Source organism: Mycobacterium sp. NPDC004974, from assembly GCF_053600815.1.
The window spans coordinates 400,649-457,579 of sequence record NZ_JBSGAQ010000002.1; the positions used below are offsets into that span (position 1 = coordinate 400,649).

Genomic DNA, 56,931 nt, shown 5'->3' on the forward strand with positions numbered 1-56,931 from the left:
ATAGAAGTCGACACCGACGGGCAGCGGCGGCTCATATAGCGCGAGGCGTCGAACATGCGGCGTCCTCAGGGCCGCCTCCAACGTGCACAACGCGCCGTATGAGTGGGCGAGGACGTCGACGGGGCTACCGATCGCGTTGATGACAGCTGCGATGTCGTCGAATTCAGTTTCGATGTCGTACATGCCGATGCCGTCGCTGCTCGCACCTCGCCCCCGGCGATCCATCGCGTAGGTGGTAAAGCGCTCATTGAGCCGGCCAAGAATGTGCGTCCACCGTGAATGATCGCCGCCCCCGCCGTGCACGAGCAGTAGAGGTGGCCCTTGCCCTGCGGTATGACAACCAATCGTCACACCGTCTTCGGTGATGACTGTTTCGATCGAGCTCACTAGGCCACCCTTTCCCGCTCAAAGCCGCTCGACGACGCTTCGCGACTGTCGCTGCCGAACTGCCCTAACCAGCAATCTATCGAAGATTGATTAGCCTATCTCAGTAAGTCATCGAGGCGCCACCAACCCCGAGGGCAAACAGGCAAGCGAGCGAAGCATCCACGCTCGCTGGAATTCGAGCCACCCGCGCAATCGACGATCGCCCACCGACTCTTACCGGCCCAAGGGACCCCCTCGCCAGCCCCCTCGCCTATCTCAGTGCCCACCGAATCCGGATGCCAGGCGTGCGCGGCAAAACCGATTGGGCTGCAACACAATCGCCACATTCATCCACCAAGAACACCAACGGCCCGCAGCGGCCTGAGTACCCCTATCTTGCTAGGCCCGTCGCCGGATCCGGATCCGGCGGACGCTAGGGCGATTCCAACTCAGCCGTGACGTCGCCACGATCGAATGGGTCTTTCGAGTGATCGAAAGTGTCGCGGCATTGGCCGTAGAGTGTGACACGCGCGTGAGCGTCCAATGGCACGACGTACATCAACTCCACCTCCGCCTTCACGTCGTTCTTCGTCAAAGTCGCGGTGCTGTGCGAGTGAAAGTCCGGGTCGCCCTGCCACCCGTGCTGCTTCAGCGCGGAAATTACCGTTGCCGGATCCACCGGTGCGGACCGGTCGGCCCCCGGCATCCAGAACACCAACACGAGCTTGCCCCTAAACGGGCCCTTGTTGTTGTCCGTGCAGGATTCGTAGGTGAACGTCGTCCTCACCAGATTGCCCTGCAACCCCAAATCCTGGACCAACCCCTTGCCGACGTCCATCACCTGCGCGCGGGACTGTTGCGGCGACATCGGATCTCTCACCACTGTCCCGCACCCGACCATCACAGCGGCCAGCATCAATAGTCCGACCACCCCGATCACGCGTCGCCAGCAAGTAGGCGCGGCGGCAGCCACCGACTTCTCGTCGGCAGAAACGTTTCGCAGCACAGGCGGATTCACGCGCAGGGTGGTTGCCATCCTTCGACCATAAGGTCACCATCGGCGCTGTTCAGACACCAATTTCACGATGGCGGCGCTCTCGGCCTTCAATGACGGCTCACGCAATTTGGCCCGCTTGATGTCGGATTCGCTTGGCCCTTGGGTCTCTGTTTCGCCAAATATCCATGCGTTCAGGCGTCGACGCCGACGGTCAGCTGATCGATATCTCTTCGAAGGCCCCGATGTCGGTGTGTGATCAGTGAGCAGAGGCCGCGGCGTCGGATCCGCGAATCATCGGCGACCGCATCGCCGCGTTATGCGGGCCCGCGGTCGAGAAAGCCACCCGACACGAGGCAAGCTCAAACGCGATTCCACATACCCGTGGATAGATTCGCGACATGAATCGATTGACCATCACAGCGGGCGCGGCCTGGCTGCTACTTTCGCTCGTCGGGTGCGCAGGTACCTCCACGACACCTCCTGCCGAAAATCCCTCGGCGCCAGCCACTCCGGAGATCCACACTCAGAAGGCTGACGATCCGATCCAGGAACTCACCTCAGAGGGATCGCACTGCTTTGGGACCGGAGTGGAAGCTGTTGCCGCTCGCCTACGCGCCGCTGACGCGGTTGAACGCGACAACGTCCAGAAGCAGCACGACCTCGACACCAAGGGTGTGTTGATGCCGTACGGGTACCCGTTCAATGTCACTGATGTTCAACATAATCCGAACATGACGTGCTACCTCGTGCAAAGTAGGGGCCTTCATTAAAACTGCTCCACGCTGAAGCCAGTGTCGGGATCACCGGCGAGGATCGGGATCGCTCTAGATCGCGTCAAGATCCCCTTCTGGGCGTTGCGACAGCTCCTCTCGCCCATCGTCAGATGTCGATGTACTCCGAGTCGGTTTCGTTCATTTTCTGGTGCGTGCTGTTGCGGGGTGCTCCCAAGCGCCCGCGCACCCCGATTGCCTTGCCCAAACCGAATGGGGCCAGGTTGCCGTAACGGGTTTCGATGCCATCGGCGGGCACCCGATAGGTTTCGTGCCAAATGCCGATGTCACCGGTACCGGCTGCGTCACGGCTGAATGCCGCCCAGGCCGGCGCATGGGCAAGTGCGGGATCCTTGGCGAACCGGCCCAGATCTTCGACGCTGCGCCAGTATTGGACAACGATGACGTCGCGGCCTGACCGGTACGTCTTGGCGTGGAGGAGACCAAGCTCAGGATTCTTCGCTAGCTGGATCAGCATCCTGGGCATCGCAACGAAGGTGGGGAACCAGCTACGGACCTTGCGCCAGCGGTGCACCCGCGCTCCTATCAGGAACACCACCACCTCGTCGTCGCCTACGTCCGCGACACTCGCGCCCGCCAGCACACCCTTGGGAACACGGTGCAGGGCGTCGCGAAACGCGCGCGGAATTGAGGTTTGAGTCATCGCATCTCCTAGACTAGATAGCGGAAGTATCCAGTTAGAGATAGTGAAACTATCCACTGGCTGCTGTCAACCCTGCGGAAAGGTGCCGAGTGCGGATCTCTGAACTCGCCGAGCGGTCCGGCGTATCCGTAGCGACGATCAAGTACTACCTGCGTGAAGGCCTGCTGCCACCCGGAAACAAGGTAAGCGAACGGCGTGCGGAGTATGCCGACCACCACGTGGCCCGACTGCGGCTGCTGCGTGCGCTGCGCGAGATCGGCGCAGTCTCGGTGGCAGACCTGAAAGAAATCGTCGATGCGGCGCAGGACGAATCGCTGTCAATGCATCAGGTCTTCGGTGCAGCCTATGACGCACTGGCGCGCCCAACAGATGCCCTGACCGGACAGGCGCGCGTACTCGCCGACGAGGTGGTCCAGCAGGCCGGTTGGACACATGCGCGCCCGGATTCTCCCGCCCTCGGTCAGCTTGCCGTTCTCCTCGGGGTGCTTAGCGATTTCGATTGGCCGCTCGACTTACCCAACGCGGCAACATATCTCGGTCTCATCGACGCACTCGCGGCATACGAGGTCAGCCGGCTGGGCGATGCAGACCCGGCCGAGGACCGCGATGCTGTTGCGCAGCGAATGGTGGTAGGCGAGCTGGTGTTTGGCCAGTTGCTTCTTTGCCTGCGGCGGCTTGGACACGAACATCACAGTGCCCTCAGATTCGGTGGCAACCATCCCGCCGATACGGAAACCGCGATCTGAATACGGAGCGACCACATCAACCTGTAAACAAGGTCGCGCGGGGCCACCTCCCCACTCGGTGAGCCAACGGCGCCGTGGTGGTGGTTGTCGGTTGCCATTCTGCATGGCGATGCCCTTCTATCGCGCCGAATCGGCGATGATGCGTGCGAGGGTTCGTCGGCCTATCAGACTGAAAACCGGATTGCTGTCGGCGTAGTACCAGACGGCACCCATCGCCTGCTGAAACGCCCATGCCTTTCCGCGCTCCCACTCCTCGTCGCCAGCGCCGAGACACTCACGCATCACCTGACGCGGCCCGACCTCCAGAAGATGCCAAGCGCTCACCAGATCCAACGCGGGGTCTGCTGGGGCGAGGCCGCCAACGTCAAGGACCCCAGTGAGCCGCCCGTTGCGCACGAGGAGATTGCCAGGCAGCAGATCGCCATGATTCATCACGTCGGGACTGTCGCCACGTGGCAAGCCCCTCAGCGCTTCCCAGATGTGGTTCAGAGCAACGACATCCAACAAGCCCTCACTTCTGGTGAGACACTCCCGGACCCACTCATCATGGTCCGCTAGAACACCACCACGCCCGTTCCCGCTGTGGCGACGCCCGCGAGTGTCGATGCGGCGCACACCAGTGATGAATTCGGCCAAATCTGTTGCAAGACCCTCCGACTCACTTGGATCGTCGTCTATCGCTACAGTGCCATCAAGCCACGTCTGGACCGACCACGGCATCGGGTAGTCCCTACCGGGCTCACCGATTGCGACGTGCTCAGGAGTGGCGAACCGAGTGTGGTCGGCCAATTCGCGGGCCGCCTCAGCCTCAGCCCGCAATTCAGACCCTACTGACTCGACATCGTCGGGCACGAGGCGAAATCGAGCTGCCAGCCCATCACCAAGCCGGAAGATCTCGTGCACTGTGCCGGTAGCGGCCACTCTCTGCAACGGAAAGTCACGCCAATTCGGGAACTGCTCGTCAATCAACGCACGCACCGTCGAGGTTGAGACCACCAACTGACCAACGTGCATGCCCACCACGGCAGCCTCGCAGGCGCCGAACTCGCCAGGCAAACGAATATCTGCGGTGTTCGTGGACCTGCAATCACACCAGGCTCAATCCCGCAGATGCACGTCGATTTAGCGCTATCGCCGTCTCGATTTCGGACCCGCCATCGCCTATTTCTTCCCCTAGCCTTTTGGATATGGACGTTCGCAGGGCCGTCGTCGCAGCCGCGGGGCTGGGGACGCGCATGTATCCCGTCACCAAGACAATCGACAAGGCGATGCTTCCTATCGGTACACGCCCGGCAATCGACCTAATAGTCGACGAGTGCCAAGCTGCGGGTGTCGACCAGATCGCGGTGGTCGTGCGGGCTGGTACGTCACAGGTGCAGGACTACTTCACACCAGATCCGGACTTGGAAGCGCTGCTGGCTCGACATTCCTGGCAATCGAAGGGCGAGGTGCTCAACGACATCGGCCGCGGAATCGACTTTCAGTTCTTCTATCAACGGCTTGACGTCGATGATTATGGAACAGCCGTTCCGTTGCTGCTCGTCGAGGACTTCGTCGGTGACGAGCCTTTCTACTACATCTCCGGCGACGACATCCTCATCGACACCCCACCCACCTCCACGTTGCACAACCTCGCCGACCAGGTAAACGTCGGAGGCAGCGGCCTCATCGCCCGCGCATGTGACCGGGCAGAGGCGGGACGCTACGGAGTCCTCGCCGTAGCCCGACGGGACGGCCAGCTGCATCTGACCGGCCTTCAGGAGAAGGAGGTGCCATCCGATCCGACCCGAGATCCTCTCGTCAACATCAGCCGCTACCTCCTGCAGCCGACGATTATCGATCTCGTGCGTGCCGTGCCCGTGGACCCACGCAGTGGGGAGCGCCGCATCACCGATGCGCTATTGCGGCTGGTGGACGCCGATGTGCCGCCGCTCGTATACGTGACCGACGGTCAGTACTTCGATATCGGCGACCGCCGAGGTCTGCTGGCCGCGAACAACTTCGTGGCCTCCAGGGACCTTCCCTAAACCGCCACGAACACCGTTGGGTGACTCGGTTTATCCGGGGGCACATCTGTGTGTAGGGGCGTACTGGGCGTGGATTATGTTGTGCGAGTTGCGGTCAGGACTTCCAAAGCGACTGCTTCGGTCAAGTGACCGCTGGGTTCGATCGCGAGCAGGGCGTCGGTGACGGTGTCCTCGAACTCGGTCTGTCGGTCAGCAAGTAGTCGGCGTAGTGGCACTGATGTTGAGTAGAGGTAGCCGATGGCTTGTTTGATGGTCCAGTGCCGCGTGAATTCGTAGACCCGCCGATTCACCTGTTGGAACGCTGAATTCGCCAATACTTGCTCATGTGTATGGCCGGTGTTGGTCGCCGGCGGTGGGCCGTGTTGGTAATCCGGCGGCAGGAATCGACGTTGAACCTCCTGGATGGCCCGCTGCCATGGTGTGGTCGGCAGCAAGAGGTTGCTGTCGTTGGCGATGACCAGGCTGCCGTCATCGTCGACCATGCCGTCAAGAGCCGCCAGGACGTGTTCGCGGTCCATCCAGTGAAATGAACGCCCCATGGTGACCAGCGTGAAGTGCCCGAGATTGCCCGGGAGGTCTGCTGCATTACCGTGGATCCAGCTCACGTTGGTGACAGCCGCTTCCTGTGCTTGCCGGGAGGCTTCGGCGAGCATGTCGGGTTCGTGGTCCATCCCTACCGCCTCGACGACGTGCGCGGCGAGCGGGAGCGTCAGTTGACCGGTGCCGCAACCTAGATCGAGCAGACGGCCGGTGCCATCGAGACTCAGACCCTGGACGAGATCATCGAGGAAGGCTGCAGGATAGCCCGGCCGATACCGCGCATAATGCCAGGCAGTCCCGGCGAACAGGCCACCGTCTGAGCTGCCAGGCGGATCGGTCGCGTTCATACTGCTCCCCCTTCTGGACCACCCGCCCGCAGCTTTCGGCGACAGCCTGACGCACCATCGCAAGTGGTCCAGTTGTCCCAACATTACTGGTACGCCGCACTCCACGACTTCGAGTCGGTTGTTGGTTTGCAGGTTGCGGTTTGGCAGCAAAAGCTCGGGTCCGGAAAGCTGCCAAACCCCACGGCACCTGCAGGCTTGCCGAAGGCGCCGACATCACCGGAAAAACCATCGCTCGCATAGTGGATGTGATCACCACCGGCGGTGCCGCAGGGACGCAGCTCGGACCCTACGCAGCGGACAGATCAATCGCTGGTCGTGCGTGTTGGTCCCCGACGCACGTCGAGCATCGGGTTTGACTGGTCTGCATGGGGGATTCGCAGCTAGATGTAGGAATTGACCGTCGAAGGTTTCTGACCGCGGCGCTGGTCGTCTCCGCCACCGCCACAGCATGCGCACACCCGGCGGCCGACACGGCCGCCCCTGCCGCGGTTCGCACTGGAGCGGCGGAACCGCATTACTCTTCACTTCTCGACACCGCGACGGCGCTCAAGTCTGGTCAGATTTCCCCGGTAGAACTGACTCACGCTCTGCTCGACAGGATCAACCACTTCCAGCCAACCCTGCACGCCTATGCCACGGTGACCGATGGGCTCGCTATCGAACAAGCCAAGCAAGCCGAAAGTGAGATCACGAGCGGGAACTACCGCGGTCCGTTGCATGGCATCCCGATTGCAGTCAAAGATCTGTGCCGCACCAAAGGGATTCCGACGACCGCGGGGATGTCGATCTACGCGCAGTACCGCCCCGACTACGACGCCACTGTAGTACAACGCCTTCACCACGCCGGAGCGATCCTGCTGGGCAAACTGGCGTTAACCGAAGGCGCCTCCGGCGACTACCACCCGACCGTGACACCCCCGGTCAACCCGTGGAACCGCGCGCACTGGGCCGGATCGTCGTCGAGTGGTTCAGCGGTGGCCACCGCCGCGGGTCTGTGCTTTGGCGCTCTGGGCACCGACACCACCGGATCGATCCGATATCCCGCCGCGGCCAACGGTGTGACCGGCCTCAAACCCACCTGGGGGCGGGTCAGTCGCTACGGGGTGTTCCCTTTGGCCGAAAGCCTCGACCACGTCGGGCCCATCACGCGATCAGCAGCCGACGCCGGTGTCATCCTTGCTGTGATCGCCGGCCACGACCCCAACGATCCCACCAGTGTGACCGCACCGGTGCCGGACTACTTGGCCAATCTCGATGCGCGGCTGGGCAATCTACGAGTAGGAATCGATCCGGCCTACAACGACACCGGAGCCGACCCACAAACCATCAAGATGGTCGGGGCGGCCCGAAAAGTGTTCGAAACGCTCGGTGCAAACGTCAAGGAAGTCCACGTGCCGAGCCCAGATATGTTGATTACGAGCGGGTTAGCGTCGTGCGCGGCCGAAGCCGCGATCGCCCATGAGGCGACATACCCGTCCCGACGCGGCGAATACGGGCCCTTGGCCGGGTTGTTGGACGCCGGCCGCGCCACGACGGGTATGGATGTGATGAAGGCCCAACAGGCACGGCTCGCGTTCAGCGGCGGGCTCGCCACCTTGTTCAACGACATCGACGTGTTGTTGACGCCGTCGCAACCGCCCGACAATCTCACCATTGAACGGATCAACCAGCTTTGGGCCACCCCGCAAGGCACCGCCTTGATGTGGCGGTTCACCGAACCCTTCAACATGTCGGGCAATCCCACGATCACATTGCCCGGCGGATTCACCCACGATGGTCTGCCACTGACGTTCCAACTCGTCGCCCGCCACCTGGACGAAGCAACCCTTGTACGTGCCGGCAATGCCTATCAACAGGTCACCGACTGGCACCACCGTCACCCAGCCGACTGAGACGCTGCGTGCAGGCTCTGTTCCAGATCCAGGTCCCAATCAGCTCACCTCACCTTGACATCCCATTCGAACCCGCCGGCCACTCTTACCGCTTGGCCCAACCCGAGCCGCCACACAGCAGACGTGACGCCACCACAGACTGACCGGAAAGGTCCGCCAACCGTGACATCGTTCTTCACTCTCGGAAGCAGCGGGACGCTTGTTCCTCGCGACATCTCCATCAGCGTGTGGTCAGCCGCCCAAGTAGGGGGTTACGCCGTCTGCGGAGCGCTCGCACGCGAGATCGAAAAGACAACGGAAACAGCAGGATTCATCCCGGCCAGACTGACAGTCGACCTGTTCAGCCCGGTGCGAACCGAACCGCTAATCATGCGCAGCACCGTCATCCGTCGCGCAAACCGCATCATCGTCACCGATGCCACAGTCATCCAGGACGACGAACCCAGAGCCAGGGCTACCGCGATCTTTCTACCCGTCACCCAAGACCCGCCCGGGCAGCTATGGCACGCAGAAGACCCTCTCCCAGCGCCTCCCCACGATGGTCGGCCCGACCACGGGCCACCGCTTATCCACAGCGACGGTCAGTGGAGCGCCGACTTCACTGCCCACAACAACGCCGACCGCAAAACCATCTGGCAGAACTTCCCACCGCTGCTCGACGACGAACCGCTCACTCCGTTCCAGAACGTGGCACTCATTGGCGAGAACACCAGCTTGATTTGCAACTGGGGCACCGCGGGCCCCGGCTATATCAACACCGACATGACGCTCACACTCACACGACTACCTTCTGATGGCGGCATCGGACTACGCGCCGACGACCAACTCGAAAACGAGGGCATCGCTGTGGGAACCGCCACCGTCTTCGATCACCACGGGCCGTTCGGTAAGAGCAATATCACCGCCATCTCCAACGCTCGACGCCAGAAACACCTGACCTAGCACCGCACAGCATTGTCATCGAAGCCGCATGGTCCCCACTCAAGCCGTCACAGTGGGCACTAATCAATTGACATACTCACCTCATAGACCGTTGCCGGCATCTCGCGCGCAGTTCGACCGACGGCAGCTGCACCGGATCCAACTCCAAGCCCCCACTGGGCCAGGACGGCGCGGAGCCCCCTGGACGTCACCGCAGCGACGTCCGCTGTGTCTCGGTTCTAGCGATTCGAGGTCGATCGGTTCTTGTCTCGCCGTGGTGGGGTTCTGGAGGCGCGTAGCGCGATGAAGATGTCGTCAAGTACCGGTGGTCGGCCGGCGCGCAGAGCGGTGGCACGTGAGGCGTGGTTGTGGCGGTCGATGGTGCCGATCAGGAGTTGGTCGGCATCGGTGGCAATGTAACGGGCCCAGGCGGTTTGGGCCGAGGCAGCGTATCCCTGGCCCGCGTGGGCTGTGCTGATGACCTCCTCGTTGATTTCGTCACCGGTGATCCACCCAATTGCGCCGGGCACTACGGCAAGGACTCCGATCGTGGTGTCGTGCCTGCGTATTGCGCGTAGTTGATCGCTGTGATGCCAGTGCCGGAGATCCTCCGGCGCAGCGATAGAAAGATTATTGGCCAACGTTGGGTCCGTGGCGGCCAGTGCGGCGTAGCGGGCGTCGACGAGTGAGATGGCGTGTTCGGGGTCGTCGAACTGGTCGAGGGTGACGCGGCCGTCGGCGGGCACCATGTCCCGGTAACGAGCGACATGAATGGTCTCGTCGAGGATGCCGTCAAGCCGATCGGTGAGGAGTCCGGGGGCGGTTCGGAGGCGGAGATAGGGGGCGTTGAAGGCCGACCATTCGCGAAGAACGCAATCGGCGAGGGCATCGATGCCGTCGAAGTTGTGGGCGAGGACGTCGACGAAGGGGCGCGCGGTGTCGCGTGAGTAGAACCGAATCCCGCCAAGCAACTCACCGTGGTTGGAGCGAACGTGCCGGTGGGCATAGTCGAGGATCGCAATGCCGGGCAGCTGGACATGAGCGGCGAATTCTTGGGCGAAGTCGACGTTTTCGACGAGGCTCATCTGCTCAGCGAGCCAACTAGCTACCTTCTGCTCGCCGGTGGGCGGGCCGAAAAGGTCGTTCGCCAGCTTGACCTGATCGCTCAACGACGACCATTGACTGAGGGCTTCCATCCGACACAGCATCCCTACACGGCCGCGCAAGGCCAACTGGTTTAGCGGACGCGCTGTTCGTCGATCGACGGTCCGTCCGTCTTGTCTCGTTTCTAGAGAAACGAGAGTGATCACATCCCGTCTCGGCGCAATGCACGCACCTTGTCTTCGGCGCACGCAGGGTTGTTGAACTGGCGCTCAGGCACCGGTAGCCGTCAGCCATTCGCCGTAGAAGAGCGCGATTCCGAGTCCGCAGGCGATGGCGGTGATCAGCCAGAACCGAATGGTCAGCGTGGTCTCTGGCCAACCCATCAGCTCGAAGTGGTGGTGCAGCGGGGAATTTCGGAAGACCCTTCGGCCGGTAGTGCGGAACGAAATTACCTGGATGACGACCGACGTCACCTCGGCAACGAACAGGGCGCCCAGGATGATGGCCAGGATCTCGGTGCGGCTGGTCACCGATAGCCCGGCGATGATGCCGCCCAGCGCCAGGGAACCCGTGTCACCCATGATGATTTTGGCGGGTGCGGCGTTCCACCATAGGAATCCGATGCAGGCGCCGGCGGTCGCGGCGGCGACGAGGGCTAAGTCGAGAGGGTCACGGACTTGGTAGCAGCCGGGTCCGGGGACGACGGCACATGTGTTTCGGAACTGCCAGAAGGTGATCAGGACGTAAGCGGCGGTCACCATTGCCATGGCACCTGCGGCGAGCCCGTCGAGGCCGTCTGTGAGGTTGACGGCATTCGACCACGCAGAGACGACGATGATGCAGAACAGCACGAACACCACGGGCGGCAGTGTGAACGCGGCGATGTCGCGGACGTAGGACAGCTCAGCGCTGCCTGGGGTGAGACCGTCGGCGTTGCGGAAACGGAGTGCGAGCGTGCCAAAGAGGACTGCTGCGATGAGCTGTCCTGCGCTCTTGGCTCTCTTGTTCAAGCCGAGGTTGCGGGCGCGCCGCAGCTTGATGTAGTCGTCGGCGAAGCCGACCGCACCTAGTGCGGTGGCCAATCCGAGGACGAGTAGTCCTGATGCCGTCGGGCCCTCACCGCCGAGTGCGAGCCCGACCAGGGTGGTACCCAGGTAGCTTGCCCAGATCGCGGTGAGGATCGCCAGACCGCCCATCGTCGGCGTACCCCGTTTGCGTTGGTGGCTTTTCGGGGCTTCGTCGCGGATCTGCTGGCCTAGCCCCAGCCGGGTGAACACCCGGATCAACACGGGAGTCAGCAGAAGGGCGACCACCAGGGCCATGCCCGCGGCGAGGAGTATCTGCGTCATAGACCGTTGCAGGTCTCTCGCGCCCAGTTCGAGCGAGGTCGTCTGCACCGCATCGAACTCCAAGCCCCCACCAGGCCAGTATGCCGGAGCCCCTTGGACATCACCGCAGCGACGACGCCGTTGGCGATGTATCAGCACAGGCACCGCAGTGGCCGTCGACACCGCGCCCATGTTCAGCGGGGTCAAGCCGGGGCTTGACCATGCCGCAACGTCCGGGTGTGCCATGGATGTCGTGACGCATGAACCCACGACGCTGACAGATTCCGACTACGCCCGCGCCGAGCAGATGCTCGCTCCCTATCGTGCGCGCCGGGTGCCGGGCAGCTCACTGCAGCCACAGTGGCTCGCCGACGGCGCCAGGTTCTGGTACCGGATCGGCACGCGCTACCGCATGGTGAACCTCGCGGACAAAAGCCGCCAGGACGCCTTCGACCATGCCAGGCTGGCATCGGCGCTGTCGGCTGCCTCCGGCCACGCGGCGGAGGGGACCGACCTGCCGATCACCGCAGTCGACATCCGCGACGACGCCACCATGCGGTTCACTGCGTTCGGCGAGCGGTGGCAGTGGTCCGACGATTCGGGCCTGAGCATCGGCGCGGCGGCGCCGCCCGCGCCCGGCGAGGCGCCGTCACCCGACGAGGCCTGGGTGGCGTTCCGGCGCGACGGCGATATCTGGGTCCGGCGCCCAGGGGAGCCGGAATTCGCGCTCACCGACGACGCCGAACCGCTGTTCGATTACGGCGGCTTGCCCGATACGACCGGAGGTCGTGCGCTGATGCGAGCAGTCGGCCTGCCGCCGTTGACGATCCTGCACTGGTCACCCGACTCGACCCGAATCCTCGTGCAGCGCATCGACCAACGGGATCTCCCGGAGCTGGTCCTCGTCGAGTCGGCCCCGGCCGACGGCGGCCGGCCCGTCGAACATCGCACCCGGTACACCATGCCCGGCGAAGACGCGGTGGCGACCATGACGTGGAACGTGCTGGATGTGGCCGAACGGAAGGTCATTCCCCAGCAGACCGAGCCCACGCCGATCATGCACAACACCGCCCTGGTGTACGCGTGGTGGACAGACGAGAACACGGTGCACTTCCTGCACCACTCACGCGACGCACGCACCTTGGAACTGCGCCGTCTCGACCCCGCCACCGGAGAGGTGAGCACCGTCATTAGCGAGACCGGTGAAACCCGCGTCGACCCTGCACCACAGCTGGGTGAGCCGCACCTGGTGCGGGTGCTGAAGTCCGGCGAGATCGTGTGGTGGTCCCAACGTGACGGTTGGGGCCATCTCTATCTCTACTCGGCCGACGGCCGGGAGGTCACCCGGATCACCGAGGGGCAGTGGCTCGTTCGCGCGCTGCTGTGGGTCGACGAAGACCGCAGGCAATTGTGGTTCGTCGCGGCCGGTCTCGTCGAACACGATCCCTACTTGCGGCAGATCTGCCGGATCGACCTGGACGGTGCCGGGTTCACCCGGCTCACCGACGACGACCTGGACCACGACCCGGTGAGTCCGCCCGACGGTGGCTACCTTGTCGATCGGGCATCGTCGCCGAGCCTGCCGCCGCGTTCGGTCGTCCTCGACGGTGACGGAAACGAACTCGTGGAACTCGAATCCCCTGACACCGCCGCACTGGAGGCCCTCGGGTGGCAGCCACCGGAACGGTTCCGGGTCACCGGCGCGGACGGCAAGACCCCGATCTACGGTCTGCTGTGGCGCCCCCACGGCTTCGACCCCCAGCAGCGCTACCCGATAGTCGAACACATCTATCCGGGGCCCCAGGTTTACCGCGCCGGACCGTCCTTCGACCCGCCGCACCAGGGTGAGCCCGAGGCATTCGCGGCACTCGGGTTCGCGGCCATCGCCATCGACGGGCGGGGTACGGCCGGGCGCAGCAAGGCTTTTCACGATCACTCCTACGGAGACCTCGGCAACGCCGGAGCCCTGGACGACCACATCGCCGCGATCCGAGAACTGGGTCACCGTCACTCGTGGTTGGACACCGGCCGGGTCGGTATCACCGGGCAGTCGGCGGGCGCGTTCGCCGCAGCCCGTGCGGTACTGATGTACCCGGAGTCCTATCACGTGGCCGTCGCGACGTCCGGCAACCACGACAACGCCGTCAACCTGGCCATGTGGGCCGAGCACTACCACGGTGATGTGAGCGAGGACGGCAAGCACGCCATCTCGAACACCACCCTGGCCGCCAATCTGACGGGCAAACTGCTGCTCATCCACGGCGAACTCGACGACAACGCGCACCCCTACATGACGATGCGGTTGGTCGACGCTCTCATCAAGGAGGACAAAGATTTCGACCTGATCATGATCCCCGGCGCCGAACACGCACTGCTTGGCCGGCAGCACTACTTCCTGCGCCGCACCTGGGACTATTTCGTCAGGCATCTGCACGGCACCGAGCCGCCGGGCTACCGGCTCACGTCGTTGCCGCTGCCGACCCTAGGGGGCTAAACCGCGCACGGCCTTCAGTCGTTTGATGCGCATCAACTTGACCAGATGCGCGACGCCGTACTGTTTGTAGCCGTTGCTGCGGGTGTACCGGCTCCGGCAGTGACGACGGTCGGGATCGTGCGTCGGTGTCGGTGAAGTGTTCGACTCCTGTTGCGGAGGAACCTGATTCCCGTCAAGTGCGTCGAAAGCACGGCGGCGGCGTAGCCCCGCCGGGTAGACAAGCAGTCTGTCGACGATCACGTGCGGCGTGCGACCCACACGGCGCGCTCAGTGCGTACTGCAAGGTCATCGCGACCCAGGATGCTGTGTGGGCCTTCGATGTCGAGCAGCTGATCCATCGCAATGAGGTCATCGACCGAGAGCACGTCGGCCGCGGCCCTGCGCATACCGCGGAGACTGTGGAGTGCGTAGCGGCCTACCGCCTCGGATCGGGAGTGCTCGATGTTGACGGTGATCGTGCGTTCAACTTCGACGGTGAATCCGGCAGCGGTGAGCCTGGGCCCCCAGTCGGCACCCCGGTGGGGTAATTGGCCGGCGTGGCGGCGGTCAATCGCGTTGTGGCAGCGCGTCTCTAGGCCAGGCTGGCCCATTGGGGCATCATCGGGCAGAAACCGGGGGAAGCCGGCGAGTTCGACAACGGCGAGGAGTCCGCCGGGGGCGAGAGTGTCATGGACCCGGCGCAAAGTGTCGTCGGGATCGGCCATGTGGTGCAGGGCGGCCGACGCCCACACCAAGTCCGGTTCGCCGAGGTCCGGCCATGTCGCGTTGAGATCGGCCTGAACGGTGCTTACGCGGTCGGCCACTCCAGCTTCGCAGGCCCTTTCTCGCACGCGCCGCAGGTGACTGACCGCGGAGTCTACGGCGGTCACGTGCGCCTCAGGGAAATGTGCGAGCAGGGCGAAGGTGCCCGCGCCTGTCCCGCAGCCCAAATCCAGGATCTGGTGAGGGCACACGTTGACGGGCAGCAAAGCGGTGATGGATGCGGTGTGCTCGGCAAGTAGTTCCGCGTCGAGGTCGAGGATTTCCGCCTGGTCCTGGACCCCACACCGATCTGCGCCGTGAGCGCCGCGGTCATGCGCGGATAACGTCATGCGTCGACGGTAAGTCGAGGCATGCGCTTCATGCACCACGTCTTGCGCGGCCGGCAAGGCGAAGGTTGCTCGAGCCGACAGATGCGCAAGTAGTCAGGAATACAAGCGGGCGATCCGATCACCCTGGCCGTTGTTCCCTGCGGTCGTCTCCTTATCGGATTGGTGCGCCCGGCGGGCGTCGCGGTCGAAGATGCCCAAGATCTCACACGGTCCACCCTCGGCGCCGATCGCGTGCGGCAGCATGGTGGGAAACTCGGCGGCCTCGTTGGTCTCCACCCGTAAACGACGGTGGCCGAGCATCAGCACCGCGGTGCCGGACAGGACAACGAGCCACTCTTGCCCCGGGTGAGCACGCATGCGTGCGGGATTCTCCGGGGGCGGGTTCGTCATGCGCATGCGTACCACGGTCATGCCGGAATTCGCCTTGATCGGCCACCGCATTACCCCGTGGGCCGCATCGACCGTCGGGTGAGAGATCACGTCGTCGGCCTCGGTTTCGACCAACTGGTCCAGCGACGTGTCCAGGGCTCGAGCGATCGTGACAAGTTGGTCCAAGGCGAGGCGTCGTGAGCCTGTCTCGATGCGACTAAGCGACGACGGACTAAGTCGTGCCCGGGTGGCCAACTCATCCAAGGACCAACCCTGCGCAACACGCAGAGCGCGAATGCGTTTGCGCACCAGGCTGTCCAGATCACCACTTTCTTGCGTCATAGGCATGATCATATGTCGATATGGCAAGGCGTGCCTACGCTCATCACATACCGACCGGCGACCGGTCTGGACCCCAACTAACACGAGAAAAAGGGTGGGACGACGCCTGTGACAACTGCCGACAGAGTGATGGACCTGCTGCCGGGTGATGTGGTTGACGCCGTGGTGATCGGCGGCGGGGCCGCAGGCCTTAGTGGCGCATTAATGCTGGCCCGCTTGCGCCGCTCGGTCATCGTGATCGACTGCGGCACTCCCCGCAATGCACCCGCCGAGGGCGTGCACGCCCTGCTCGGCCTGGACGGCACACCGCCGGCGGAACTGCTGCGTCGCGGCCGCGAGGAAGTGCGGCGCTACGGCGGGCGAGTCGTAGCCGGCGAGGTAACCTCCGCCGCCCCGGATGCGCCCTCTGCGGAGGGAGATCCGCGCTTCACCATCACGCTCTCCGACAGTCGATCCGTGCAGGCGCGCCGCGTGCTGGTCGCCACCGGACTGCGAGACAAACTCCCCGACATCCCCGGACTGGCCCCGCATTGGGGCAAGGGCGTCGTGCACTGCCCGTTCTGCCACGGGTGGGAGGTACGCGATGAACCCATCGGCGTCTTGGCAGGAGGTTCGGGCTCGATCCTTCACGCGCAGCTGTTCCGCCAGTTGACCGAAGACCTCGTGTACTTCACTCGCGGCACCGAGCTGGACGAGGACACCCGTGCTCGATTCGCCGCCCGCGGTATCCGCGTCGTCGACACCCCGGTCGCGGAGATCCGGTCCGACGAGACGGGCATCACGGGTGTGCGGCTCACCAACGGACAGGTCGTGCCCCGACGCGTCGTGTCGGTACTCACTTGGATGCAGGCCCGCACCGACGGTCTCGATGGCTTGCGGCTGCCGATGGCGGATCTGCCGGGCGGCATGGGCCGCGGCTTGGTGACAGGGATGGCAGGAACCACCGAAGTGCCGGGTGTGTGGGTCGCCGGCAACGCCACTGATCTGGCTGCGCAAGTCGGCGCGGCCGCGGCTGCGGGCGCCCTCGCTGCCTCGCACATGAACGCCGACCTAGCTATCGCCGACACGAATGCGGCCCTGGTTGCCGTGCGGTCTCGGACCACTCCCCCCGCTTTCGGGCGGGAGGAGAACAGTAGATGACGCTCCCCTGGCCGCCGACCGCCGATGGCGTCGACGAACTAGTAACTCGCACAAGGGAAGTCATCGCGATCGACAGGTCCGATTACGCAAGCGTCGGCGAAGGCATTCGGTGACTCGTCTCGTCAAGCGTGCGTGGATTCCGCTGCTCATAGTGGTTGTCGTCGCGATATCAGGATTCGTGGTCCATCGCATGCACGGCATGTTCGGGTCCGACAACGAGGTCACGCGCCCCGGCGCCGGCCTCGCCGAAGACCCCGAGCCGTTCAACCCCAAAGTTGTGAAGTACGAGATCTTCGGGAAGGAAGGCGCCGTGGCGACTATCAACTATCTCGATCTAGACGCCCAGCCGCAGAGGGTGAGGGATGCCCCTCTGCCCTGGTCGGTCACTCTCAGCACCACTGCGCCCGCGGCGAGTGTCACGATCGTCGCCCAGGGCGACGGGGACAGCATCGGCTGCCGCATCACCGTCAACGACGAAATTAAGGACGAGAACACGTCCGTAGGCGTAAGCGCTCAGACTTTCTGCCTGGTGAAGTCCGCATGAGCGACAACCGTATTGCCGCCCACCCGGCCATTCCGCGGTTCCTTCGCGTGTTTTGCGTGCCGGTATTGCTGGGATGGCTGGCGCTAACCGCCATTGTCAACGTCGTCGTGCCCCAGTTGGAGGTCGTCGGCCAGGAGCACGCGGTGTCCCTGACTCCAGACGACGCGCCGTCGCTGCAGGCAACGATGCTGGCGGGCAAGGTCTTTGAGGAGTTCGGCTCCAATAGCTCGGCGATGATCGTGCTGGAGAGCGAGAAACCACTCGGCGAGGAAGCACATCGCTATTACGACGGCCTGATCAAGAAGCTCGAAGCCGACACCACGCATGTCGAGCACGTCCAGGACTTTTGGGGTGATCCGCTGACCGCGGGGGGCGCGCAAAGCCCCGACGGCAAGGCGACTTACGTCCAGCTCTACCTCGCCGGCAACCAGGGTGAGACGTTGGCCAATGAATCCGTCCAGGCGGTCAAGAACGTGGTAGGCGCTACTCCGCCGCCGCCCGGTTTGAAGGTCTTCGTCACCGGACCGGGTCCGATGGCCTCGGCCCAACAGGACGCGGGCGACAAGAGTCTGCAACTGGTTACAGCAGTGACCATGGGGGTCATTGTGTTGATGTTGCTGCTTGTCTACCGCTCTATCGTCACTGTGGTCTTAGTCCTGTTCATGGTGATGTTTGAGCTGATGGCCACCCGGGGCGTCGTGGCATTTCTGGGTTATCACGAAGTGATCGGGCTCTCCACGTTCGCAGTCAACCTGCTTACCTTGCTCGCGATCGCTGCGGGCACCGACTACGCGATCTTTTTGATGGGCCGATATCACGAAGCACGTCGAGCCGGCGAGGACCGCGAAACCGCGTACTACACCATGTACCGAGGGACCGCTCACGTCATCCTAGGCTCGGGTCTGACGATCTCCGGAGCAACCTTCTGCCTCAGTTTCACCCGGTTGCCGTACTTCCAGACCATGGGTGTGCCCTTGGCGATCGGCATGCTCGTCGTAACAGTGGCCGCGCTTACCATGGCACCCGCCCTGCTAACCGTGGCAAGCCGATTCGGCCTACTGGACCCTAAACGCACCATGAAAACCCGCGGCTGGCGCCGGGTGGGCACCGCTGTCGTCCGCTGGCCGGGCCCAATTCTGGTGGCGTCCATTGCGGTCGCCCTAATCGGTCTCCTTGCTCTACCTTCCTACACGACCAGCTACAACGATCGCGCCTACTTGCCTGCCGACATCGAGGCCAACGAGGGCTACGCGGCGGCGGACCGACACTTCTCTCAAGCCCGCCTCAATCCCGAAATGCTCCTGCTCCGAGCCGACCATGACCTCCGCAATTCTGCGGACATGCTCATCGTCGACCGGATCGCCAAGGCCGTCTTCCACCTTCCCGGCATCGCGCGGGTGCAGACCATCACACGACCACTGGGCACACCGATCGAACACACCTCAATCCCATACCAAATCGGCATGCAGGGCGTCACCCAACAGCTGAACCAGTCCTATTCGGAAGGGCGCACCGCGGACCTTCTTGCCCAGGCCGATGACATCTCCAAGACGATCGACATCCTGAGACAACAGATGGAGCTGCAGAAGCAGAACGCCGCAGCCCAAAATGAGCAAACAGACGCCTTTCGCGACATCGTTCCGATCGTGAACGGTTTACGCGACAAGATCGCCAACTTCGACGACTTCTTCCGACCGCTGCGCAACTACTTCTACTGGGAACCTCACTGCTTCGACATCCCCTCCTGTGCTGCAATGCGATCGGTGTTCGATGCCATCGACGGCATCAGCCAACTCTCCGACCAGTTCGGAACCATCACCGCCAGTTTGGACAAGCTTGCTGCCACTCAAACGAAGCTGAATGCCCTGCTTCCGCCCCAAATCGCCAGTCAGGAAGCCAACCGCCACCGGATCCTGACCAACTACGCCACGCAAAAGGGTCTGCAAGACCAGCAAGATCAGCAGGATCAGACGAACGCGATGGGTGAGGCGTTCGACAAGTCCAAGATCGACGATTCGTTCTACCTTCCCCCTGAAGTCTTCGACAATCCCGACTTCAAGCGGGGCCTAAAACAGTTCGTGTCACCAGACGGAAAGGCAGTGCGCTACATCATCTCCCATCAGGGAGACCCTGCAACCCCTGAGGGCATCACTCACATCGCCCAGATCAAAAATGCCGCGTTCGAAGCGATCAAGGGCACACCTATGGAAACGTCGAAGATCTACCTCGGCGGCACCGCGGCGACCTACAAGGACATGCAAGATGGCACCACATACGACCTGATGATCGCTGCCGTATCCGCCCTCTGCCTGATCTTCGTCATCATGCTGATCATCACCCGCGCAGTCATGGCCGCTTTGGTGATCGTCGGTACGGTGTTGCTCTCGCTGGCTGCTTCGTTCGGATTGTCCGTACTCATCTGGCAACACATCATTGGACTTCAGTTGCACTGGATGGTCCTCGGCATGTCCGTGATCATCCTGCTCGCCGTCGGGTCGGACTACAACCTACTTCTAGTGGCCCGCTTCAAGGAGGAACGCGGGGCGGGGTTGAAGACGGGCATCATCCGGTCGATGGCCGGCACCGGCAGCGTGGTGACATCAGCGGGTCTGGTGTTCGCCTTCACCATGATGACATTCGCGGTGAGCGATCTACGAGTAATGGCTCAGGTGGGGACCACGATCGGCCTCGGTCTACTCTTCGACACCCTGGTGGTGCGGTCCTTCATGATGCCAACCATCGCCGCGCTAATGGGTCGCTGGTTCTGGTGGCCGCAGAATGTACGGACCCGACCAGCCCGGCCAGCGAGGCAGTTGGTAGGCGTGGGATCGGCGGGGCGGCACAGCTTAGATGAAGTACCCCAAGGCCAGGGAGCGGAATGAGTTGGCTCAGACGACGGGTGCCGATCCCTGCTGGACCCTGTCGATTTTTGCCAATCATGTTCACACATATGACATTAACGAGCAGGTCACCGCCTTTAGCAGACCATTGGCGGAGAATCCGTTGGGGTTTGGTCGCTTCCGCGTTGCACGGAATACGGATCGCACAAGGAGATGTCGAGATCGGTGGCCCGCACCCGGGGACGACTGTTGGAACCGGAGTGCGAGGCCGCTCGATCGTCGACGGCATTGCGTTCTATGACCGTTGCGCCCAGACCAGCGCTGATCGGAGCGTTCGAACCCTACCGTCGTGGTCGGTGATCTCACGCTGCGGCACATTGTCATCCACCCTGACCAGACTCCAGCTCTCGTCGAGCACCTTCATCACGTCAGCGGTAGAGAAGAACACGGCTTCCGGCATTTGGCCGCCCGCGAAATCTGCATTGGATGGGTGGTGGCCCACGATCAGCAGCGCTCCGCCCGGACGCACTGCCGCAGCGAGCCGTCGGAACAGAACTTCCCGCTGCGCAATGCCGTGCAAATAGTGCGCCGAAACTAGATCGAAGGCACCCTCTGGCGGCACCCAGACACTCAGATCCGTTTGCTCCCAGTTGATTCGACGCGCAACCTCGGCGCCCGTCTGCTCGGCGTGCACGCGCCCACGCTCTAGTGCGCTGGCGATGAAATCAACCGCACTGACCGTCCAGCCGTGGCTAGCCAGCCAGATGGCATCCAATCCTTCACCGCAACCGGCATCGAGTGCTACCCCCGGCGACAGCTGCTCGGCAGTACCAGTCAACGTGCAATTGGGTACGACTGGCCGTCCGTTCGTAGTACGGCGAGCGGATTCCCACCGTTGTTCCCAGAATTCCTGGTCCAGCCCCGGTACCTCGATGCCATGTCGCCGTGGAGTGTTGGTAACGCGTTCATTCCGTCGCCGCTCGTTCATCCTCAATCCCATTCATTAGCCATGGTTTTCGTTGTTGGCGAATGACCGCTTTCAGCGGTTCGATGAGTGCGCACACTCAATCTTTTTCACTGTACGAACGCAGTGCGAGATAGACGGACTACTTGCTAGACACGCAAAATAGGAACACGTGCAGGTGCCCAGCGAGCAACTCCTGGTTGCTTCGCGACGGGCGATCGAGCCGACCCCTACGTGCGGCTGACAACACTCGTCGAGGGGACCGCGCCGCAACGATGCCGAGCAAGCCCCGAGAGCAGGCCAGTCGATCGGTTGAGCCGACGGTCACGCATCGTTGAGGCAAGGGGCATTCAGCACCGAAGTGCCCTCACCGGTGCGCAGCAGAAAGTTCGCAATGTCACTGGCACTCGCTTCCTCAGGCAGCCACGCGAGCAAGGATGCGAGATGCTCGGAGAGCAAAGCGGTCTCGTGACCAGGGGTCGCGAACTGCGGATAGACAGCGCCAACGTGTGCGCGACGGCCGACCGGAGGTACAACGACCAGATTCGGCACTTTCGGCGTCATGCCGACACACTATGAGTGTCGTGCACGTCGTACAGCTACCCTTGCGCATTCGGCAAGGCAGTACCCGCTAGACCTGCCTTACACGCGAATCAATAGGACGTACCGACAAGTCGAACCTAGACCGCCCACGACGGAACCACGGTCTCTGCAGACTGCCCGGTTCACGGACGCTGGAGGAACTCAGAGCAGCGATCTGCCACTTAAGCGGCTGCGACGCTGCCCCTCGCCACATGGGAACCCGGTGCGCACATCGACGTCGCGCTGCCCTAATTGGCTCACCCGCCAATACTTGCTGTGCGGCGACCCCACCAACCGCAACAGTGTCATGGCGCGCTGGGCGAACCGAGTGCACGGTTATTCGGTTGGTGTCGGTCGGCGATCCAAGTGGTCGGTAGGGGTAACACGAGCCGTGGCGGTGGCCGTGGCAATCAGGTTTCCGTCGAGGTCACGGAGTTCGCCCTCTAGGAAGGCGATGGTGGAGCCGGAGCGGATCACTCGGCCCTCGCCCAGGAGTGTTCCTGGTCGTGCGGGTGCGATGAAGTGGACGTTGAGATCGAGTGTCGCGCAGTAGTGGGTCCCCCCGGTTTTCACCAGGATGGCAGGGCCCAGCGTGTCATCGAGCATTGCGGCCAGCAGTCCGCCCTGGATGGTCCCACCCGGATTGCAGAAGGCATGAGCGGCTTGGAAGCTGACACGGACCCTGCCGGTCTGCGCGTCGGCATCGATGAGATCCCAGCCGAGGAGTCGCGCACACGGCGGCTTCGGGAACTGATCAAACACTGTCACGGCTGTTCCTTTCTGACACAATCGTTCTCGGTGGTAGCCCGTCGCCGCGTTGCACGATCGTCGTTGTCGTTATCTATCTCCAATTTCAGCGTATAGGCGTACGTTGCTGGCACGCAGAACTACCCGCCCGCGATCTCGTCCAGTCCCTGGATATCAGCCAGCCGGTTGCCTCGGTCACGGAAGACGTTCAGCCGCTGGCGATCTGCTGTGCAGCGTGATGGTCGAGTTGCCGGTTGGCGCAGATCGCGGTGAACACTCCGAGCGCGGCGACAGCGGCAAAACCGACTAGCAGGCAACGAGCCGATGTAACCATGTCGGGGCCGCCGGCGTTGACGAGTAGACCGGCCAGCGCGCTGCCGACCGCGGTGGACATCGTCAGCAATGTGGCGATCGCCGCGCCGGCCTGGTTCGCCTCGGCTGGGTCAACAGTCGCCATCGCTGCCACCGACAGGTGCGGCATGGCTAGGCCGATGCCGGCGCCACCGACAAGCAAAACGATGGGCCAGGCAATCACCACCGCGAGGGGCGCATCGGGTACCTGCAGCACTGCGAGTAGGGCGAAGGCTGCGGCCAGGACCCCGGGTCCAGCGACGTGGAACCCATGGACCATCTGGCGCGCCCGCATTGATGAACTCGCCAGCTGGGTCATCGACCAGCCGAACGACAATGCCGCGGCGAGGAATCCGGCGCCAACAGGAGACAATCCGCCGATCCGTTGGCCGAACAACGGCAAGAATGTCTCGACCGCGACGCCGGAGGCAAGCAGGAGAATGCTCAGGTACAACCAGCGCAGCGGGGATCCCGGTCGGTAAGTCGAAGCCGGCAGGATCGGTGTCGTGGTGCGTTTTTCGGCCCAGATGAAGGCCCCCACCAGCAGGAATGCGGCAGTGAGTGAAGCGGCCATTAACACCACGCCGCCGACAACGCCGGCCAGACTCATTGCACCGATGGCAGTGATCGCCAGTCCCAGTGGGATGACCGGAACGCTGGCTGACGGGCCCTCGACGCGCCCCGGCGGGAGGCTGCGTGGGACGAACGCCGCGATCGTGACTGCTGCCAAACCCAGCACGATGAAGGCCGCGCGCCAGGATCCCCATTGCGCAAACAGCCCACCGGCAGCGGGTCCGACCAGATTGCCAACGCCGAACATGGCCGAGACCAATGCGGTTCCCCGCAACCAAAGGTGGCGCGGCAACGTGGTGTGGATGAGGCCGAAGCCCAGGCCGGTCAGAAGGCCGGCGGCCACGCCTTGAACGCCACGTCCAAGCAGCAGTAGCAGCATCGTCGGGCTTACCGCGCAGATCACCGAGCCCACCGCAAACATGCCGAAACCGATGAGGTAGGACGACCTGTTGCCGCGCCGCGAAAGCAGTTGCCCGACAAGCATGGTGGCGACCGCTTGGCCGCAAAGGTAGATGGTTGCACTCCATGCGTAGAGTCGCTCACCGCCAATGTCTTCCACGACTGTCGGAAGTAGGCTGGCTGTCAGGTAGATGTTGATCGCACCCACCAGCACCCCCCCGGCCAGCACCACTACGGTTCCGAAGTGGCTGCCCAGGTCACGCCAGCGCCCGACCGGGTCCCTTTCGTTTCCCGCCAGGTCGCTCATGTGGTCGATGCGAACAGTTGCAGCATCTTGGCCGAGATCCATTCACCGGCGATCACCGGTGCCGGGGCAGCGCCTGCACCGGCCAGCGGTGCCATCGGTTCGACGAGGGCGTCGTGGTTGGGCTGAAAGAAGAACGGAATCGACAAGCGCGACGAGGTGACACCGGGCTGCGGATTGACCACTTGATGCATAGTCGAGGCCCATCGGCCACCGGTCCACAATGCCATCAGATCGCCGATGTTGATGACAAAGCTCTGCGGGACAGCCGGGACGTCAAGCCACACACCGGCAGTCGAGCGAACCTGCAGTCCAGCGAGGTCATCTTCCTGATACAGCACGGTCAGCGCACCGAAGTCGGTGTGCGGCCCGCGCCGCATCTGACCGGGCAACGCCGCCTGCAGTAGCGGATAATAATAGTTGGCGGTGAGCGAGGAGACGTGGCGGTCGAACTTGTCATCAAAGAACGTCTCCCCCAACCCAAGCGCAATCGCGAACAACCGCACCAGATCTCGTGCCAGATCAGTCACGGCCGAGGTGTATTCCTCCCAGACGTCCCTGAACTCAGAAGGATGGGCCGGCCAGACGTTCGCGAGTTTCCAGGACGCCCAATAATCTCCAAGCTTGGCCCGATCGTGGTCGCTGAGCTCTCCGGTCACGTGCGTGCTGAATCCTTCGCACAGGTCCGGCGGCGCCGCCTGCCCGAGCGTCTGCGCAGTCGCCCCGCTGAACCGACGAAATCCCGATACACCCGGTCTCGTTGCGACGCACTCCTTTTCCGTGTCGGGCAATCGGAAAAACGCTGTGGTCGTGGCGTACATCCGGCGGACCAGCTCGCGCGGTATGCCGTGACCGACGGCGATGAAGAACCCCGAGGCTTCACACGCTCGGCCGATGGCGTCGGCCACCGCGCGCCGACGAGCAGTACTGCGTCGAGCGGATATGTCGATGACTGGAACGAATCCGTCCACCACCGTGATTTCTTCCTGCGCGCCATCCATGAACCCCACACCCTCAATCGACCATTGATCGTTTATCGAACACTGTTCGGTTACGCAATCACTGTACTAGGCTTCGGCTACCGGTCGGCACGAGAGAATTGGCGCGAGGTGAAGAGCAGCCCCAGAACCACAGGCAGTGACCGCGGTGCTGCCACGATCGGCAGTGTGTGGCTGCGGCCGCGGCGCGCGGCCCGGGGCGGCCAGCCCCTCACCCTGGACCGGATCGTGGACGCCGCGATTGAGCTGCTCGATGAGGAGGGCCTCGACAAGCTCACCATGCGTCGACTGGCCGACCGATTGCAGGCGGGCGCCCCTTCGCTCTACTGGCATGTCGCCACAAAAGACGACGTCATCGATTTCGCCGTGGATGCCGTCTTCGCAGCGATCGCGCCCCAACCCGGCGACGGCGGTGACTGGCGCGAGGAAGTCACCCACATCGTGACGTCGTGGCGTGGTGCGTTGCTGCGCCACCCGTGGGCGGCGGGGTTGCCGGCACGGCAACGGCCCACGATCGGCCCGAACTTCCTTGCCTCCATGGAGAATCTGCAGGCTGCGCTGGTTCGCGCCGGATTCAGCGGACACGGCTTGTCGGCAGCAACCTGGTTGCTGTACAACCACGTGATGGGCTCGGCCTCGTCGCAGGTAGCGCTGAGCATTTCCCCCGAGGACCGCCAGCTCGGACAGGCCCAGTTGAACGCCGATCGTGACCGATACCCGACCCTGGCCGACAACGGCTATCTGTACGACGATGACTTCGAGGGCAGCTACCGAATGGGCTTGCAGTACCTGCTGGATGGACTGCAAGCTCAACAATCAGTGCCGACGCGGTCGGATTGACCATTCCTTCTGCAGCACAGGTATGCGATTTTTCGCAGGCCAGGCCGGCGAAGCCCGCGCAGTTCCAGGCGAGGCGCACCTAACGCGGTGCAACACCACGACCAGACGCGGCGCTACTCACCAGGTCGCGGTGGGTTGCTGGTAGCGCGTCGAGGCTAGGTCCAGGTGACCGGCAGTTCGTGGACTCCGTAAATGTTCATGTCGGTCCTGAGTCTCACCGCCGGGGCGGGGACGGCGAGCTGCAGGGTCGGGAAGCGGCGCAGGAGTGCCTCGAATCCGACGCGCATTTCGACACGGGCCAATTGCTGGCCCAGGCATTGATGGACGCCGTGACCGAAGGACAGGTGACCGCGGGCCGTGCGGTGGATGTCCAGAGTGTCGGGGTTGTCGAAGCGCTGGGGGTCGTGGTTGGCGGCCAACAGCGAGATGACGACGGTCGATCCCTTGCCGATGGTTTCGCCGCCGAGTTCGATGTCGTCGGTGGCGTAGCGGAAAAAGATGTCGGCAACCGACAGGTAGCGCATGAGTTCCTCGACCGCATCGGGCAGCAGATCCGGCTCGGCGCGCAGTTCGGCCAGCTGCTCGGAGTTCTCCAAGAGCGCGAAGGTGCCCAGCCCCAGCATGTTGGCGGTGGTCTCGTGGCCCGCGAGCAATAGCAGGAAAGCGATGCCGATCAGCTCCTCTACGGTGAGGTCGTCATCGCGGGCCAGATCGGACAGGATGTCCTCCCCGGGCGCGGCACGTTTGTGCGTGATCAGTTCGGCCAGGTACGTGGTCATTGCGCCATAGGCGGCCATCTTCTCGTCGAGTTGCTGGTCCTTGAGCATGAACTGGGCGGAGTTGGTCTGGAAGTTCGCCCGGTCCGCGTTAGGGACACCGAGCAGTTCACAGATCACCAGCGAGGGGACCGGCAGCGCGAACTCCTTGACCAGGTCGACCGGCGGGGTCAAGCGCGCCATCTCGTCCAATTGCCGCTCTGCGATGTCGAGGATCTGCTCTTCGAGCTGCTTCATACGTTTGACGGTGAACGCGCCGGTGAGCTTGCGACGCAGCCGGGTGTGATCCGGCGGGTCCATGGCGATGAACAAGCCCGGGGTCTGCGGGGACGGTTCGGTGGCGGCAGGCATGCCCGGGGTCTCGTACGGGATGTGAAGAATGCCGATGTCCTGGCGGGAGCTGAACCGGGTGTCGGCCATGAGCTGGCGGACCGCGTCGTAGCCGGTGACGAGCCAACCTTCGTGACCGTCGGGGAACACCATGGGACTCACCGGACGCGCCTTGCGCAGCCGGGTGATCTGGCGAGGCGGGTCAAAGGGGCCGGCATCGCGGTCCATGGGGAGGCCGTGCGGGATGGGTGCCGTGTGACTCATCGGGATTTCCTAATCGTTTGGCAGGGATGGGTTCTCGGTCGAGGTGGTGATCGCCGCCGCGGGGCAGAGGTAGGCGGCTCGGCGTGCTGTCGTCTGTTGCGGGCGTGGTGGTGCGGAATCGAGCAGTAGTACCCGGCCGTCCGTGACGTCCTGGTCGAAGACTTCCGGGGCCGTCAGTGCGCACATGCCGGCACCGATGCAGCGGTCGCGGTCCACGTGGACTTTCATCGACCGTTTCCGTCCCAGGTGACCGGGAGCCGGTGCGCGCCGTAGATGGAACTCGCGTCATCACGCAATGGCACGTCCTCGGGTGGGATGGCCAGACGCAGCGTCGGAAACCGGGCGATCAGCGCGGGGAAGGCGACCCGCATTTCGACGCGGGCCAGTTGTTGGCCGAGGCATTGATGGATGCCGTGGCCAAAGGCCAAGTGCCCGCTGGCGTTCCGACGTAGATCGAGGGTGTCGGGGGCGGCGAACTTCTCCGGGTCCCTGTTGGCGGCCTGAATCGAGATGGTGACCGATTCGCCTGCCTTGATCAGCTGACCGCCGAGTTCGACGTCTTCCAGCGCGGCCCGGACCCCGGTGGGGGTGATGGTCAGGTAGCGCAGCAGTTCCTCGACCGCGTTGTCGGCCAGACCAGGGTCGGCGCGCAACGCGGCCAGTTGTTCGGGATCGCACAGCAGGGCGAAGACACCGAGCGAGAGCATGTTCGCGGTGGTTTCGAGGCCCGCGCCGAGCAGGAAGCTCCCGACCCCGGCGAGTTCGTCGTTGGTGAGGTCGGTGGTGGTCAGGTCGCTGAGCAGATCGTCGGTGGGCTCGGTCCGCTTGTTCAGCACCAGCTCGTGCACGTATTGCCCGAGCGCGGTGTAGGCGGCGTGTCGCTCTTCTCGCGTGGCGGCCACGTCGTTCACCGCAGCCGCTTGGCGTTCGAAGAATTCGCGGTCGGCGTATGGCACGCCGAGCAGTTCGCAGATCATCATCGCGGGAATGGGTTGTGCGAACGCCTGCACCAGGTCCACCGGCGGGCCGTGCTGCGCCATCGCGTCCAGGTGCTCGGTGGTGATCTGTTCGACGCGTTCGGTGAGCCGCTGCATCCGGCGGACGGTGAACTTGCCGGCAAGCAGCTTGCGGTAGCGGGTGTGCTCTGGCGCATCGATTCCCGTGATGTCGCCGACCGGCGCCGAGGGCATGTCGCCGATGTCGGCCAGCGGCAGGTGCATGAGCTCATACCGGGAGCTGAAGCGGGGATCGGCCAAGACGGCGCGGACGAGGGCGTGGCTGGTTGCCAGCCAGCCGACATGGCCGTCAGGGTAGACGAGCCGGCTGAGTGGACCCCGTTCGCGAACCCTGGCCAGCTCCTCGGGCGGGTCGAAGGGGCACCTTGCGGTTCGCGCGTTGGGCAGGGCTGCCAGTCGGGGGATCGCTTCTGCGCCGGTGACGCCCTGGGGCGAGCTTGTTGACGGCTGGTGCTGCATTGTTCCTCCAGTGCGGGGTGAGGTGCTTCGGAGCAGACCGGTTGGCTTGGGGCCGTGCAGCTAACGCGGGTAGTCCCGGTTGAACAGTTTTTTCGACCAGAGATAGCCGCCGAGGGCGATGAGGGCGCACCACCCGAGCGCGATCCATGCGGCGTTGCCGATCGGGGTGCCCATGAGTAGACCGCGCAGGGTTTCGATGATCGGGGTGAACGGCTGGTGCTTGGCGAACCAGCGCAGCCCGGGAGGCATGGAGTCGGTGGGGGCGAACCCGCTGCCGAGGAACGGCAGCAAAAGCAGCGGCAGGCCCGCGTTGCTCGCGCTCTCGATGGTCTTGCTCAGCTGCCCGAGCGCGACCGAGAGCCAGACGAGCGCGAACGTCACCACCACCAGGAATCCGGCCGTGGCCAGCCACGCACCCGGCGTGGCGTTGGGCCGGAAGCCGACGAGCAGCGCGACGCCGATGACGGCCGCGATGCTGAGCATGGTCTGGATGAGGCTGCCCAGGACGTGTCCGGTCAGCACCGAGACGCGGGCGATGTGCATCGTGCGGAACCGGGCGATGATGCCCTCGGTCATGTCGATCGCGACCGAAATCGCCGTCCCCTGGACTGCGGCCGTCACGGTCATCAGGATGATCGCGGGCGTGACGTAGTCGACGTACTCGGCGCGTCCGCCTGAACCCGCGCTCAGCCCCGCGCCCATCGTGCCGCCGAACACGTAGACGAAAAGCAGCAGGAAGACGACCGGCATCCCGAGCAGCGTCACGGTCATCGACGGGTATCGCAGCATGTGCTTGAGGTTGCGGCGCAGCATCGTCGCGGAGTCGCGGAGCGGGTGGAACCGGAGGTTCGCCGGGGCTGGCCCGGGGAGGACGAGTGCAGGGCTCATCGAGAGGACACTCTCTCGTTGTCGGGGTTTCCGGTGAGGGCGAGGAAGACGTCATCGAGATCGGGGGTGTGCGTGGATATCTCGTCGACCTCGATAGCCTGGTCTTCGAGCCGGTCGATCAGGGTCTTTAGCGAGCGGAGGCTGCCGTCGCCAGGCACCCGCAGGACGAGCGCATCGTTGTCCCGTGACACCTCGCCGAGGACCCCCTCGGCCGCTTCGAGGCCGAGCGGGTCGGCAAACCGCAGGCGGACGTGGCTGCCGGGAATACGGCGCTTGAGCTCGTCGGTGGTCCCTTCGGCGACCAGTCGGCCGCGGTCGAGGACCGCGATGCGGTCGGCCAGCTCGTCGGCTTCCTCCAGGTACTGGGTGGTCAGGAAAATGGTGACGCCGGTGGCTACCAGGTCCCGGACGATCTGCCACATGCCCCGGCGGCTGCGCGGGTCCAGGCCGGTGGTCGGCTCGTCGAGGAAGATCACTCGCGGGCTGCCGACCAGGGTCATCGCTAGGTCGAGCCGCCGCCGCATGCCCCCGGAGTATGTCGAGACCGGATTCCCGGCCGCGTCGAGAAGGTCGAACTGTTCGAGCAGCTGGTCTGCGCGTCGTCGGCCGTCGCGGCGGGCCAGGTGGTGCAGATCCGCCATCAGTCGCAGGTTCTCCATGCCGGTGAGCAGGTTGTCCACCGCCGAGAACTGGCCGGTGACACCGATCGCGCCGCGCACTGCATCGGGCTCGCGGGAGAGGTCGTAGCCGGCGACCTTGGCGTCACCGGCGTCGGCGCTGATCAAGGTGGACAGGATCTTGACGGTGGTGGTCTTTCCTGCGCCGTTCGCGCCGAGTAGCGAGAACACCGTTCCCTGCGGGACGGTCAGGTCGATGCCGTCCAGTACGACGTGGTTCGCGAACGACTTGCGCAACCCCGTCACGGCGATCGCCGGCTGGGATTGGTTGGTAGTCATCGTTTCCCTTTCGCCAGTACCAGAAGTGGGTCAGGAACGGCGGATCGTGATGCCGCCGAACGAGGTGTGCGCGCGCACCTCGACGATCTCGTCAGACTCCCGAGGCCGGGCGGTGTCATCCAGTAAGTTGCGCACCTGCCCGCAACTGGTTTTCACGTCCAGCCAGGCGGCGGTGTTCTCGGCGACGCCGATCTCGAGGTCGCCCATCGCGGTCCCGAGTTCGACCGAGCCACGGGCCACGTCGTCGAGGCGGATGCTGCCGTTGGACGTCTTCGCATCAACATCCGCGCCGGCGCGTCCGACGGAGATGTCGCCATTCGCCGCACGCACCCGCATGTCGCCGGTGACCGCGGCGATCGTGGTGTCACCGTTGGAGTTCTTGACGACTACGCCTCCCTCGACTTCGCCGATGCGGACCTGCCCAGAGCCGGTGTGGATCTCGGCGTTCCCCGCGACGGTGGTCGCGGTGACATGACCGGCCGCGGTGTCGACGCTCAGGGGACCGGTCCGCTCGAGCCGGACGTTTCCGGTGGAGGTCTTGAACCTGAACTCCCCGAGCCGGCCCGTGCCGTTGAGGTCTCCGACTTGCACCTCGCCGGAAACCCGCGAACCGCTGGGTAGTTCGATGCACACCTCCACCGACCTGCTCTTGCGGGAGAAGTCGAAAAGGCGCGCTTTCGGCCCCGCGATCTGGAGCACGCCGTTCGCGTAGTCCACGCTGATTCGCTGGGCGGCCTGGACGTCCGATTCATCGGCTTCGTCGCTCGGGTGTATATCGACAGTGGTGTCGGTGCGGTCGCTCGCGGCGATTCGCACATTTCCGACACCGAGCTGGACCTTGAGCGAAATCGGTTCGGGTGTCTCGAATTTGGGCATAGCTGTCCTCTCGTCATGGGTACGTGGAACTTCCCCGCAGGTCGGGGACGTGGTGTAGCGGAAGGCGGGTGTCTAGCGGGCCCAGCCGGTGAAGCGCTGCTTGGTGTGCTTGCCGCGCGGCTCGGCGGGCGGGTCGCGGTCCGGTTGCCTCAACGCGGCCAAAGCTGCGCGGACCAGCCAGGCATTGACCGAACGTCCCTCAGTGGCTGCGGCCTCCTCCACCGCAGTCTTGAGCTGTTCGGGCAAGCGCACGTTGATCCGTGCGGTCGGGCCGTCCTCGGCGATCAGTGCGTCGCCGCCCACCATCGCGGGAGCATTCTCAGCCGCGTCCTGAATCGGCTCCGCAACAGGTGCGGTGACGACGAAGCTCGGTTCGCGGCCGCGCAGGCGCAGCTCCACCGATCCCGGGGCCAGGTCCCGGGTGATCTCGTCTGCAGCGGCCGACAACGCGTCCAGCAGCGTCATCCGGATCGCCGACTCAAGCGACTCGGCCAGGCGCTCGATCAACGCGTGGGCGTCGTCACCGCGAGCTTCGGCCAGTGTGGCGAATTCACGCCCGAGATTGCCGACGTACGACGTCAAGTCCATGGTGCCACTTTGGCACACAGGTGGCACCACTTCAAGCCCTCAATGGCTCCCAGTGGCATCATTCCGCACCGGATTAGATGAACCCGCTGGTCACAAGCGACAAGACGGGAGATTCAATCGATCGTGCCCACCGTCAGGTGTGGACTTCGACGGGCCTCGAAGACGGTGCGCTCATCGAGCACGGCACAACAAGCCCTGACGGACGACCTGCGGCAGGGGGCCACCTTCACGCCACACGCGGCCAACTTGTTCTTCCAACTGATCGCTCCCGCTATGAGATCGGCTCGATCATGGTCACCAGCAACTTACCGTTCGGCCGCTGGGGCGAAACCTTCTCCGACGACGTCGTCGCCGCAGCGATGATTGACCGCCTCGTCCACCACGCCGAAGTACTCACCTCACCGGGGACTCCTACCGCACCCCGCACTCGCCGCGAACTGCTGACAAAAGCCGAACGGGGTAGCTTTCCCCTTGCAGGACACCGCACCGTGCGGACGAGGCCGACGAGTGGCGGCGCGTTGACGGCGTGCCACCGGGTTTCGACATCGAGCCCGGTCGCAACGTGGATTCAATAGCGACATTCTATGAACAACAACCAGATTCAACCCGGGGCACGTTATAGGTGGTCTGCAACTCCGGCACCACTCTGCCGGTGCGCGGTTCTCGACAGTGCACCGGATGATGTTGATGTCTAATTCAGCGCAGTACGTCGCGCCGGCTTGGGACGACCGTGGCCCGGCCCGGGTCTGCCGCCTGGATTCTGCTTACAGCCCGGCTTCAAGCTCCGTTGCCCGACGGAGGGCGTCCGCCAGTTCTGGTCCGCTGGCCCCGGCCCCCCTTGCGCGGGCCAGCAGTTCCCGGGCCAGGTCCTGCTCACCTTGGCGGACCGCCACGTCTGCCCGCAGCACCAGCAGCTTCACCAGGTGAATCGAGGTCGGCTCTTCGTCGGACCGATGCAGAGCCCGGTCTAGGACTTTCACCGCCAAGTCCAGGTCCTGCTTGGCATCGGCGTACAACGAGCCCATGTGGATTGCTCGGTCGAACGTGCCCTTCGGCAACGGCCGATGCTGCTGGTCCTCGCTGATCGGTTGGGCAACCTGGATCGTGTTCCCACCCGGATCGATCATCAGGAACTGTCGCACCCCGTAGCTCATGTCCGTCAACGCACCGATCCGCGGAACCCCGTGCACGGGCACTGCCCCGAAGGCATCCTGCAGGCCCTCTGTGAAGAGCGCATAGACCAGGTCGACGTCATCGGTATCGACTAAGCAGCCATGCGCGGAGGTCATCGGATCGAACTTCTCATCGCCGTAGAAGTTCAGCTCGATCCCTCCACGCCTCACACTCAGAAATTGGTATGGCGCCGTCTGTTGGAACGTGATCTCGAACCCCAGCGCTGTGTAGAAATCGGCTACCGGCTGGATCGCCGGGGCCATCAGCCTTGGAATCGCCTTCTCCGTCATGCGTCCCGAAGGTAGACAACGACCTCTGTGCACGCCCATGAATGTGAGAACCTCAACTTACCCTGGTCATCGGCAGTGCACTGCTATCTGCGGGCCGGCGCCACGGCCGACCACGACGTCAACGGTCGATCGACCGACTTGAGTAGGACGGCGAATACCGCAGTCCCCTAACACAATTGGCCGGCTCAAAGGGGCATCACTCGGTGAGCTTTTTCCGACGGCACCTACCCCATCGAATAACATGCGCGGGTCGACGAATCGCGGTGGTCGCGCGCGCTGGAACGTATCAGGTGCAGGACTACTACACACCCGATCCAGACTTGGAAACGGTACTAGCTCGGCACTCCCGGCAATCAAAGGACGAGGTGCTCAACGACATCGGCCGGGGAACCGACTTTCAGTTCTTCTACCAACGTCTTGACGTGGGCGACTACGGAACCCGCCGTTCCGCTGCTGCTCGTCGCTGATTTCGTTGGTGACGAGCCAATTTGCTACATCTCTGGCGACGACATCCTCATCGATACCCCGACCACCTCCACGCTGTGCAATGTCGCCGAACAGGTAGACGTCGGAGGCAGCGGACTCGTCACCCGCACATGCGACCCCACTGAGGCTGTAACTCGCTGACGGGTTCTGACGGGGGCTGTTCGGAAGTTGAGCCCGGATCTGTGGCAAGCGAATGACCCTCAGCTGTAGGTTGCCATTCTCGATTGCGGACGGCAACTCCTCGTCCTGCATGTTTCTCAGCGTTGCCACGGAGTTGGCGGAACATTATTGCCATCCAAATGGCGGATCCGAGAATGGGACGGTCGTGCTCACCGTTGACAACTCCCTTACTTCACGTGCACTTCATCACCGCAGTGCTTGGCGTCGATGCAGGCTGGTTGATGCCCAAGGGTTTGGTCAAACGACCGGAATCGGGATGAGGGTTGTATTCGTTCGTCACGAAGACTCATCCGGGGCTGGGAACGCTACGACGATGAGTCTGATCCGTTCAGGTTTGTCACTTGTTTGCGGAAAGTCGTGCGGTAGGCCTGAGGCGGTACGCCGACGATTCGTTTGAACTGGTCACGGAAGTTGGCGGCGGACTCGAAACCGACTTGGCTGCTGATGGTTTCGACGCTCTCGGACGTGCGTTCCAGCAGCTGTTGCGCGTGGCGTATCCGCACGCCGATAACCCATTGCATTGGCGTCTGACGGGTTTCGGCTTGGAATCGGCGGTTGAGTGTGCGGATGCTGGTTGATGCCTGGGCGGCAAGCTTGCGTAGCGTCAGCTGCTGATGGGCATGAGTTTCAATCCAACTGAGCAGCTCGCCGAGCTCGGTATTGAATGGCTGCTGGTTGCGCATGATGAACTGCGCCTGCCCGCCGCTGCGGTGCAACGGCGCGACAGCCAACCTCGCCGACTGGGCGGCCACAGCCGCCCCATAGTCGAGTGCCACCATATATAGGCACAAGTCCAAACCAGCCGAGGCGCCCGCCGAGGTCAGGATTTGGCCCGCATCCACGTAAAGGACATCAGGGTCAAGGTCCACCGCGGGATAGGCCCTTTGAAAACTAGACGCCCCAAGCCAGTGCGTCGTCGCCCTTTTGCCATCGAGTAGACCTGCCGCGGCAAGAACGAAGGCCCCGGTGCATATCGATGCGATGCGAATACCGTTGCGGTATGCGGCTTTTAGAGCGATGATCAACTCTGCGGGCGCTTCCACGAGAGGATCATGACAACCCGGAACGACGATGGTATCGGCGCTGCCGAGCATGTCGAGTCGATGGTCTGTTGCAATACGCATCGGCCCGGCACTGACTTCGGGGGCAGTGCCGCACACCTGCACCTGATAACCGGCTCTGCCATCGGGTGATTGGGCGCGGCCGAAAATGTCAATCGGTGTCGCCACGTCGGAGGCGACACTGTCCGGCAATGCGACGACAGCAATCCGATGCATGGTTGGCAATATAGCAGCGCGATACGGCCATCTAGCCAGTAGCGAGGGTGGCTAACATGCACCAACATCGTCAGGTGTGTACGCACAAATCGTTCTCTTCGACAAATTCGACCCACTCGATGTCATCGCACCCTTCGAAGTCCTCGTTGCGGGCGCGCAGGCCCTAGGCGGCGGTCTCACCGTGGAGCTGGTGTCTGCTGAAGGCCCCCGCGAAGTGGTTAGTGGCACGCAGGACATGACCCTGAAGGCCACCAGCCAGCTCGATCCAACCAAGCCGGGCTACGTAGTATTGCCGGGCGCGAGCGGCCCGATCAACGGTGACCCAGATGATGGCGTTGAGACCATCCCGGTACTACTGGCGCGGGCAGCGCAAACAGCACTTATCCCGTTGATGCGCAAGGCCTTCGCCAATCCCGATATCACCGTGGCAACCGTCTGCGGGGGCTCAATAGTGTTGGCCATGGGCGGGTTAATCGACAACCGCTACGCCACAACCCATTACATGGGGATGGACGTACTCGACGCGGCCGGAGTGAACGCGGTAAACGCTCGTGTGGTTGACGACGGGGATCTGATCAGCGGCGGTGGAGTCACTTCCGGCCTCGATCTGGGCCTCTATCTGTTGGAACGTTCCTATGGTCCGCGTATCGCCCACGCCGTGGAGAAACTCTTCGAATATGAACGTCGGGGCACTGCGTGGAAGCCATCAGGAATCGAACCGCAGGAGCCCTGAGATGAATATTGCTGGAGATTGGGACGTCACCATCAAAACGCCGATCGGCTCGCTGGCAGTGGAGTATTCGTTCAGCGACACTTCCGCCGGCCTGTCCGGCAGGGCCACCCTGAAGGGTGAGGTCGTTGAACTGCAAGATGTTTCGCAGAGCGGCAACCACTTGACGTGGCGGCAGAAAGTCACCAAGCCGATGCGGTTGAACCTCGAATTCGACGTCGTGATTCTCGGAGACGAGATGTCCGGGCACTCACGCGCTGGCCGGTTGCCCCGGTCCGCGGTGACCGGCGCGCGACGGGTCTAAGACTCCCCAACATCACCCCTCTAATACTCAGAAGGATCTGACCTTGAAGTTGCTCTTAGATTCGATGCTGCGCACCTCTGGACGTACCCGTTCCGCGGATGAGGAACGCAACCTGGACGCCGTCGTGTCCTCCTTTGAGGCACTGGCGGCGTGTGACGAGTCGCAGATCGACCGCTGCTACAGCCAGGACTACCTTGAACATGCCGCGACGGTGCCGGGTAGCACCCGTGAGGAGTTGAAGCAGTTCGTTCTTTCCTTCGGGCCGGCGCATCCGCGTGGCGAGCTACGCCTGAAGCGTCTGCTCGCCGACGGTCACTATGTCCATGTTGAAAGTGTCGGCCGGTTCGAGCCCGAGGATGGATGGACCACTATCAACGAGGTGTTCCGCCTCGAGGAGGGAATCATCGCTGAGCACTGGGAGTCAATAAGTCCTGCCGAAGACCCCGCCGAGCCGTACCGACGCGGACTGCCGACGGCGAACGTGAAGGTAATCGCCAGTGACGGTGTCGAACTGGCAGTCGATGTGCACGGTCCAACCGGTCGGACCCCGGTGGTGTTCCTGCATGGCGTGACGTCCAGCAGGGCAACCTATGACTGGCTGCCGACCAAGATCACTGCTGGCAGAAAGATCATCAAGCCAGACCACCGTGGGCACGGCGAATCCGGCCACAAGCCGGACAGCTACAGCCTTTCGCGGTATGTCGATGACACCATCAATATCCTGGAATCTGTTGCAGATCGTCCCGCCGCACTGGTCGGTTTCTCACTGGGCGGGGCGATCGGATGGACCATCGCTCAAAAGCGTCCCGATCTGGTCAAGGCTGTATTTCTTGAAGATCCCGCGTTGTTCCCGGAGTTCGTCTACTCAACAGACACTATTACTTCGGTGCTGCGTTGGACGCTGACCCAGCGACAAGCCTGGCACGCGCAGAAAGCCAATACCGACCACATCATCCGGGAACTGGGAGCCAAAACTCTCGGCCCCAACGCTACGTTCGGCAGCGTTACCCAGCCCGCGAGCATGCCCGCAGTCGCCTACTCGCTCATGGTCCTTGACCCAGGCGTCACCGAATCGGCGATCGATGGAACCATGACCCGGGGCATTGACACGGCGTTACCGGTACAGGTTCCGACCTTCATTCTCGCCGCTGACGAAGCCGCCGGCGGAGCGTTTCCACGGCAGTACGACCGACAAATTATCGAAACGCACCCCAATGTGGAAGTTCACCGTGTCGAGGGCAGCCCCCACACCATCCATTCTTCGCTGATCGGACGGGATGCATACGTTCACCACCTCGCCAACTTCCTCGACGAGCATTCACCGACCTGAGTCTTCCGACACCGATGGTCAAAGGGAAACCGGCGCCCTTCACCCGTCGCCGTGACCGACTCGGATGAGTAGCAAAACCAGCAGGGCGCGAGTCTATTTCGGCTGTGCCCACACCAACAACGGAGTGAACCAGTGACAGCATTCCTGTTATCCATCCACCTGGTGGCAGCGATTCTGACGATCGGCCCGGTCGCAGTCGCTACAAGCATGTTCCCGAGGGCAGTCCGCACCGCCATCCACGACGCGGGCAACAAGCAAGCCGTTGCCTCCGTCCGGCTCCTTCACCGAATTACAAGGGTATACGCGGTAGTCGCACTCGCAGTCCCGGTTTTTGGTCTGGCGACTGCCGCAAGCCTCGGGGTGCTCGGCCAAGCGTGGCTACTGGTATCGGTGGCGATCACCGTTGTCGCGGCTGGGATCCTCATCATGCTGATACTGCCTGCTCAGCGCCTGGCATTGGCAACTGTCGATCGCGCCCCATCCGTCAGTTCCTCCGACAGCAGCCCAGCAGGCCGACTCGTCGGCCTGCTGGGGGCACAAACCGGCATATTCAACCTGCTTTGGGTTGTCGTCGTCATACTCATGGTTCTGCGACCAGGCTCGACGACAGGAGTGGGCTTATGAATGCCTGAGTGCACGCATATACCCGCTCAGCCATCTTCGCCCGTAACCGCACCGACGCAGCCCCTTCATGCAGTGAAAGCGGTTATTTATCAAGAGGATCGGCTGTGCCAGGCAGCACAGCCGATCCTGCCTCACTCACCCACTCGTGCAACACGGATTACATGCGTCTTCAGTTCAAGAGTCACCGCGGTGATCGGCTTGCGATGGATCATCCGATACGGCGGGGCGAACGAACGCTGGCGCCAGACACATATACATCCACCGTCCCGCTGACTCAGCCATCCACGCCTTTCTGGGGAACCGCCCAAGCGTGACCTACTTGCGAGGACCGATCATCGGAGTAGAACTGTGAATTCTCGCCGAACACTTCACGTCATCGGATCGATCGAGCTGCTCACGCTTATTCTCATGCTGCTAAATCTGGCGACTGTTCACCTGCCTGCCATCTCACACATCCTCGGCCCTCTTCACGGACTCGTTTACACCGCCACGGTTGTCGCGGCGATTCTGCTCATGAACGGCATCCACCGCGTATGGCTAGTCGCGCTCATACCCGGCATCGGCGGACTACTTGCCGCACGCGCAGCAGGCTGTCAGACAACGCGGCTATCCCCTCACGCCGAGGGGCCAGGTCCGGGAAAGCGGGCAGATCACGAGCCTCGGTAGCCAATCCGATTCCTGCGCCACGTCTTCGCGAACTGCTCGATGGGTCTGCTCCAATGTGCGATTTGCTGCGGCGTGCCCGACACCAACACCGCGTTCCGGATCGCCGCGCGCGTGCTCGACTCGGCCGTAGCACTCAGACTGACGCGGATACCTGGCTGCGGGTCAATGGCGCCGCCATCTTGGCCACCACGTCGTCGTGATCGACCCCGGGCGCCAGCTCCACCACCGTGAAACCGCTACCGGTGACGTCGAACACCCCTAGATCCGTGCTCGCCCAGCTGACCACGCCCTTGCCGGTCAGCTGCGTGAGCACGCCGAGACAAGCTTGGCGGCACCGGATTTCGCGGTGTAGTCCATCAATACTTACACCCGCCCTCTAAAGTCCTCCTGGTACGGGGACTGCCTACCTGAAGGTGTCTTCCCGACGATCATCGACCTGCACCTGCAGGGCCGCCTGGAGAAGTTCGTTACCGAGCGGATCCACCTCAGCGATATCGAAGACGCTTTCACAGCAATGCATTCCGGTGCCGTACTTCAATCCGCAGTGATGCTGCGAGTCAGTTGGCAACCGTCCACCTGCCGGGAAACATAGGGGTCGAACGGGCCGCCACCTCCGGCGTTCTCGAACTCAACGACCACTTCCTGAACATCGACACCAACGTCTGGATCATCGAAGCAATGGCCGACACCTCGCAGGAAGGAAGAGCGCTCGCAGCCCGGCCATGATCCCAACTGATTAGCCACTTCACAAAGGCGGCAATCGATCATGTGCCAGATCGGCGACCTGGCGCGCCCGCTCAGCGCGAGCTGTTCGAGATCCGGTCACGGTTGATGCGGACAGTGGGACCACACGAGCACTTTGATGTTCGCGGCGCTGCCGACAATATTTCGGCTCTGCAGCGCATCTACGCTGACCATTGGCTGTCACGCGGGCTAGGTGAGGTCGCGACGGCACTGGCAACTCCGTCAGGAATGTTTGGTCGCCTCGACGAGCAATGCCGGCGCTTCGATCGCCAGCTGGCACGCCTGAAGAGACTGCGCAACTCCGCGATTCACGGGGGCCCGGTCAGCGACGCACCGTGTCAATCGGCTGCAACATTCGCCTTCAACCTCGGTCACCAATGCCTCAACGAAGCCATGAGAGCCTTTTGACAGGGCACGATATTCCTTCTCACATGGACGGGTACCGAACCGATCACGTCGACAGGTTCGAGCGCATCAGGACCGCAGGCGACGTCGATGCACTTTTCGTCCAGGTGGACCCGATAGACGACGATTGACAACTGTCTCACCGTGTCCATCGCACGAGCACTGCATATAGACGGATCGGTAAGTGTTGTGCGCCAACTGCGAACGGTCGGCAGCTGCTCGCCCGCTGGCCACACAAGTCATTGTCCCGCATGGGCGTTCTGCCGATAATCACGCCTCGTGTCGGCCGCTAGCAGTCACACATCGTCGGCACACGGACCTACATGTCTGGTCTCAATGAGCTCGCACTTATCGCATCTATCTGGCGGGTGATTGGATCACGCCTGCCTTGTCGTTCAACCTAGCGGCCGGTAGCGCCTAGGGAGTCTTCGGTGAGCACAGGTGCTTCTAAGCGGCTTCTTCGAGGGGCTGAAGTGGTGGCCAAAGGCGGCTACTTGCTCAAGTGCCCGGCCGTGTGCGTGGAGCGCATCGACCCGTTGCTCATGGACAGGATCAAGGCAACGGCGTCCCCCGAGTTGCCGCCTGGAGTCAGAACTTCCCGCAGGAGCAGGCCACGCAGCGCGGCGACCGCGATGATGGCCATGTTCAGCGCCTCCTCAGCGTTGCGCCCTTCGCGTTCTGCGAGCGAGGCCAGCATCATGGTCAGGTCGTCGAGCGAGTCGATGAACTCACGAAAGTCCCCGGGGCTGTATGCGGCAAGTCCTACGACGTGAAAGAAGCCGCGGATACGGGACAGCCGCTCCGGGCGGGTGTAGGCCCGCCAGATCGCCACGACGAGTTCGTCGAAGGTGCCCTGCTGGGCCGTCTCGAAAAACACCTCGTTGTCACGAGATCGCTGTTCCTTGAGCATCGCCGCCAAGACGCCCGAGAGCGACCCGAAGTGGTACCGCAGCAGGGCGTGGCTGGTCTCGGCCCGGGCGGCGACCTCACGCAGCGACATGTCCGGAGAGGGAAGGGATTCCCCGAAGGCAGCGAGAAGCCGAGCAAGAAGGCGCTCGCGTGCCTCGCCTTTGCCTTCCACGCTTGACAAGATCACCCCGACACTTTATCCATTGGATAAGATTTTTCCAATGGATAACGAGCCGCTGAGGGCACCGTGCTGCGCGGCCGGCCGAGTTGTGAAGGACCTTTGATGAGCGCCATGTGGCAAGGCTGTCTCGCGGACACCGACTACTTCGAGATGCGTTCCAGCGGTGGGCATGACTATGGCGTCTGGGTTACCACGCCACCCGGCTACGACCGCGCCACACCACAAGTGCCCGTCGTGTACGTGCTCGACGGCAACTTTGCCGTGGGCCTGACGGCTCCGCTCATCGTGACCCAGATGGACCCCATGCAACGGATTCGGCCCTACATCCAAGTCAGCGTCGGGTACGCGGGCGAGGAAGCGCAGGACTGGGACCGGCTGCGCAACAGAGACTTCGTGCCACCCGGCGAGCCCATCGCCAAGGAGCTCATCGATGCCGTGGAGATGGGACTGCAATCAGGCATGAGGACACGCGACGAAGCTGACGCCTACCTCGCCGAACTACGCGACACCCACGCCGATGTGTTCCTGAATTTCCTGACCACGGAACTGCACCCGCGGATCGAACGCGACTACGGCACAGCCGCGATCGGTCACGGCCTGTTCGGCTACTCCTACGGCGGACTTTTCAGTCTGTATGCCTGGCTCACCGGCAGCACCGTCTTCGAGAGCATTGGAGCGGGCAGCCCCGGCGTCATCGGTGAAGACAGTCAGATCTTCGCCCAGCTCGACGAGTTGGGTGACAGCCGGCGTGCTGCCAAGCTCCACGTAACCTTCAACGACCGCGAGCTTCTCGGAGACCTGGCCGTCTACCAAAGCCTCGCGAAGAACACGGCCACCGTCCTTCACCGCCTCACTTCACGCAACGAAACGGTCACCAGCGAGATCCTGCACGAAACGCACGTTACTGGCCTGCAGGCATCGTTCCTCAGTTACCTCAGGACCTGCCGCCCCATGTGAGCGCAAGCCGCCTCATCTCTCGCCGGACGCAAAACCGCTGCCACGAACAGCAACTGAGCAACCACCGAATCGAGGCAACGCGATCATTTCGTTTCCTCAACCAGCTTCTCCAGAAGCGGTGTCAGCCTGAAGTCAACGAGCTTGCGCATGACCAGCGAGGTGTTGGTCTGCTCGACACCGTCGATATCGAGTATCCGGCCGGCCACCCGGTAGAGATCGTCCGCCTCGCGGGCGACCACGTGAATCAAGAGATCGGTAGCACCGCCGAGTCCCTGCACTTCGACGACTTCGGGAACCTGCTCCAGCGCTCGGGCGATGGCAGCGAGCTTGCGCTGCGTGACGCGCGTCAGGATGAACGCCGTCAACGGGTAACCCAGTGTGGCGGGATCGATGCGTCTCTCGAACGAGCGCAGGACGCCTAATCGTTCCAACTTGTTGATGCGTGCCTGGACAGTGTTGCGCGAGAGCCGGGTCTTGTCGGCCAATGCGAGAACGGTGGCCCGAGGGTCATCGTTGAGAGCCTTGAGGATCCGAGCATCCAAAGCGTCGACTCTGGTTTGCGTAGTCAAAATGACAACCTCCATCTGAATGCCCGAACATCGACGTCAGCAAAATGCTCAGTCGATCCACGTGAACTTGTCCAAAGTGTAGTTCGATGCTCGACTAGACAGCGAGTTCTGCACCCCTATGGAGCTCCGACGACCGTGTCATCGCGGTCGGCAGCGCCTGCGCTCTCACTCGAGCCCGCTTGCTGCGACGCGCCTTCGCCGTGTTCACGACCTGAGCACGGCGAAGGCCGGTCACCCCACAATCTGGAACTCGCACGCAAGGAAACCACTGATGGACCGCTCGCAATCAGTCGATGCACGGCCCCGTGTCGCCGACACGTCAGCAGACGCCGCCCTCCGCGAAATCGAGGATCGCGTGTTGTGGCTATCGACGTCGATCATTCACCACGCCAACCGTGTTCGGCCCAATCCGACCGGTCTGAAGGTGGGAGGCCATCAGGCGTCGTGCGCCTCCATGACCTCGATCATGACGTCGCTGTGGTTCGAACAGCTTCAACCAGGCGATCGGGTATCGGTGAAGCCGCATGCCTCGCCCGTGCTGCACAGCATCAATTATCTGTTGGGCGAACTCGATCAGAAGTACTTGACTACTCTGCGCGAGTTCGGTGGTCTCCAGTCCTACCCGAGCCGATCGAAAGACCCTGATCCCGTCGATTATTCGACAGGATCGGTGGGGATTGGGGCGACTGCGCCGATATGGGGCGCGATCGCCAGTCGCTACGTCGATACCCAGATCGGCGCCGCGGGAAAAGGTCGCCAGTACTCGCTGGTGGGCGACGCCGAACTCGACGAGGGGGCGGTCTGGGAAGCCATCCTGGACAACTCCGTCGCCGAGCTCGGCGAGATCGTCTGGATCATCGACCTCAACCGCCAATCACTCGACCGCGTCGTGCCGAACATCGCGGCCGGACGGCTGGAGGCAATGTTCTCGGCCGCCGGATGGCAAGTGATCAATGTGAAGTTCGGCGCCCAGCTTGAGTCATTGTTCGACCACAGCGGTGGGGCCGCGCTGCGCACCCGCATCCTCGAGATGCCCAACCCCGAGTACCAGCGTCTGCTGCGCTGCTCAGCCGAAGAGCTACGGGAGAGGCTGCCCGGCAACGGAATAGGCGCCGACCAGATCTCGACGCTGATCCGCGACCTGGATGAGAACACGTTGCTGGCTGCGATCCGCAATCTGGGCGGTCACGACCTCGGCGCACTGCGCGCCGCCTACGCCCAAATCGATGACACCCGTCCGACGGCGATCATCGCCTACACCATCAAGGGTCACCGACTGCCCACCCAGGGCCATCCCCAGAATCATTCGTCACTACTCACCATCGAGCAGTACGAGCAGTTCGCCACGGAACTCGGTATGGACCCGACCAGTCCTTGGCAGCGTTTCGCCACCGATAGTGCGCCCGGAGCGCTCTGCGCCACGACCGCCGAGAGGCTGCGGCGCGAGCCGGTGACCCTGTCGCCTCCGCCCGCCGTGCCCGTTGACACCGGTCGCACTCCCTCGGGCACATCGTCCACCCAGGCGGCCCTGGGCCGGGTGCTGCTCGACCTGAGCCGTCAAGCTCCGGACGCGGCCAAGCGTGTGGTGACCGTGAGCCCCGACGTCAGCTCAACGACCAACCTGGCCGGTTGGCTCAACAAGGTTGGCGTGTGGTCCCCCAATGAACGTCGGAACTGGTTCGACGACGACCCCGAGACGATCATGCACTGGCGGGAGAGACCAACCGGACAGCACATGGAACTCGGTATCGCCGAGACCAATCTTGTCGGCCTGATCGGTGAGCTCGGTGCGACGTGGAGCCGGTGGGGCGAACCCCTCTTTCCGATCGGTGTGGTCTACGACCCATTCGTGGAACGTGCCTTGGAGCCATGGTCCTACGGCATTTACGCAGGCGGACAGTCGATTCTGGTCGGCACTCCCTCGGGTGTGTCACTCGCGGCCGAGGGCGGCGCACATCAGTCCATCAAGACACCGTCGATCGGCCTTGAGCAACCTGGTTGCATCAGTTACGAACCGGCATTTGCCATCGATGTCGAGTGGACGTTGCTGTCATGCATTGGCCTGATGGGCCGGCCGGATGGCTCGTCGTCGTATGTGCGACTTTCCACGCGGCCCGTGGACCAGACTTTGGCATCGGTTCCCGACGACGCCACCGCCCGAGAACGCCGGAGAAAACAAGTGGTCGCCGGTGCGTACATCCTGCGGCGAGCCGGTGGCGTACCGCAGATCGCTGTGGTCGCAATGGGAGCGATGATCACCGAATCCCTGCGGGCGGCCGATCGGCTCGCCGAGCAGGGCATCGATACCGACGTCATCTGCGTGACGAGCCCCGGCCTGCTGTTCGACGCATTACAAGCTCGCCGCGGGCTTTCCGAGAGCCCCAGCTGGATCCTCGACCAGGTCTTCCCAGCCGACCGAGCCGCCCCTATGGTGACCGTGCTCGACGGACACCCACACACGTTGGCGTTTCTCACCGGCATCAACAACGTGACGGGAGCCGCTCTGGGAGTGAGCCGATTCGGACAGGTCGGCTCGCTCGACGATGTCTACCGGTATCACGGCATCGACACCGACAGCATCGTCAGCGCAGCACTCGACCTGGCCGAACGGAGCGTGAAATGACTGCCGCCACAAGCATTACCAACGTGGAACTGCCCGCCCTTGGCGAGGCGGTCACCGAGGCCACCATAACCCGGTGGCTCAAAGCAGTAGGCGATGAAGTCCAGCATGACGAACCCCTGCTCGAGGTCGCCACCGACAAGGTCGATACCGAAGTCTGCTCTCCCGCAGCCGGAATCCTGACTCAGATCATCGAGCCGGAGGACTCCGTGGTCGAGATCGGCGCGGTCATCGCGGTGATCAGCGCTGCCGACGCAAACCCCACCGAGGAAACGGCCAATGAGCCAGAGAGCGTTCCAGAGGTCGCCGAGCCGGAACCTGAACCTGAACCTGAACCTGAACCGGTTGAATCAGCAACGGAGCGCGTCGAGAAGCTCTCGCGGATCCGGCGCACGATTGCTCAGCGCATGCTGACATCGCTGCAGACATCGGCACAGTTGACGACGGTGGTCGAAGTCGACCTGACCAATGTGGCGCTGGTGCGCAATCGCAACAAAGACGAATTCGAGGGCCGGACCGGCCAGAAGCTGTCCTACCTGCCGTTTGTCGTCGACGCTGCCGTAGAAGGCCTTGCGGCACACCCGGTGATCAACTCTTCGTTGAACGCCGACTGCACCGAGGTCACCTATCACAGTGCCGTCCATCTAGGTGTTGCAGTCGATAGTGACAAGGGTCTGATGGTGCCGGTGATCCGCGACGCCGAGTCAATGACGTTGGCAGGCTTGGCAGCAGCCATCGCGGCATCGGCCCTGGCGGTGCGGTCGGGGACGGTACGGCCTGACGATCTGTCAGGAGGAACTTTCACGATCACCAACACTGGAAGCCGCGGCGCGCTGTTCGACACCCCGATCATCAATCAACCCCAATCGGCCATCCTGGGTGTCGGAACAGTGGTCGAGCGACTGGTCCCTGGACGCGACGAGCTTGGCAACCTCGTGGTGAAGACCAGTTCAATGGCCTACCTGTCGCTGTCCTATGACCATCGGATCATCGACGGCGCCGACGCCGCACGCTATCTCGGCACCGTGCGCCAGCGCCTGGAGCGCGGCTTCGACGATGCGGACCTTCGATGATCAAGAAACCCCCAAAGTCGGGGCAACCAGTGCCACGAGCTACAAACGTCAACTCGCACGCGCTTACTGAATACGGCCGCATGCTCTCGTTCGTGGCTCGATGGGCGCCATTCGATCACGGCGACGAGTACATCCTGCCGGAATTCGGCATCGCACCTTCGACCTTCTATCGTCGAGTGCTGGCGTTCGTTCAGGAAGCACCACCCCAGGCGATGCGCGAATCCGATCGTGAACGTGTGATCGGAATCTGTTTGGCGAAACTCGCCAATCACCCGCAGAGCTCTTGACCACCGAGGCCGAATGCCCTCTCGTACGTAGGGCCGCATCGTGCTGAACACGATCGACCGCACCGGGAAGGTGCTCGATCTCTTCACGGCCGAGACACCAGAGTGGGGTGTGACGGCGGTATCCGCGAGGCTGCAACTGCCGAAGTCGACGACCTTCGACATCATGTCCAGTCTCGCCGCGATTGGTCTGTTGCAACAGACATCAGGCGATCGCTATCGACTCGGCTGGCGCGTTCTGCTCATCAGCCGTCGGCTCATGAGTTCCAGCTGTTTCAACGCCTATACAAATCGCCGTGTGGCGGCGCTCGCCCACCAGCTCTCAGCTGTGGTGACCGTAGGCGCTTGGGATGGCCGAGGCGTTGTCTGCATCACCAACGCATCCGCAGATCGGACGGACCCGATAGTTACTCGCGGAGTTCACATTTCCGGTCACACTTCGGCACTCGGGAAGCTGCTCATGGCACACCTACCGTGGTCTACGGTTGAAGAACTCATCGACCGCAACGGATTGCCGAGGCTCACAGAGAACTCGGTGGTTGACGTGAACATGTTGCGTGCGCAGCTCATCTCCGCGCGACGCGACGACATCGCGATAGAGCACGGTGAAACCATCCCGGACCAGTCATGCATCGCCGTAGGCATCCATCAACGTGACCACCGGGCGGTTGCGGCATTATCGATCAGCGCACCGACGGAACGCCTTCTGAACCGTAGAGAAGAGTACTGTCGCATTGCCCGCCGGACAGCGCGTATCCTCGTCGAGAACGCAGTTCCGCCGCACTGAACCATCAAGGCCCACACCTGAACACGGCGCAGCGAGCCGCGAGACCGCTTGTCAGCAAGGCAAGGTGGCTCTCGCCGCACACGGTTGAGCGGTGTGGGTCGGCCGGGCGAACGAGGTTGCCAGCTCCTTCGGTGCCGTTGACCGAGTCACGGTGGCCGACGGCAGATCGTCGGTACGCGCCAAGCTGATCCCCGTGACGTCACTTCCATGAGTGAAGGACATCGCACCCATCCCTACCGCTGCCGCCACACCCATCACCGCTGACAGCGCCTTGACTCGTCCAATAGTGCTGGCTCCCATAGTGTTCTCCCATCGAACGTGACGGCCGGCCGATATGCCGGAAGGCCGGTAACAGTGACGGGAGCCACACTGCCAACGAAAAGTGATGTACGTCATTGGCTGTCCGACTATTTCGGATGAGCCACTTCTCCGCGTATACGGGGAACGGCTAGCCGGATTCCTCTGCACCCCAATATGTCTGACCACCAGCGTCGACCCGGTCCGATGCCCGCGCAACAGCGAGATCGCCGTCTAGGCTGCTGGATTGACTGGTGTAGAGCCGTTTGCTGGCGCTAACCGTCACTCGGTGCTGCGGCACCGTCGCTCAGGGACCGCTGCAGGCGACGCATTCTTGCAATCCACCCGTCATAGTCCGCGCCCTTGCCGCGAAACATACCCAGAACCTCCGGGTGAGGTAGAACCATGAATCGCTCCGCGCGTACGGCGCGGATCGTCTCCGCCGCGACCTCTGCTGCGCTGATGACGCTGCCGGACTTGATGATCGACTGTGCGCCGATCCGGCGCGACAGGCCCGTGGAGGAGCGCACTGCGGTGAGAAGGGGCGTGTCGACTCCGAGCGGACACACACAGCTCACGCCTATTCCCTCCTCACCGTGGGTGATTGCAAGCCATTCAGCGAATCCGATCGCAGCGTGTTTGGTGACCGCGTACCCCGCCGCGCCCAGTTGCGTCAGCAGGCCGGCCGCGGATGCGACCGACACGAAGTAGCCGCTGCCGCGGCCGCGCCATCCCGGTAGCAGCAGCCCGGCGGCATTGACATGAGCGCGTAGGTTGATCGCAAGGACCTTGTCCCAGTCGGCGGATTCACCGAGGCCCGCAGCTCCCACGATGCCGGCATTGGCGACGAAGATGTCCACGGGCCCGAAGTGCCGTTCGGCCTCAGCGATCAAGCTTGTCACGCCGTCAACGGTGGATGCATCCGCCCGGATGCTCGTCGCCGCGTCACCGATGCTCCTGGCCGCTTCGGCAGCGTCACGCTCGTCGAGGTCGCCGATGACGACCTGTGCTCCATTCCTGGCGAGTTCGACGGCCAGTGCCCGGCCGATTCCTGATCCACCGCCGGTGACGACAGCAACCTTGTTCTCGATCTGCATCTGATCCCATCCCCGTCGGTTTGATGTGACCGCAGTGGCGATGTCGATTCAGCGGGGCAGCACGGTGACGGGAATCTCGCCGGAGTGGTATCGCTGCCGCATCAGCTTCTTGTCGTACTTGCCGACGCCGGTGCGCGCGATAGAGCCGACCACGGCCCACCGCTCAGGCAGCCACCATCGCTGTACCCGCTCCTCAAGCCAAGCCTTCAGATCTTCGGCCCGCGCGGCAGAGCCGGGGCGCAAGGTCACCAATGCGAGTGGTCGCTCATCCCAACGGGTGTCAGGTACGCCGATCACGGCAGCTTCGATCACATCAGGGTGACCGGCCAGAGTGGTTTCAAGGTGCACGGAGCTGATCCATTCGCCGCCGGACTTGATCACGTCTTTGGCTCGGTCGGTGAGCGTCAGGTACCCGTCTGCGCTGATGTGTCCGATGTCGCCCGTTTGGAGCCAGAGTTGTCCGTCCGAGTCGGTGGAGAAGCTCTCGGCGTCGATGCCGCCGTGGTAGCCGCCAGTGATCCAGGGGCCACGCACCTGCACTTCGCCAACCGATCGGCCGTCGCGGGGCAGAACAGCGCCCGTCTCGTCGACGACGCGTCCTTTGGCGCCGAACAGGAATCGGCCCGTGCTGTTGAGCTTTCGCTGCTGATCGGTCGTGGTCGCGTTGCCTGGAACGTCGGCGATGGTCACGATGGGACTGGTTTCGGTCATGCCCCACGCTTGGACCAGCGGAACCGCGAATTCATCGCGATACGCGGCGACAAGCGACGCCGGCACCGCGGCGCCGCCACACAGCACTCGACGCAACGAGTCGACTCGATGGCCGGGATTGTCGCGCAGCCACAGCAACATGTCGTTGAAAACCGTAGGAACACCGCCAGACAACGTGACGCCGTGTTGGGCGATCATGTCGACGAGCGTGTCGGGCTTGAGGTGGCGGTCCGGCAGTATCAGTGTTGCGCCGGCCATCAGCGACGCGTACGGAATGCCCCACGCGTTGACGTGAAACATCGGGACTATGGGAAGCACCCGGTCACGGGAGGAGATTCCCGCAACGTTGGCCGTGCAGACGGCAAGGGCGTGCAAATAGACCGACCGATGACTGTAGACCACGCCTTTGGGATCCCCGGTGGTCCCGCTGGTGTAGCACATCGCCGCAGCGCTGTGTTCGTCGAGCACTGGCCACGCGAACGTAGTCGGCTGACTGTTCACGAGTTGCTCATAGGCGATCACGTCGGGCACCAGACGTGATACCTCGGTCAGCTGAGCGTCGGTCGGGTCACCGGCGATTACCAGCGCCTCCAGCTCCGGCATCAGCGGCAACGCTGGGAGCAGCGTGTCGAGCAAACTGGCGTCGACGATGATGATCTTGTCCCCGGCATGGGAGGCGATATAGCCGAGTTGCTCAGGCGTGAGCCGAATGTTGAGGGTGTGCAGGATCGCGCCAGAACAGGGCGCGGCGAGGTATGCCTCGAGGTGCCGCTGGTTGTTCCACATGAAGGTCGCAACCCGGTCACCGGCTTCGATTTCGAGGCCAGCCAATCCGTTGGCCAGTTGAGCTGCGCGCGTGGCAATCTCAGAGAATGTGGCGGCTTGTACGGCGGTGTTGGCACCTACATAGGTGAGGACCTCTGAATCACCGAAGGTGCCGTCGATTCCGTCTAGGATCGCGGTGAGCGTCAGCGGTACGTTCTGCATGGTGGCATGGATGTCCATGGATGCGGTCTCTCCGATTGTCTATCGCGCTCAAGAAGCGTGAGGTGTCAGGGGGCAGCGGCGGAGAGCCTGCACGGCTCCCAGGTCGCGGCAGGCCCAGAGACGACCAGCTCGCACCTGGACTTCAGCTGTGCATGTTGCACGTAGTCGGCCAAAGTCACTGTCGTGAAACCAAGCTCGATCAGCATCGCGGTGATGCAACCTGCGACCAACTCCGGCCGCGGCACCGAGAACCTCGGCGCTGAGGTGATGGGTGGCCGCAGGTACACGATGACTCCGCCGTGTGCGGCGATACGCTCGTGACACCTCTCAAATTCGACTCTGCATTCGCAGCCAGAGGCGAGAAGTGGGTCACCATGGACACATTCCGTGATGACATACACGGGTGGATCGATATCAGGTACGGAGGCGCCGATGAACACCGTATGCCGAGCGCCCGTCAGGTGGTCTTCAAAGTCGACTGCTCTGAGCGCCCGGCCTGCCAGCTGGTCCAGTCGGTTCTGAACCGGCGTGACCCGTTTGCGGCGTCCATCACCGTGGAAAAGGCGGTGGTGCACGACGCTGTCGATGTGCACCATCGGCAAGCGATGGTTCTGAGCGAACACACTGATCGCGGGTTCCCGCAGTAGTTCGCCGTCCTCCCCTAGGAGGGCAGCGGTCAGTCCTACAGGTGGAAGCCCCGCTATGTCACAAAGATCCACCGTCGCCTCGGCGCTCCCCCGGCGCTTGAGCACCCCGCAGCCTGCAACCCTCACTGGGAGAACATGACCGGGCCGCACCAGATCACGTGGCCGGGAGCAGTCGCTTGCCAGAACGCGCGCAGTGCGGGCGCGGTCGGTCGCGCTGATGCCGGTACCGATACCGGATGCGGCGTCCACCGCGACCGCAAACGTGGGAGCTTCCACATTCGAGTCATCGTCACGGACCATGGTCGGCAGATCCAGTTCCTCTGCTCGACGTGCGGGCAGCGCCGCACAAATCAGCCCCGAGGTGAACCTCACCAGCCATGCCGTCCAATGCGGCGTGGCATGAGCAGCCGCGATCACTACGTCGGCGACGACCTGGTCATCGGTGCCGTCGACAACCAGAACCGGAGTCCCAGCACGCAGAGCCGAACCGGCGCGCTCGATCGCCAGCCGAGACACACAGCGGTGCGCCGTCATGAGTCATGTCCGACCGCGAACGTTCGAAATCGGCTGTCGTGAAAGAGAAGCGGCGATGCGTCGAGGTCCGCCGCAGCGGCCTTGACTTCGAGAATGACCACATCATGGTCACCGGCGGAAACGGTCGTAGAGATCTCGCAGTCGAGTTGGGCCACCGCATCCGACAGCAGCACCGCGTCGGATTCGGTGGCGAACCAGGACACTCCGGCAAATCGATCCACATTCTTCGCCGCAATCTGCCGACACGCGGCCTCTTGCCGCGATTCCAGGACGGAGACGCCGAGATGGCATCCGTCAGCCAGATGCGGCCAGGTCGTCGACGTGTGCTGCACGCAGATCGACACCAACGCCGGATCGATGGATACCGGGGTGAACGAGGTGGCAACAATCCCGACCGGTTGTCCATCACGCAGTGCGCACACCGCAGCGACGCCAGTTGGATAACGACCGTAAAGCTTACGCAGTTGCGCCATATCCCGGTCAGAGTTCCCGGTAGAAACGGGATCGAGGGTAGTCATCGCTTGCACTCCGTTCTCGTGGATGTCATGCGCCCCGGGCGCGGGCGTAGTCGGCAATAAGGGAGATGACCGCGTCGAGGCACGCCTCCCCGAGCCGTTCCGAGGCGCCTTCTGGGTCACCCAGAACCCCGTTGGCGGAGACTGCTCCGATTCCGTCCTGAAATGCCCGATCGAGTAGCTGCTGGTCCACCTTGCCGGTGTAGCCCCGGACGAACCGGTCGGTGCGGACCTTCTGTGGGTGAAGGGCCAGCATCACCGACGTCTCTGCGATGTCAGCGTGCCCTCCCACGTTGGCGCCCAAAGATGCCACGCTGTCCGCCGCCCGTCGCCACGCGTTCAAGATGGCCTCGGTATCGGAGAAGACGATGACTGTCAGCGGCGCGAGTGCCGCCGTGAGTCGCACCTCGAAGTCACGCATCACGGGATGGTTCCCGATATGCCCGGAGAACATGACGATTCGTTCGAAGCCATCGTTGGCGAGGTGCCGACAGTAGTCTTCGCACACCGATTCCAGCGTGGACGCGCGAAGCGACAGGGTGCCGGTGAATCCGAGGTGGTGCGGTGAGTACCCCACACGCACGGTCGGCAGAACCAGCGCGCCCCCGAGATGGCGCGCGACCCGCACCGCGAGCTCGTCGGCATGATCGGCATCCATCGACAGCGGTAGGTGCCCACCGTGCTGTTCGACCGCTCCCAGCGGGAGAACCGCTGTGCGTGCTCCTTCCGAGATCGCCGCGCTGATCTCGGCGCTTGTCATGAACTCGATCCGAACCTCGTTCAACGATTCACCTACTTCAGATCGCCGCCGGCGAACCGCGCCTGGCGGGCAATCTCCCCCTGCTCACCGGCGTCGTACATCTCATCGACAAGGTCGCGGAAAGACGCGAGGATTGCAGACCGCCGTATGGTGCCCTTGAGAGTCAACTCGCCGTCCGCGGCCGAGAGCAGCCGTGGCAGGACGCGGAACTTCTTCAATTGCAGCGGCCTTGAGAGCTCAGAATTGACTTCGTCGATCCATGTGGCAAGCGCGGCATCTCGGTCAGCCGTGGGCATCGCCCGCGCCTCCGCACTCACGCCGACCAGTACGGTCAGATACTTGCGTCCTTCACCGACGACAATCGCGTCATCAATGAGTGGACTGGCCTTGAGTCGGAGCTCGATCGGTTGAGGGCTGACAGTTTTTCCGCCGCTGGTCTTGAGGACATCTTTGATTCTGCCGATGATCCGCACTTCCCCATCGGGGTCCATCTCCACCAAATCGCCTGTGCGGTACCAGCCGTGGTCCATCGCGGCGGCCGTCGCCTCGGAGTCGTCGAGGTAACCGCTGAAGAGGCAGGGGCTGCGCAGCTGCAGCTCTCCCTCTCCAGATACGCGCGCCTTCCACCGTGGGTCGGGCATGGTTTTCCCGATTGTTCCGGGCGGCGGGAATGCGCGATCCCACTGGGCAAGAACCGATCCGCAGGTCTCTGTCGTACCGAAGAGCTCACGAAGGTCGAGTCCCCACATCTGCCACAACGCCGCTACCTCGGGGGACATGCTGCCCGAAGCAGTCCAGGCGACCCTGATGCGGTCCATGCCAACCTTTGCGCGCAGGGGAAGGAACACCCGACGGAGGCACACGTTGTACGGATAGTTGAAATACCACGGGACGTCCTGATCCCTCCAGCGCATCTCGCTTACTTTGCGAGCAATCCGCATCGCTATCGCGTACCGCAGTCGGAAGGCGGCGCCAGACTCCGAAAGCTGCTGTAACACCTCGCCGGCCAACTTCTCGTGCATTCGCGGTGGCCACAGGACCGCTGTCGGTCGCACACCGACGAGCGCGTCCAGACGTTGCTCCATGGTGCAGTAAGTAATGACGAGGCGAGACATGATCGGGGTGAATACGCCGATCAACGCGGGTGCAACATGCGAGAGGCCGAGAAACGCAACGAGGTCGTGCCTGATCCTGCCGACCTCTGGGTACGACATGGCGAAGGCGAGCACCGAGTACTGCAGCGTACGGTGCGTGTGGATCACACCTTTCGGCGCACCGGTAGACCCCGACGTGTAGAACAGGGCCGCGGGCTGATCGATATCGCCCGCCTCAACCAGCGCCGCGAACAGCTCGGGTTCGGTCGCCCCGCGGGATCGACCGCGATGGCGGAGTTCTCCCCAGTGCACCGCCCGCACAGAATCCGAAAGGCCCTGCGGTTTGGTGTCGAACCCGATCGTCGCACGCAGTCGTGGCAGCTCGGCCGATATCGCGGCAATTTTCGCGACATCTGCCACGTTCTCCGCGAAAACGACTGTGGCCTCGGAACTCTCCAGTGCCTGTTTGACTTCGGCGACCGAGCTCGTGGGGTACACGCCCACGGGGACACCGCCGAGACTGAGTATCGCCAGTGCGGCCACGACCCACTCGTGGCGAGTAGACGACACGATGGCGATCCGGTCGCCTGGCACGGCACCCAGATCATGCAAACCGAGCGCAACCTCCCGGACCTGCTCGAGATATTCGCGCCATGTGGTCGGGTGGGCTGCCCCGTTTCCCCAGCTGCAATACGCGATCACGTCAGGTTCACGCTCAGCGCGGTCGCACAGCATCTGAGCGAAAGTTCGATTCACGGCGTCGAACTCCGTCAGGGTGTCCAACATCGGCACCTCCGTACATCCCGTCGACGACGAGGTCGATGCCCGTGTGTTCTGCATCTTCATAGTCAGTCCAGTTCCTCGGTCAACACGACTGCGCCTTGGCCGCGGGAGCCCTTCGGCCACTCCACCGTTGCCGCAACTCTCGTGCGGCCGGGTCGTCGAAATAATCGGCAGCGGCCTTCAGCGTGCGTTGCAGGGACGCCTCATCGCGCACGTCGTCCGCAGCGTTGACGCTGCCCTTCAAGGCACCATAGAGCACCGGAGCCTTCGAGCCGGCGGCGCGCGCCATTGCGACGGCCGCGGGGATCAGCTCCTCGGGACCGGCGACGAGTTCGTCGATGAGGCCGATGTCGAGAGCGTGCTGTGCGTCGAAAAGCTCACCCGACAGGATGATTCGCCGGGTAACGCGCACACCGAGCACCCGGTTGGCTCGTTGGATCCCCTTGTCCGCCGGTAGCAGTCCGTGATTGATCTCCGGAAACCCGAACCGCGCCGAGTTGACGGCCAACGCACTGTCCGAAAAGAGTGCGACCTCCATACCGCCGCCAACACAGTGCCCATTGATCGCGCTGACCACCGGACGCGGGTAGCGATCCATCGCCACGAGTAGTGCGTGGAATTCCCTCATTCGAATCTCTATCTCGCCAGCGAGCGCACCCTCCAGCTCTTTGATGTCGCCTCCGCCGCTGAAGAACCGCGCTCCCTTACCGGTGAGGACGATCGGTGGTGCGTCCGGCCTGGCGCGGAGCTGCTCGAACAGGCCGACAAGATCGTGGATGAGCTGGCGGTTCATCGCATTTGCCGGTGGCCTGTCCAACGCGACCACCAGAACGCCATCGTGGTCAGCGGTGTCGAGAGTGGGGGACTGGCCGGTCGCGAGTGCGCTCATAGGTCACCTGGCTACGTTCGCCGGTTGCGGTCCCAGGACAGAGTGCCCTTCGCCGCGTGCGGACGGATACTCCGGCGGACGGCCTTCGCGGAAGGCCTGCCGGGCCTCGAAGTAGTCTGCACTCGCGAATCCGATGACCTCCAGCGCCGCGGAAAGCTCGTGCTGCGGAAGGGCATTGGTGAGCCATCCGGTGTTCAGGGACCGCTTTGTCCAGCGGATCGCCTGCTGCGAGCCCTGCGCAAGTTCGTCGGCGATCTCGAGGGCGCGATCCAGCACATTCTCCCTCGGTACAGCGAGACTCACCAAGCCGATTCGTTCAGCTTCGATGCCGGTCATACTCGCCGAAGTCAACTGGTAATACTTCGTCTTGGCCATCCCCACGAGCAACGGCCAGATGAGCGAGGAATGGTCACCGGCGACCACACCGACACGGGTGTGCCCGTCTCGAAGCAGTGCATCCTCGGCAGCGACGCTGATGTCAGCCAGAAGCGCCATCGACAACCCCCAGCCAACCGCGGGACCGTTGATCGCCGAGATGAGCGGCTTGTCCATGTTGAGGATGGCCGTAATCCGTTTGCGCTCGCCCTCCATGAGC

General features: G+C 63.2%; 53 protein-coding genes and 2 pseudogenes (2 of these 55 only partly in view). 21 read left to right on the forward strand and 34 right to left on the reverse strand.

What is annotated here, in order from left to right:
• From ACWEFV_RS06840 to ACWEFV_RS06850, 3 genes are all read right to left on the reverse strand, one after another.
• Positions 1-387, reverse strand: partial view of an alpha/beta fold hydrolase gene (locus ACWEFV_RS06840; protein ID WP_450069572.1) — the 5' portion only. It extends 405 nt beyond the left edge of the window; only the first 387 of its 792 coding nucleotides appear in the window; the start codon lies at positions 385-387; its stop codon lies beyond the left edge, outside the window.
• Positions 388-799: 412 nt separating this feature from the next.
• The gene (locus ACWEFV_RS06845; protein WP_450069573.1) at positions 800-1,402 is read right to left on the reverse strand and encodes a hypothetical protein; all 603 of its coding nucleotides are present in this window, start codon (positions 1,400-1,402) and stop codon (positions 800-802) included.
• A gap of 840 nt (positions 1,403-2,242) precedes the next feature.
• Positions 2,243-2,797: a DUF4188 domain-containing protein gene (locus tag ACWEFV_RS06850; protein ID WP_450069574.1), complete on the reverse strand. Its 555-nt coding sequence runs from the start codon at positions 2,795-2,797 to the stop codon at positions 2,243-2,245.
• Between the two features lie 89 nt (positions 2,798-2,886).
• On the opposite strand from ACWEFV_RS06850, the gene ACWEFV_RS06855 reads away from it, so the two are divergent.
• A complete protein-coding gene (locus ACWEFV_RS06855; RefSeq protein WP_450069575.1) occupies positions 2,887-3,543 on the forward strand; it encodes a MerR family transcriptional regulator in 657 nt (218 codons plus the stop codon).
• A 117-nt stretch (positions 3,544-3,660) separates the two neighbouring features.
• Here ACWEFV_RS06855 and ACWEFV_RS06860 read toward each other — a convergent pair whose 3' ends face one another.
• Positions 3,661-4,557: an aminoglycoside phosphotransferase family protein gene (locus ACWEFV_RS06860; protein ID WP_450069752.1), complete on the reverse strand. Its 897-nt coding sequence runs from the start codon at positions 4,555-4,557 to the stop codon at positions 3,661-3,663.
• Positions 4,558-4,730: 173 nt separating this feature from the next.
• Between ACWEFV_RS06860 and ACWEFV_RS06865 the strand changes: the two genes are divergently transcribed.
• A complete protein-coding gene (locus tag ACWEFV_RS06865; RefSeq protein WP_450069576.1) occupies positions 4,731-5,570 on the forward strand; it encodes a sugar phosphate nucleotidyltransferase in 840 nt (279 codons plus the stop codon).
• Between the two features lie 74 nt (positions 5,571-5,644).
• Here ACWEFV_RS06865 and ACWEFV_RS06870 read toward each other — a convergent pair whose 3' ends face one another.
• The gene (locus tag ACWEFV_RS06870) at positions 5,645-6,541 is read right to left on the reverse strand and encodes a class I SAM-dependent methyltransferase (RefSeq protein WP_450069577.1); all 897 of its coding nucleotides are present in this window, start codon (positions 6,539-6,541) and stop codon (positions 5,645-5,647) included.
• 281 nt (positions 6,542-6,822) lie between these two features.
• Between ACWEFV_RS06870 and ACWEFV_RS06875 the strand changes: the two genes are divergently transcribed.
• Positions 6,823-8,349, forward strand: coding sequence for an amidase (locus ACWEFV_RS06875; RefSeq protein ID WP_450069578.1), 1,527 nt, complete (start codon positions 6,823-6,825; stop codon positions 8,347-8,349).
• Positions 8,350-8,511: 162 nt separating this feature from the next.
• On the forward strand, positions 8,512-9,291 hold the full coding sequence (locus ACWEFV_RS06880) for an acyl-CoA thioesterase domain-containing protein (protein ID WP_450069579.1): 780 nt from the start codon (positions 8,512-8,514) through the stop codon (positions 9,289-9,291).
• 218 nt (positions 9,292-9,509) lie between these two features.
• Here the strand turns inward: ACWEFV_RS06880 and ACWEFV_RS06885 are convergent, their stop codons facing one another.
• Together ACWEFV_RS06885 and mraY are read right to left on the reverse strand one after the other, a co-directional pair.
• Complete coding sequence (locus ACWEFV_RS06885; RefSeq protein ID WP_450069580.1) at positions 9,510-10,466, reverse strand: hypothetical protein; 957 nt, start codon at positions 10,464-10,466, stop codon at positions 9,510-9,512.
• Between the two features lie 177 nt (positions 10,467-10,643).
• Positions 10,644-11,723, reverse strand: coding sequence for a phospho-N-acetylmuramoyl-pentapeptide-transferase (gene mraY, locus ACWEFV_RS06890; protein WP_450069581.1), 1,080 nt, complete (start codon positions 11,721-11,723; stop codon positions 10,644-10,646).
• A 223-nt stretch (positions 11,724-11,946) separates the two neighbouring features.
• Between mraY and ACWEFV_RS06895 the strand changes: the two genes are divergently transcribed.
• Positions 11,947-14,196: a DPP IV N-terminal domain-containing protein gene (locus ACWEFV_RS06895; protein ID WP_450069582.1), complete on the forward strand. Its 2,250-nt coding sequence runs from the start codon at positions 11,947-11,949 to the stop codon at positions 14,194-14,196.
• Between the two features lie 236 nt (positions 14,197-14,432).
• On the opposite strand, the gene ACWEFV_RS06900 is transcribed toward ACWEFV_RS06895, so the two are convergent.
• Both ACWEFV_RS06900 and ACWEFV_RS06905 read right to left on the reverse strand, forming a co-directional pair.
• On the reverse strand, positions 14,433-15,287 hold the full coding sequence (locus ACWEFV_RS06900) for a class I SAM-dependent methyltransferase (protein WP_450069583.1): 855 nt from the start codon (positions 15,285-15,287) through the stop codon (positions 14,433-14,435).
• Between the two features lie 93 nt (positions 15,288-15,380).
• The gene (locus ACWEFV_RS06905; RefSeq protein ID WP_210115447.1) at positions 15,381-15,998 is read right to left on the reverse strand and encodes a helix-turn-helix domain-containing protein; all 618 of its coding nucleotides are present in this window, start codon (positions 15,996-15,998) and stop codon (positions 15,381-15,383) included.
• A gap of 129 nt (positions 15,999-16,127) precedes the next feature.
• On the opposite strand from ACWEFV_RS06905, the gene ACWEFV_RS06910 reads away from it, so the two are divergent.
• The 3 genes from ACWEFV_RS06910 to ACWEFV_RS06920 all read left to right on the forward strand — a co-directional run bounded on the left by ACWEFV_RS06910 (position 16,128) and on the right by ACWEFV_RS06920 (position 20,564).
• Positions 16,128-17,138 carry an NAD(P)/FAD-dependent oxidoreductase gene (locus tag ACWEFV_RS06910; protein WP_450069753.1) on the forward strand — a complete coding sequence of 337 codons (1,011 nt, stop codon included), beginning with the start codon at positions 16,128-16,130 and terminating at the stop codon, positions 17,136-17,138.
• A 109-nt stretch (positions 17,139-17,247) separates the two neighbouring features.
• On the forward strand, positions 17,248-17,682 hold the full coding sequence (locus tag ACWEFV_RS06915; RefSeq protein ID WP_450069584.1) for an MmpS family protein: 435 nt from the start codon (positions 17,248-17,250) through the stop codon (positions 17,680-17,682).
• Positions 17,679-20,564: an MMPL/RND family transporter gene (locus ACWEFV_RS06920; RefSeq protein WP_450069585.1), complete on the forward strand. Its 2,886-nt coding sequence runs from the start codon at positions 17,679-17,681 to the stop codon at positions 20,562-20,564. The genes ACWEFV_RS06915 and ACWEFV_RS06920 overlap by 4 nt, the downstream gene beginning before the upstream one ends.
• 253 nt (positions 20,565-20,817) lie before the next feature.
• Here ACWEFV_RS06920 and ACWEFV_RS06925 read toward each other — a convergent pair whose 3' ends face one another.
• The 5 genes from ACWEFV_RS06925 to ACWEFV_RS06945 all read right to left on the reverse strand — a co-directional run bounded on the left by ACWEFV_RS06925 (position 20,818) and on the right by ACWEFV_RS06945 (position 25,443).
• On the reverse strand, positions 20,818-21,456 hold the full coding sequence (locus ACWEFV_RS06925; RefSeq protein ID WP_450069754.1) for a class I SAM-dependent methyltransferase: 639 nt from the start codon (positions 21,454-21,456) through the stop codon (positions 20,818-20,820).
• Positions 21,457-21,810: 354 nt separating this feature from the next.
• A complete protein-coding gene (locus ACWEFV_RS06930) occupies positions 21,811-22,050 on the reverse strand; it encodes a hypothetical protein (RefSeq protein WP_450069586.1) in 240 nt (79 codons plus the stop codon).
• A 354-nt stretch (positions 22,051-22,404) separates the two neighbouring features.
• Positions 22,405-22,836, reverse strand: coding sequence for a PaaI family thioesterase (locus ACWEFV_RS06935; protein ID WP_450069587.1), 432 nt, complete (start codon positions 22,834-22,836; stop codon positions 22,405-22,407).
• A gap of 187 nt (positions 22,837-23,023) precedes the next feature.
• Positions 23,024-24,445: an MFS transporter gene (locus ACWEFV_RS06940; protein ID WP_450069588.1), complete on the reverse strand. Its 1,422-nt coding sequence runs from the start codon at positions 24,443-24,445 to the stop codon at positions 23,024-23,026.
• Positions 24,442-25,443, reverse strand: a complete 1,002-nt coding sequence (locus ACWEFV_RS06945; RefSeq protein ID WP_450069589.1) for an isopenicillin N synthase family dioxygenase — start codon at positions 25,441-25,443, stop codon at positions 24,442-24,444. The genes ACWEFV_RS06940 and ACWEFV_RS06945 overlap by 4 nt, the downstream gene beginning before the upstream one ends.
• 165 nt (positions 25,444-25,608) lie before the next feature.
• Between ACWEFV_RS06945 and ACWEFV_RS06950 the strand changes: the two genes are divergently transcribed.
• Positions 25,609-26,280 (forward strand): TetR/AcrR family transcriptional regulator C-terminal domain-containing protein, encoded by a 672-nt coding sequence (locus ACWEFV_RS06950; RefSeq protein ID WP_450069590.1) that lies wholly within the window; start codon positions 25,609-25,611, stop codon positions 26,278-26,280.
• Between the two features lie 155 nt (positions 26,281-26,435).
• Here ACWEFV_RS06950 and ACWEFV_RS06955 read toward each other — a convergent pair whose 3' ends face one another.
• The 7 genes from ACWEFV_RS06955 to ACWEFV_RS06985 form a co-directional block, all read right to left on the reverse strand.
• Positions 26,436-27,650, reverse strand: coding sequence for a cytochrome P450 (locus ACWEFV_RS06955; protein ID WP_450069591.1), 1,215 nt, complete (start codon positions 27,648-27,650; stop codon positions 26,436-26,438).
• 9 nt (positions 27,651-27,659) lie between these two features.
• Positions 27,660-27,878, reverse strand: a complete 219-nt coding sequence (locus ACWEFV_RS06960) for a ferredoxin (protein ID WP_450069592.1) — start codon at positions 27,876-27,878, stop codon at positions 27,660-27,662.
• Positions 27,875-29,125, reverse strand: a complete 1,251-nt coding sequence (locus tag ACWEFV_RS06965) for a cytochrome P450 (protein ID WP_450069593.1) — start codon at positions 29,123-29,125, stop codon at positions 27,875-27,877. The genes ACWEFV_RS06960 and ACWEFV_RS06965 overlap by 4 nt, the downstream gene beginning before the upstream one ends.
• Positions 29,126-29,185: 60 nt before the next feature.
• The gene (locus ACWEFV_RS06970) at positions 29,186-30,013 is read right to left on the reverse strand and encodes an ABC transporter permease (protein WP_450069594.1); all 828 of its coding nucleotides are present in this window, start codon (positions 30,011-30,013) and stop codon (positions 29,186-29,188) included.
• Positions 30,010-30,969 carry an ATP-binding cassette domain-containing protein gene (locus ACWEFV_RS06975; RefSeq protein ID WP_450069595.1) on the reverse strand — a complete coding sequence of 320 codons (960 nt, stop codon included), beginning with the start codon at positions 30,967-30,969 and terminating at the stop codon, positions 30,010-30,012. The genes ACWEFV_RS06970 and ACWEFV_RS06975 overlap by 4 nt, the downstream gene beginning before the upstream one ends.
• Positions 30,970-30,999: 30 nt before the next feature.
• Positions 31,000-31,845 (reverse strand): DUF4097 family beta strand repeat-containing protein, encoded by an 846-nt coding sequence (locus ACWEFV_RS06980; protein ID WP_450069596.1) that lies wholly within the window; start codon positions 31,843-31,845, stop codon positions 31,000-31,002.
• Between the two features lie 72 nt (positions 31,846-31,917).
• Positions 31,918-32,433, reverse strand: a complete 516-nt coding sequence (locus ACWEFV_RS06985) for a YlcI/YnfO family protein (RefSeq protein ID WP_450069597.1) — start codon at positions 32,431-32,433, stop codon at positions 31,918-31,920.
• A gap of 225 nt (positions 32,434-32,658) precedes the next feature.
• Here ACWEFV_RS06985 and ACWEFV_RS06990 point away from each other — a divergent pair.
• Positions 32,659-32,896, forward strand: a pseudogene (locus ACWEFV_RS06990) (ATP-binding protein); the annotation flags it as partial.
• A gap of 301 nt (positions 32,897-33,197) precedes the next feature.
• On the opposite strand, the gene ACWEFV_RS06995 reads toward ACWEFV_RS06990, so the two are convergent.
• Positions 33,198-33,896, reverse strand: a complete 699-nt coding sequence (locus tag ACWEFV_RS06995) for a VOC family protein (RefSeq protein ID WP_450069598.1) — start codon at positions 33,894-33,896, stop codon at positions 33,198-33,200.
• Between the two features lie 971 nt (positions 33,897-34,867).
• Entirely contained in the window at positions 34,868-35,839 is a 972-nt protein-coding gene (locus tag ACWEFV_RS07000; protein WP_450069599.1) for a GlxA family transcriptional regulator, read from the reverse strand.
• Positions 35,840-35,915: 76 nt separating this feature from the next.
• Between ACWEFV_RS07000 and ACWEFV_RS07005 the strand changes: the two genes are divergently transcribed.
• The 4 genes from ACWEFV_RS07005 to ACWEFV_RS07020 all read left to right on the forward strand — a co-directional run bounded on the left by ACWEFV_RS07005 (position 35,916) and on the right by ACWEFV_RS07020 (position 38,827).
• Entirely contained in the window at positions 35,916-36,572 is a 657-nt protein-coding gene (locus ACWEFV_RS07005) for a DJ-1/PfpI family protein (protein WP_450069600.1), read from the forward strand.
• Position 36,573: 1 nt separating this feature from the next.
• On the forward strand, positions 36,574-36,873 hold the full coding sequence (locus tag ACWEFV_RS07010) for a hypothetical protein (RefSeq protein WP_450069601.1): 300 nt from the start codon (positions 36,574-36,576) through the stop codon (positions 36,871-36,873).
• Positions 36,874-36,916: 43 nt separating this feature from the next.
• Complete coding sequence (locus ACWEFV_RS07015; protein ID WP_450069602.1) at positions 36,917-38,203, forward strand: alpha/beta fold hydrolase; 1,287 nt, start codon at positions 36,917-36,919, stop codon at positions 38,201-38,203.
• Between the two features lie 132 nt (positions 38,204-38,335).
• Complete coding sequence (locus ACWEFV_RS07020) at positions 38,336-38,827, forward strand: hypothetical protein (RefSeq protein ID WP_450069603.1); 492 nt, start codon at positions 38,336-38,338, stop codon at positions 38,825-38,827.
• A gap of 799 nt (positions 38,828-39,626) precedes the next feature.
• On the opposite strand, the gene ACWEFV_RS07025 is transcribed toward ACWEFV_RS07020, so the two are convergent.
• Entirely contained in the window at positions 39,627-39,806 is a 180-nt protein-coding gene (locus tag ACWEFV_RS07025; protein ID WP_450069604.1) for a hypothetical protein, read from the reverse strand.
• 63 nt (positions 39,807-39,869) lie between these two features.
• On the opposite strand from ACWEFV_RS07025, the pseudogene ACWEFV_RS07030 reads away from it, so the two are divergent.
• A pseudogene (locus ACWEFV_RS07030) lies at positions 39,870-40,085 on the forward strand (hypothetical protein); the annotation flags it as partial.
• Positions 40,055-40,219, forward strand: a complete 165-nt coding sequence (locus ACWEFV_RS07035; RefSeq protein WP_450069605.1) for a hypothetical protein — start codon at positions 40,055-40,057, stop codon at positions 40,217-40,219. The pseudogene ACWEFV_RS07030 and the gene ACWEFV_RS07035, both read left to right, overlap by 31 nt.
• Before the next feature lie 913 nt (positions 40,220-41,132).
• On the opposite strand, the gene ACWEFV_RS07040 is transcribed toward ACWEFV_RS07035, so the two are convergent.
• Positions 41,133-41,738 (reverse strand): TetR/AcrR family transcriptional regulator, encoded by a 606-nt coding sequence (locus ACWEFV_RS07040; RefSeq protein ID WP_450069606.1) that lies wholly within the window; start codon positions 41,736-41,738, stop codon positions 41,133-41,135.
• Positions 41,739-41,834: 96 nt separating this feature from the next.
• On the opposite strand from ACWEFV_RS07040, the gene ACWEFV_RS07045 reads away from it, so the two are divergent.
• Complete coding sequence (locus tag ACWEFV_RS07045; RefSeq protein ID WP_450069607.1) at positions 41,835-42,689, forward strand: alpha/beta hydrolase; 855 nt, start codon at positions 41,835-41,837, stop codon at positions 42,687-42,689.
• A gap of 83 nt (positions 42,690-42,772) precedes the next feature.
• Here ACWEFV_RS07045 and ACWEFV_RS07050 read toward each other — a convergent pair whose 3' ends face one another.
• Entirely contained in the window at positions 42,773-43,273 is a 501-nt protein-coding gene (locus ACWEFV_RS07050; RefSeq protein WP_090423875.1) for an Lrp/AsnC family transcriptional regulator, read from the reverse strand.
• Between the two features lie 256 nt (positions 43,274-43,529).
• Between ACWEFV_RS07050 and ACWEFV_RS07055 the strand changes: the two genes are divergently transcribed.
• Genes ACWEFV_RS07055 through ACWEFV_RS07070 form a run of 4 tightly spaced genes read left to right on the forward strand, consistent with a single transcriptional unit; the run spans position 43,530 to position 48,022 of the window.
• Positions 43,530-45,881, forward strand: a complete 2,352-nt coding sequence (locus tag ACWEFV_RS07055) for a transketolase-like TK C-terminal-containing protein (protein ID WP_450069608.1) — start codon at positions 43,530-43,532, stop codon at positions 45,879-45,881.
• Positions 45,878-46,951, forward strand: a complete 1,074-nt coding sequence (locus ACWEFV_RS07060; RefSeq protein ID WP_450069609.1) for a 2-oxo acid dehydrogenase subunit E2 — start codon at positions 45,878-45,880, stop codon at positions 46,949-46,951. Before ACWEFV_RS07055 ends, ACWEFV_RS07060 begins: the two co-directional genes overlap by 4 nt.
• Positions 46,948-47,238: a DUF3263 domain-containing protein gene (locus ACWEFV_RS07065; RefSeq protein ID WP_450069610.1), complete on the forward strand. Its 291-nt coding sequence runs from the start codon at positions 46,948-46,950 to the stop codon at positions 47,236-47,238. Before ACWEFV_RS07060 ends, ACWEFV_RS07065 begins: the two co-directional genes overlap by 4 nt.
• Positions 47,239-47,278: 40 nt before the next feature.
• A complete protein-coding gene (locus tag ACWEFV_RS07070; RefSeq protein WP_450069611.1) occupies positions 47,279-48,022 on the forward strand; it encodes an IclR family transcriptional regulator in 744 nt (247 codons plus the stop codon).
• A 572-nt stretch (positions 48,023-48,594) separates the two neighbouring features.
• Here ACWEFV_RS07070 and ACWEFV_RS07075 read toward each other — a convergent pair.
• The 8 genes from ACWEFV_RS07075 to ACWEFV_RS07110 form a co-directional block, all read right to left on the reverse strand.
• Positions 48,595-49,416, reverse strand: a complete 822-nt coding sequence (locus ACWEFV_RS07075; RefSeq protein WP_450069612.1) for an SDR family oxidoreductase — start codon at positions 49,414-49,416, stop codon at positions 48,595-48,597.
• Positions 49,417-49,464: 48 nt separating this feature from the next.
• A complete protein-coding gene (locus ACWEFV_RS07080; protein WP_450069755.1) occupies positions 49,465-51,114 on the reverse strand; it encodes a long-chain fatty acid--CoA ligase in 1,650 nt (549 codons plus the stop codon).
• A 65-nt stretch (positions 51,115-51,179) separates the two neighbouring features.
• The gene (locus ACWEFV_RS07085) at positions 51,180-52,277 is read right to left on the reverse strand and encodes a 3,4-dihydroxy-2-butanone-4-phosphate synthase (protein ID WP_450069613.1); all 1,098 of its coding nucleotides are present in this window, start codon (positions 52,275-52,277) and stop codon (positions 51,180-51,182) included.
• Positions 52,278-52,291: 14 nt separating this feature from the next.
• Positions 52,292-52,813 carry a flavin reductase family protein gene (locus tag ACWEFV_RS07090; RefSeq protein ID WP_450069614.1) on the reverse strand — a complete coding sequence of 174 codons (522 nt, stop codon included), beginning with the start codon at positions 52,811-52,813 and terminating at the stop codon, positions 52,292-52,294.
• A 25-nt stretch (positions 52,814-52,838) separates the two neighbouring features.
• Positions 52,839-53,594, reverse strand: coding sequence for a creatininase family protein (locus tag ACWEFV_RS07095; protein ID WP_450069615.1), 756 nt, complete (start codon positions 53,592-53,594; stop codon positions 52,839-52,841).
• Between the two features lie 8 nt (positions 53,595-53,602).
• Positions 53,603-55,450, reverse strand: a complete 1,848-nt coding sequence (locus ACWEFV_RS07100) for an AMP-dependent synthetase/ligase (RefSeq protein WP_450069616.1) — start codon at positions 55,448-55,450, stop codon at positions 53,603-53,605.
• Positions 55,451-55,529: 79 nt separating this feature from the next.
• Positions 55,530-56,336, reverse strand: a complete 807-nt coding sequence (locus tag ACWEFV_RS07105; RefSeq protein ID WP_450069617.1) for an enoyl-CoA hydratase/isomerase family protein — start codon at positions 56,334-56,336, stop codon at positions 55,530-55,532.
• A 3-nt stretch (positions 56,337-56,339) separates the two neighbouring features.
• On the reverse strand, positions 56,340-56,931 hold the 3' portion of the coding sequence (locus tag ACWEFV_RS07110) for an enoyl-CoA hydratase/isomerase family protein (protein WP_450069618.1). Its footprint extends 272 nt past the window's final position; only the last 592 of its 864 coding nucleotides appear in the window; its start codon lies off the right edge, out of view; it ends in the stop codon at positions 56,340-56,342.

What these genes read in the sequence shown, in the direction of transcription:
- ACWEFV_RS06845 (WP_450069573.1), bottom strand. Translation starts at nt 1,402, where the DNA reads ATGGCAACCACCCTGCGCGTGAATCCGCCTGTGCTGCGAAACGTTTCT.
- ACWEFV_RS06850 (WP_450069574.1), bottom strand. Translation starts at nt 2,797, where the DNA reads ATGACTCAAACCTCAATTCCGCGCGCGTTTCGCGACGCCCTGCACCGT.
- ACWEFV_RS06860 (WP_450069752.1), bottom strand. Translation starts at nt 4,557, where the DNA reads ATGCACGTTGGTCAGTTGGTGGTCTCAACCTCGACGGTGCGTGCGTTG.
- ACWEFV_RS06865 (WP_450069576.1), top strand. Translation starts at nt 4,731, where the DNA reads ATGGACGTTCGCAGGGCCGTCGTCGCAGCCGCGGGGCTGGGGACGCGC.
- ACWEFV_RS06870 (WP_450069577.1), bottom strand. Translation starts at nt 6,541, where the DNA reads ATGTTGGGACAACTGGACCACTTGCGATGGTGCGTCAGGCTGTCGCCG.
- ACWEFV_RS06875 (WP_450069578.1), top strand. Translation starts at nt 6,823, where the DNA reads ATGGGGGATTCGCAGCTAGATGTAGGAATTGACCGTCGAAGGTTTCTG.
- ACWEFV_RS06885 (WP_450069580.1), bottom strand. Translation starts at nt 10,466, where the DNA reads ATGGAAGCCCTCAGTCAATGGTCGTCGTTGAGCGATCAGGTCAAGCTG.
- mraY (WP_450069581.1), bottom strand. Translation starts at nt 11,723, where the DNA reads ATGACGCAGATACTCCTCGCCGCGGGCATGGCCCTGGTGGTCGCCCTT.
- ACWEFV_RS06895 (WP_450069582.1), top strand. Translation starts at nt 11,947, where the DNA reads ATGGATGTCGTGACGCATGAACCCACGACGCTGACAGATTCCGACTAC.
- ACWEFV_RS06900 (WP_450069583.1), bottom strand. Translation starts at nt 15,287, where the DNA reads ATGACGTTATCCGCGCATGACCGCGGCGCTCACGGCGCAGATCGGTGT.
- ACWEFV_RS06905 (WP_210115447.1), bottom strand. Translation starts at nt 15,998, where the DNA reads ATGACGCAAGAAAGTGGTGATCTGGACAGCCTGGTGCGCAAACGCATT.
- ACWEFV_RS06910 (WP_450069753.1), top strand. Translation starts at nt 16,128, where the DNA reads ATGGACCTGCTGCCGGGTGATGTGGTTGACGCCGTGGTGATCGGCGGC.
- ACWEFV_RS06920 (WP_450069585.1), top strand. Translation starts at nt 17,679, where the DNA reads ATGAGCGACAACCGTATTGCCGCCCACCCGGCCATTCCGCGGTTCCTT.
- ACWEFV_RS06930 (WP_450069586.1), bottom strand. Translation starts at nt 22,050, where the DNA reads ATGACGCCGAAAGTGCCGAATCTGGTCGTTGTACCTCCGGTCGGCCGT.
- ACWEFV_RS06940 (WP_450069588.1), bottom strand. Translation starts at nt 24,445, where the DNA reads ATGAGCGACCTGGCGGGAAACGAAAGGGACCCGGTCGGGCGCTGGCGT.
- ACWEFV_RS06945 (WP_450069589.1), bottom strand. Translation starts at nt 25,443, where the DNA reads ATGGATGGCGCGCAGGAAGAAATCACGGTGGTGGACGGATTCGTTCCA.
- ACWEFV_RS06955 (WP_450069591.1), bottom strand. Translation starts at nt 27,650, where the DNA reads ATGAGTCACACGGCACCCATCCCGCACGGCCTCCCCATGGACCGCGAT.
- ACWEFV_RS06960 (WP_450069592.1), bottom strand. Translation starts at nt 27,878, where the DNA reads ATGAAAGTCCACGTGGACCGCGACCGCTGCATCGGTGCCGGCATGTGC.
- ACWEFV_RS06965 (WP_450069593.1), bottom strand. Translation starts at nt 29,125, where the DNA reads ATGCAGCACCAGCCGTCAACAAGCTCGCCCCAGGGCGTCACCGGCGCA.
- ACWEFV_RS06970 (WP_450069594.1), bottom strand. Translation starts at nt 30,013, where the DNA reads ATGAGCCCTGCACTCGTCCTCCCCGGGCCAGCCCCGGCGAACCTCCGG.
- ACWEFV_RS06975 (WP_450069595.1), bottom strand. Translation starts at nt 30,969, where the DNA reads ATGACTACCAACCAATCCCAGCCGGCGATCGCCGTGACGGGGTTGCGC.
- ACWEFV_RS06980 (WP_450069596.1), bottom strand. Translation starts at nt 31,845, where the DNA reads ATGCCCAAATTCGAGACACCCGAACCGATTTCGCTCAAGGTCCAGCTC.
- ACWEFV_RS06985 (WP_450069597.1), bottom strand. Translation starts at nt 32,433, where the DNA reads ATGGACTTGACGTCGTACGTCGGCAATCTCGGGCGTGAATTCGCCACA.
- ACWEFV_RS06995 (WP_450069598.1), bottom strand. Translation starts at nt 33,896, where the DNA reads ATGACGGAGAAGGCGATTCCAAGGCTGATGGCCCCGGCGATCCAGCCG.
- ACWEFV_RS07000 (WP_450069599.1), bottom strand. Translation starts at nt 35,839, where the DNA reads ATGCATCGGATTGCTGTCGTCGCATTGCCGGACAGTGTCGCCTCCGAC.
- ACWEFV_RS07010 (WP_450069601.1), top strand. Translation starts at nt 36,574, where the DNA reads ATGAATATTGCTGGAGATTGGGACGTCACCATCAAAACGCCGATCGGC.
- ACWEFV_RS07045 (WP_450069607.1), top strand. Translation starts at nt 41,835, where the DNA reads ATGAGCGCCATGTGGCAAGGCTGTCTCGCGGACACCGACTACTTCGAG.
- ACWEFV_RS07050 (WP_090423875.1), bottom strand. Translation starts at nt 43,273, where the DNA reads ATGGAGGTTGTCATTTTGACTACGCAAACCAGAGTCGACGCTTTGGAT.
- ACWEFV_RS07055 (WP_450069608.1), top strand. Translation starts at nt 43,530, where the DNA reads ATGGACCGCTCGCAATCAGTCGATGCACGGCCCCGTGTCGCCGACACG.
- ACWEFV_RS07060 (WP_450069609.1), top strand. Translation starts at nt 45,878, where the DNA reads ATGACTGCCGCCACAAGCATTACCAACGTGGAACTGCCCGCCCTTGGC.
- ACWEFV_RS07065 (WP_450069610.1), top strand. Translation starts at nt 46,948, where the DNA reads ATGATCAAGAAACCCCCAAAGTCGGGGCAACCAGTGCCACGAGCTACA.
- ACWEFV_RS07075 (WP_450069612.1), bottom strand. Translation starts at nt 49,416, where the DNA reads ATGCAGATCGAGAACAAGGTTGCTGTCGTCACCGGCGGTGGATCAGGA.
- ACWEFV_RS07080 (WP_450069755.1), bottom strand. Translation starts at nt 51,114, where the DNA reads ATGCAGAACGTACCGCTGACGCTCACCGCGATCCTAGACGGAATCGAC.
- ACWEFV_RS07090 (WP_450069614.1), bottom strand. Translation starts at nt 52,813, where the DNA reads ATGACTACCCTCGATCCCGTTTCTACCGGGAACTCTGACCGGGATATG.
- ACWEFV_RS07100 (WP_450069616.1), bottom strand. Translation starts at nt 55,450, where the DNA reads ATGTTGGACACCCTGACGGAGTTCGACGCCGTGAATCGAACTTTCGCT.
- ACWEFV_RS07105 (WP_450069617.1), bottom strand. Translation starts at nt 56,336, where the DNA reads ATGAGCGCACTCGCGACCGGCCAGTCCCCCACTCTCGACACCGCTGAC.